This window comes from Sporolactobacillus terrae DSM 11697 (assembly GCF_000648615.1).
In the GTDB taxonomy this organism is placed as follows: domain Bacteria; phylum Bacillota; class Bacilli; order Bacillales; family Sporolactobacillaceae; genus Sporolactobacillus; species Sporolactobacillus terrae.
Genome location: NZ_JFZC01000099.1, coordinates 1 through 57,547 on the forward strand (window position 1 = coordinate 1; position 57,547 = coordinate 57,547).

Here is a 57,547-nt window from a genome sequence, read left to right on the forward strand (position 1 = left end):
TCCATTCAAAAAATCAAGTGAAATCAGGTTGGCTGCATCCTGGTGAGCAAAATCCCGAAAAAACGGCAAGCGGTGAATAATTCAGGATTATGGTTGTAGACGATCAACCGGGTATCCGGATGCTGCTTCACGAAGTTTTTGAAAAGCAAGGCTATCAAGTGCTGACTGCTGAGAGCGGCAACAAGGCGTTGAAGCTGCTTAGGGAAGCACACCCGCAGCTGGTTTTGCTGGATATAAATATGTCAAAGATGAACGGATTGGAACTTATGGATGCCATGAAAAGCGTCAAATCGGATGTGAAAGTGATGATTATGACCGCTTATGAAGAAAATGAACTGGTCCGTCAGGCTTTGAAAAACGGCGCTATCGCTCATTTTAAAAAGCCATTTGATCTTCAAAAATTGATCATTGCTGTAGAAGCCGAATGCTCACAAATCGCATGATCCTCCTGTTATTCTGCAAGTCACTGCGAAAGCCCGGCACAGACATCAAGTGCTTGTTTATGCTATAATGCTCACAGAGCGTTTTGCCGAAAAGAGTTATGCCGACAGCCTAAAAAAGGCGTCATTAATTCGAAACGTTACATATAATGTTCTGTCCGTTTCTTTTCACACCCAAGAAAACCGACTAAATGATTTAAAAGGAAGTATTCTGACCATGGATAAATTGTTAATCGAAGGCGGTTCACGTTTACAAGGCACCGTTCAGATCAGCGGTGCGAAGAACAGTGCGGTCGCATTAATACCGGCCACTATTCTTGCTGATTCACCTGTGACCATTGATCAACTTCCCAATATTTCTGATGTGCGTATCCTGTGCAAACTTTTGCGTGAGATTGGTGGAACGGTGTCTTTTGAAGAACATACATTTGTTGTTGATCCGAGAAACATGGTGGACATGCCACTGCCTAACGGTTCGGTGAAACGGCTAAGGGCATCTTACTATTTAATGGGCGCGATGCTCGGCCGTTTTCATAAAGCGGTGATCGGATTGCCGGGTGGATGTAATCTCGGACCGCGCCCCATCGATCAGCATATTAAAGGCTTTGAAGCATTGGGCGCTAAGGTAACGAATGAACGTGGTGCGATCTATCTGCGTGCAAATTCACTGCATGGTGCGCGCATCTATCTTGATGTGGTCAGTGTGGGTGCGACAATTAACATCATGCTGGATGCCGTGAAAGCCGAAGGGCAAACCATTATCGAGAATGCTGCGAAGGAACCGGAAATTATTGACGTTGCGACGCTTCTAACCAGTATGGGCGCAAAAATAAAGGGAGCGGGGACTGATGTCATCCGCATCGAAGGCGTGCATGAACTTCATGGATGCCGGCACATGATTATTCCTGATCGAATCGAGGCCGGTACGTTCATGGTTGCCGGTGCGGCAGTGTCCGATAACCTGTTGATCGACAATGTAATTCCGCAACATGTGGAGCCACTGACTGCCAAACTTCGCGAAATTGGCGCTGACGTTCAGGTCGGCGAAGATCAGGTGTTTGTATCGCGCAGTCGCATGCCTTTAAAAAGCGCTGATGTCAAAACCTTGGTATATCCCGGATTTCCGACCGACCTTCAGCAGCCGTTGACCAGTCTGTTGACTCAAGCTGAAGGTACAAGCATTATTACCGATACGATTTACGGAGCACGCTTTAAGCATATTGATGAATTACGCCGAATGGGTGCCGATGTCAAAGTTGAAGGACGTTCTGCAATCTTAAGCGGGCCGACACCACTCGAAGGAGCAAAGGTTCGTGCGACGGATTTAAGAGCCGGTGCATCGCTGATTATTGCGGGTCTGATGGCAAGAGGCATTACGGAAATTGTCGGCGTTGAACATATTGATCGCGGTTATGATCATATCATGGAAAAATTACAGGGTGTAGGAGCAAATATCTGGCGGGAGCCGATGCGCGATGAGGAAGCCCGTGAGAGTCTCAAAGAACAAGAATAGGGAAATGAAATCCGCGCCTCATCATACGACGCGGATTCTTTTTTTGCAGATAAAGAAGGTTTATGATTTTGTTTGTGGTACGACGATTCGTGTCATTTCATCAATAAGTCCGTTACAGACACGAAAGCCACCGTATCCTGCGGAAGTAACAACCGCTGTTGCCCGGTTTATCTGATTTGAAAAAGGTGCTCCTTTTTGGTAAAATAATTCAGTTATTTCCACAAAATTTGCACAAAAAGAGGATATGCAGTTGATAAAAAGGGTATAATATGATAATAATGATATAGATAATTTTATAAAAAATTTTAACGGTAAGAAAAAAATATTATATCCTCTACACATAAGAACTGTTACACTGTGCCCATGAACCTGTGAAGGATTTGCCATAAAAAAACGATTTATAAAATGCGCTGCTATTACTTCTTTCCCCTCCTCTTCCTAGTGCACAGTTTCGTGCCATTTCCGGAGTTTTCAATTCATTAACTTGTGTACGACAGTACTTGTCTTGATATAAACCGATTTTAAAAAAGAAAAGTGTGGTGTGAGAATGCCGATTACATTAGCAGAATTAGAAAATATGAAACTCAAAGAATTGTATGAGCATGCGAAGGCGTTTAAAGTCTCTTATTATAGTAAGCTAAATAAAAGGGAACTTATTTTCTCAATATTAAAAAAACAAGCGGAAAAAGACGGCTTGTCACTTATGGAGGGTGTTCTTGAAATCATTCCGAACGAAGGATTTGGTTTCTTGAGGCCGATCAACTACTCACCGAGTTCAGAGGATATCTATATTTCAGCCTCACAAATTCGCCGCTTTGATTTGCGAAATGGTGACAAAGTGACGGGCAAGGTGAGGCCGCCAAAGGAAAATGAACGCTATTTCGGACTCCTCAGGGTTGAAGCGGTTAATGGCGAAAACCCGGATACAGCAAAGGAACGCGTACACTTTCCTGCATTGACACCGCTTTATCCAAATCGACAGATGGTGTTGGAAACAGGAAAAGAAAACTTTTCAACGCGAATTATCGATATGGTGTCACCAGTTGGCTTCGGTCAAAGAGGGATGATTGTTGCGCCTCCGAAAGCAGGAAAGACAACACTTTTAAAAGAAATCGCCAACAGCATCACCATCAACTATCCCGATGTTGAACTCATCGTTTTGCTTGTTGATGAACGTCCGGAAGAAGTGACGGATATTGAACGCTCGGTTAAAGGCGATGTTGTGAGTTCAACGTTCGACGAAGTGCCGGAAAATCATGTTAAAGTTTCAGAATTGGTACTTGAACGAGCCATGCGTCTGGTCGAGCACAAACGTGATGTTGTCATCCTTATGGACAGCTTAACACGCCTTGCACGCGCGTATAACCTTGTGATTCCGCCAAGCGGCAGAACATTGTCCGGTGGTATTGATCCGGCAGCATTCCATAAACCGAAGAAATTCTTCGGTGCGGCGCGCAATATTGAGGAAGGCGGAAGCTTGACCATTCTTGCGACCGCTTTGGTTGACACCGGTTCACGGATGGACGATGTAATCTATGAAGAATTCAAAGGAACCGGCAATATGGAACTGCATCTTGATCGTCGATTGGCTGAACGGAGAATTTTCCCTGCAATCGATATTCGTCGCTCCAGCACGCGTAAGGAAGAATTGCTCGTTAATCGCGACCACTTGGAAAAATTGTGGGCGATGCGTAAAACAATGGATGAATCACAAGAATTTGTGGAACATTTTTACAAACGAATTCGCGAAACCACATCCAACCAAGAATTCTTCGACCTGTTTGAGAAAGAGAAGAAGGGCAGTTTACAAACAAGATAAGCGATTTGTACAACGAGTGAAGCACGCGAATTAACGGTGATTTAAGCAGAACGATCCTTGCAAAGCTTGGGGCAGTCTGATACAATACTCGTTGTGCGTTATACTATAGGACGCAATAAGACTCTGGTTTGAGAGAATAATCAGGGCGTAAAGGAGATGAATGAGATGAAACAAGGCATCCATCCAGACTATCACAAGGTCGTATTTATGGACGCAAGTACGGGCTTTAAATTTTTGAGCGGTTCAACGAAGAAGTCGAATCAAACGGTAAAATGGGAAGATGGCAACGAATACCCATTAATTACAGTCGAAATCAGTTCCGATTCGCATCCATTCTACACCGGCCGTCAGAAATTCGCTGACAAAGGCGGTCGTGTTGATCGGTTTAAACAAAAATACAATCTTAAATAAGATTTATTTTGAAGTCCAGAAAAGAAAAGCGGCATGTTCCGGTGCGATGAATGGCGGTACGGAATTGGCCGTTTTTATTTTTGGCTCTAGTGACGGCCAGGACCTTCATAGATTTTTTTGTGCAGGCAGGAAACTGCCTGTTTTTTCGCAGGTAAAGAAAGAATGTGATTTTTGGTCACGCAAAAGACCGTGCATTAAACGTGTAGCTGCTCGGATCACCCACGGCAAGCGAGTTAACCGAAGCGACGATTCAGGACCGAAAAGACACGGACTCAACCCACATGGCTGGCGATTAACGACCGGGCGTTTTGTACGAGGTTTTTCATAAAACAGGAGGAACATTTTAAAGCGTAAAGGACGGAAAAAAGGATGGCTCAACTTTTCTTTAAATACGGTGCAATGAACAGTGGAAAGTCAATCGAAATTATCAAAGTCGCGCATAATTATGAAGAACAAGGAAAATCGGTGCTTCTTTTTACCTCCGGGATCGATAGTCGGGATGAAGTTGGATCGATCTCGAGCAGGATCGGATTCAAACGTCGGGCAATCCCAATCTTTGATGCTTCGGACGTTTATGCCAAGGTCAGTGATTGCCACCCGCGCCCACACTGCGTACTCATCGATGAAGTTCAATTTTTATCGAAGCGGCATGTGCTGCAGCTGGCGAAGATTGTTGATGAACTATCGATTCCAGTGATGGGATTTGGGCTGAAAAATGATTTTCGCAATGAATTATTTGAGGGAAGCAAATACATGCTTTTGTATGCGGATAAAATTGAAGAAATGAAGACCATATGCTGGTTTTGTGAACGAAAAGCAACCATGAATCTGCGGATTGACGATAATGGAAAGCCGATCTATAGTGGCGATCAGATTCAGATCGGCGGAAATGAAAGGTATTACCCGGTTTGTCGTCACTGCTACACTCATCCGCCTCTATAAGATCTTGAACACGTTTTGACCATAAAAAGCTAGCTATAATATAATAAAGGGAACGAAAACGGATCGGCTGCGCGCGATGCAGCATGATGGGGTGGATGAAATGTTCGAACGGTTGCAGTCCATTGAGGACCGCTATGAAAAAGTGAATCAGATGCTTGCAGATCCTGAAGTGATCAATGATCCGGCAAAACTGCGCAAATATTCGAAAGAACAATCGGACTTGCAAGAAGTGGTTACGGTGTACCGTAGCTACAAGCAATCCGCTGCTGAACTTGCCGATGATAAGACGATGCTTGATGAACCAATGGATGCCGGCATGAAAAAAATGGTTGCTGATGAAATCAATCGTCTTGAAAAGGAACAAGAAACGCTTCGAGAACAATTGAAGCAGCTGCTTATTCCGAAGGATCCTAATGATGACCGAAACGTCATTTTGGAAATTCGCAGTGCTGCCGGAGGGGACGAGGCTGCGCTTTTTGCCGGTGATTTATTGCGCATGTATTCCCGCTATGCGGAGCAGCAAAACTGGAAAACGGAAATTATTGATGCCAGCCCTAATGAAATCGGCGGTTATAAAGAAATTGTCTGCATGATCTCAGGTAAAGGTGCTTTTTCAAAACTGAAATATGAGAATGGAGCACATCGCGTGCAACGCGTTCCGGAAACCGAATCGGGCGGTCGTATACATACGTCAACAGCAACGGTTGCTGTTTTGCCGGAAGCGCGTGACGTTGAGATTGAACTGAATGATAAGGATATTCGTGTTGATCGCTTTGCCTCAAGCGGCCCGGGTGGTCAAAGTGTCAATACGACGATGTCTGCCATTCGGCTGACGCATCTTCCTACAGGTATTGTGGTTTCATGCCAAGAAGAACGCTCTCAGATCAAAAATAAGGAAAAAGCGATGAAGGTACTGCGTGCCCGCGTCTACGACAAATATCAGAAGGAAGCTCAGGCGAAATACGATTCGAACCGCAAAATGGCGGTTGGAACGGGTGATCGATCTGAACGGATTCGGACCTACAACTTTTCACAAAACCGTGTGACCGATCATCGAATCGGGCTAACGATTCATCAGCTGGATCAAGTGCTGAACGGGAAACTGAATGAAATCATTCAAGCGCTGATTCTGCATGATCAGGAAAAGAAAATCGAACAGGCGGATGCAAGGTGAAGGAACTGAGATACGAAGTGTTGAAATGGGCCGCTGATCTGTTAACTGCACATCATCGTGATGCAAATATCGGCGAACTTTTGCTTCAAGCACGATTAGGCCTCACGCGCACCGACTTAATCACAGGGCTTCGCGAACCCATTGCAAGCAAGGATGCTGAGTGGTTGCGTCGCAGCGTGGAGGAACACGTCTATAAAGGAACGCCGCTTCAATACATGTTGGGCTGTGCCCCCTTCTATGGGCGGTCCTTTAAAGTGAACGCTGATGTGTTAATTCCCCGCCAGGAAACAGAAGAACTGGTATGGCGAGTTGGTGAATGGGCCAAACGTTATGCACCGGATCTTGATCATCCGGCAGTCTGTGATATCGGCACGGGAAGCGGAGCGATAGCTGTTACGCTTGGCTTGGAACACCCGGACTGGCGAATCACGGCAGTCGATCTGTCTGAAAAAGCGCTGGACGTCGCACGTGAAAATGCAGATGATCTAGGCGCACAGATTGTATTCTGCCCGGGGGATTTGCTTTGCCCGCTGATTCATCAGCCTTTTGATATTCTTGTATCCAATCCACCCTATATCACAAAGCAAGAAATGGGTGGCCTCGATGATACGGTGCGCGACTATGAGCCGCATTTAGCACTTTACGGAGGAAATGACGGTTTGGATTGCTACCGCAAGATCATCGCCGACATGCCATTGATTTTTAGCGGAAGGTCTGTGTTTATTGCAGCGTTTGAGATCGGTGCCACTCAGGGAAACGCTGTTGCCGATCTGATCCGAAGGGCATTTCCTAATCAAATCGAAGCACTCTCTATTGAAAAAGATATCTCTGGACATGACCGTAACATCATGGTCGTGCTTCAAACAAAACAGGGGTAATTTTTACTTCGATGTTTAGTCTCGTTCAATCCTGTCCACAATGAGTGACAGGGAGGCGGGCGTCATGAGAAAACCATGGATCTTAATGCTCTTATTAACTATTAATCTTGTATTTGTATTTTTTTTCTGGCAATACAGCACGGCTAAAGCAGATGAGAAGGGACCGATTCCAAGTGGTGCGATTCGCCTGCGTATTTTGGCAAACAGCGATTCGCCTGCCGATCAAGCGGTGAAACGGCAGATCCGCAATGCAGTCAATGCACAGATCACAACTTGGGTTCAGGACTTGAAGTCAACCAATGAAGCCAAACGTGTGATTCGCGCGCATATGCCGCAGCTGAATCGTACGGTCAAGCAAGCATTAAAGAAAGCCCATGCGGACAGCACATATAAAATAAAATTAGGGCAAGCCGAGTTCCCAACCAAGATGTATGGAACCTTTGTTTACCCGGCAGGAAAATATGATGCGCTAGTGATTACATTAGGTGATGGTCGCGGTGCCAATTGGTGGTGCGTGCTTTTCCCGCCCCTTTGTTTTCTGGATTTTTCAAACAGCGATGCAGCAGCAAAAAACAATGCCTCGACAGAGCGTACAGCGTCTGATCAAGATGGGGCAAAACAAACCGTTAAGACAACAAGGCCGACGAGCGAGGATGCTGCGCAGCAGACTGAGAAACCAGAAAAGAAGGCCGTTGAATCTGACGACCAGGAGGTTCAGGTGCATTCATTTGTTGTTGATTTCTTCACCGGTGTGTGGCGTTCGATCGCTGGGTAAAAGCGTTGCGCATGGCTTGTCACCATGTTATGGTGTATACGGAACGAAATGAGGTCGGACGGAAGCCGGTTTCATTTGAACGGAATAGTTAATGAAGAAGGGGAAACGAAAATGGCAGAAACGCAAGTGTGGCGGGTAGACCCGAATGCCCCCGACCTTGAACATACGCCTCAAATCCAAGCAGCAGCGGAGAAATTGGTACAGGGAGAAATTGTCGCTTTTCCAACGGAGACGGTATACGGGTTAGGAGGAAATGCAAAGTTACAAGATTCAGTGCGGAAAATTTATGAAGCCAAAGGGCGACCGAGTGATAATCCATTAATTGTGCATGTTGCAAACCTGGAGCAAGTTCGTGAAATCTGTACGGAGATCCATCCGGTTGCTCAGAAATTGATCCATGCTTTTTGGCCGGGACCGCTCACTCTGGTTTTGCCATCACGGGGGACCGTATCAAACGCGGTGACAGCAGGTTTGTCAACGGTTGCCATACGTATGCCGAGTCATCCGGTAGCAAGAGCTGTGATTTCGGCGTCAAATTTACCGATTGCCGCACCTTCGGCAAATCGTTCGGGACGGCCGAGTCCAACGCAGGCAGAACATGTTTTCCATGATTTGGATGGACGTATTGCCGGAATCTTGGATGGCGGAGAAACCGGCGTTGGCGTTGAGTCGACTGTTGTGGATTGTACGACGACACCGATCACGATTCTTCGTCCGGGCGGGATTACGAAAGAGCAGTTGATTGAAGTCGTCGGACCAGTTTCTGATGATCCGGGTCTTGTTCGTTCAGATCAGGCTCCGAAAGCCCCGGGTATGAAATATAAGCATTATGCACCATCGGCGACCATGTATTTAGTACCTGCGGGAGAATCGCGCATACGCGAACTTATTTCCTCAGAAAAAGCCAAGGGTCGTCGTGTCGGCGTATTAACGACTGAAGAGAAACAGGGCGGTTATCCTGATGCGGATGTTTTACTCGTGTGCGGGCGTCGCAGTGAACCGTCGACGGTCGCCCATCATCTTTTTGATGTCTTGCGTCATTTCGATCAAAAAAAGGTCGATGTCATATTCAGTGAAACGTTTGATCAGAAAGGGATCGGTAAAGCGGTGATGAACCGTCTGTCCAAAGCAGCCGGAGGACGCATCCTTGACTAGTCCTCATACTTATGTTTGAAGTCGACCATGTTTTTATATGAGGAAAACAAGAGGGGGTCTCTATGAGGCGCCCTCTTCATTCATTGCTTCAAAACAAACGATTCGGGGAACCGTTGCAGCGCACTTAATTTTTGAACATGCGCCTGTTCGTTCATCCTTCTATTTCTGTAAGGACATGCATAGATTGTCCATATGGGCGAGAGGGGGAACGAATGTGGCAGAGCATCTAATCAGCCAGGGATTGGCGCTTTCTGTTATGGCGATTGCACTGGGTATGGATGCATTTTCAGTATGTGTTGGCATGGGCATGACCGTTTTTCGGCTGCGCCGCGCTGCATGGACCGGTATGTGGATCGGTCTTTTTCACATGCTTATGCCGCTCATTGGCATGATCCTTGGCCAGCTGCTTTCCACCCGCTTTGGTGAAATTGCAGAAATGGCTGGAGGTCTGTTGTTGCTCTTGATCGGTTTTCAAATGATTTTGTCGCTCATGCGTACAAAGGATAGCCGCAATGAATTCGTCTATGTATCCGATGCAAGCATGCTTTTGTTTGCCTTCAGTGTCAGCATTGACAGTTTTTCTGTGGGACTGAGCATGGGCCTGTTTGGGGCGGAGATGCTGGCTGCCATCCTTTTGTTTGGCTGTGCCAGTATGATTATGGCATGGAGCGGTTTCTACATTGGGCGAAAGACGGGTCGCTATTTTGGAAAATATGGGGAAGCACTTGGCGGCATTATTTTATTTCTTTTTGGACTGAAAATTTTGCTCCATTTTATGCTATAGACTAACGTATTCTCTTATATTTCTACACATTATTTCCCAGGGAATGATAAATGAGCAGAATGGTGTCACAATCTGTGCATGATTCGGATTTGAACAGCACAACCTGCTATAATAGCAGGTATAAAAGGCATATTATTTTGCTCAAGGAAGGCTAATGCGATGGAGACACTTAATCAACAAATCGTGCAATCGATGGATAAAGCGCTACAGGATTTGAATCAGGTCATGACGTTCAATGCACGGACCCTTCTGGTAATCGGCTGCAGTACAAGCGAAGTGCTGGGAAAGCAGATCGGCACATCGGGTTCTGAAAATGCTGCTGCCTCAATTTACGCGGCGCTAAAAAGCTGCCATCAGCAAACCGGTGTCCATTTTGCATTTCAATGCTGCGAGCATTTGAATCGCGCGCTTGTCATTGAGCGCGCCGTTGCCGAGAAGCGCAATTATGATGAGGTAACGGTACGTCCGATTCGTCATGCGGGCGGTTCAATGGCGACATACGCCTACGATCACCTGCCTGACCCGATCGTTGTCGAATTCATTCATGCGGATGGCGGACTGGATATCGGCGATACACTGATCGGGATGCACTTGAAACATGTGGCTATTCCGGTACGCGGCACCATTCGTTCAATTGGTCAGGCACATCTGGTTATGGCACGTACGCGGCCGAAATTAATTGGCGGTGAAAGAGCGATCTATTCGATTCGCGAAAAAGTGGAACAGGATTAAGACAAGGAAACTGCTTCTCCAGATCAACCGGAAGAGCAGTTTTTTGCTGATAAATGCTGTGAACGTAAAAGAGAGAGCGGTACGTGCAAGCGATAGGACAGCTTGTTTCCAATCAAGGGGGCGGTCGCTCGTTTAGAAAATCATGTTATTTTTTACGGGACTGAGAGTGGGTTTCCGGTGTCAGTGTTTTGCCGGATGTATGAGTTTTACCGCTTTAGCGAACAGATCGAAATTAGCCATGAGAACGTGATGTGCGGACCGGAAATTCAGTTGTGCTTAATCTTTGATTTGTCAGTTTTAATTCGCTTTTTTTTGATAAAATGTGATAAACTTTATTTGAATCAGACTTGAGAGGAGCTGCACGTATTTCATGAAGGGGATTAAAGCGAACGATCCTGAACTGTTTCAAGCGATTGAGAAAGAATTAGGAAGGCAAAGAAATAAAATTGAATTAATTGCGTCGGAAAACTTTGTCAGTACGACGGTACTTGAAGCGGCGGGCTCGGTTCTTACGAACAAATATGCGGAAGGTTACCCGGGCCATCGTTATTACGGCGGCTGCGAATATGTGGATATCGTAGAGGACTTAGCCAGAGACCGGGCACTTAAGCTGTTTGGCGGCGAACATGTGAATGTTCAACCGCACTCGGGTGCTCAGGCCAATATGGCTGTATACGAAACGATTTTGAAACCCGGCGATACAGTTCTTGGAATGAAACTTGCCCATGGCGGGCACCTGACACACGGAAGTCCGGTTAACTTTAGCGGACAGCTCTACAACTTTGTGGATTACGGTGTAACAAAAGAAACACAAACGATTGATTACGATGAAGTGGACAAGCAGGCACAACACTACAAGCCGAAATTGATCGTTGCCGGAGCGAGTGCTTATCCTCGTGTCATTGATTTTAAACGATTCCGCGAGATCGCCGACCGTGTCGGTGCTTACCTGATGGTCGACATGGCGCATATCGCCGGATTGGTTGCGGCAGGCCTTCATCCAAGCCCGATTCCTTATGCGGACTTTGTGACGACAACGACGCACAAGACTCTGCGCGGTCCGCGTGGCGGTATGATTTTCTGCAAGAAAGAATTTGCAAAGAAATTGGATAAAGCGATTTTTCCAGGCATCCAGGGTGGTCCCTTAATGCACATCATTGCAGCGAAGGCCGTTGCACTCGGTGAAGCACTGAAGCCCGACTTCAAAGCCTACGCAGCTCAGATTATCGCTAATGCTAAGGCATTTGCCGAAACACTGCAGCAGCAGGGGATTGATCTTGTTTCGGGCGGTACCGACAACCATTTAGTACTCGTCGACGTGCGCAACCTTGGGATTACAGGCAAGAAGGCGGAAGCCGTGCTGGACAGCATCGGGATTACAACGAATAAAAATGCAATTCCTTTTGATCCGGAGAAGCCGTTTGTGACGAGTGGTGTACGTATGGGAACGCCAGCCGTGACAACGCGCGGATTTAAAGAGAATGATCTAAAAGAAGTTGCGTTGATCATCGCAATGGCACTGAAAGATCCGGATAATCAAGAAACATTAACAGCAGCAGCTGAGCGCGTGCGTGCACTGACTGAGAAACACCCACTTTACGCCGAGGGTACGGGTGCATTCGCTTAAATTGGAGCAAGCTTGTTTATGGGGAGATCTGATTCTCCCTTTTTGTATGACCAAAAATACACATGCTGACGATCGTTTAAAATGGAGGCTTATAAATGGGTAAGTTAGTCGTATTGAATCATCCGTTGATTCAACATAAATTGACAATGATTCGTGATTACAGGACGGGAACAAAGGCATTTCGCGAACTGGTTGATGAAGTTGCAACACTGATGGCCTTTGAAATTACACGTGATCTTGCTTTAAAGGAAGTTGAAGTGGAAACGCCGGTCGCAAAGGCGAAGGCCTATGAAATCGCCGGCAAAAAAATGGGGATTATTCCAATCCTTCGTGCAGGGCTCGGTATGGTTAACGGTGTTCTGCAACTGATTCCGGCTGCGAAAGTCGGGCACGTTGGTTTGTACCGTGATCCAAAGACGTTGAAGCCGGTTGAATATTATGTGAAGCTTCCTGCCGATATCTCTGAGCGTGATTTAATTGTTGTTGATCCAATGCTCGCTACCGGGGGATCAGCCGCAGCTGCGATCACTTCATTGAAACAGCGAGGCGGCGTGAACATTAAATTGATGTGCCTGATTGCTGCTCCGGAAGGGGTTAAAGCGGTGCAAAATGAGCATCCGGATGTCGATATTTATCTTGCGGCACTCGATGAAAAATTAAATGAACACGGGTACATCGTTCCGGGACTCGGCGATGCCGGCGATCGTCTGTTCGGCACAAAATAAAGAAACGGATTTTCTCTCCGAAAAGCTCAGAAATAAAGTTTCGGAAGCCCCTATATGATGTGAGAATAATTTTCATTGTTGGTGATTTGTCACAATTGAGGTATGCTGCCGTTCGCAAAAATGATTAAAATTCTAGTTATAAGGAAATGCTCATATGGTGAGTGTTTATTTTTAGATTTTTCAGTCAATGAATAAAATCACCTTTTCTTGCTTAAATATTGCATAAAGATAGCGCTTTCGTTAAAATATAAAAGAAGTGTCCATTCTGTGAACGCCCACCATAAATACGAGTAGTAAAACGATTTCTTTTTATTTAGGGAACGCTAATTTGTGAACAATTGATGACTGACTCCAGTTCTTCGTCATTGGGTTCGAATGACTAATTGTTAGGCATATCATAATCAGAAATAACCGATCAGCACTTCTAAGTTATTTCAGAGGAGGGCTTTTTATGGAGCCGAAGAAAAAACCTAACAATTTGCAGATCGCTGCAGCAGTCAGTGCTATGGGCTTTGAAATTTTTTCATTCATTATCATTGGCGCACTTGGCGGGAACTATCTCGATGAAAAATTTGGAACAGGGCATTTGTGGCTGCCGATTTGTGCAGTCGCCGGCTTTTTTGCGGGAATGATCAGCTGTTTCTATACGTTGAAATCCTTAACAAAGGAATGATTCGCAGTGAAATCAGTGATGGAATGGTTTTCGCATGTTCTGCTGATCATCACGATTGTTTATATCTTTTTGTTTGGATTAATCTGGTTTTACGAACCGGTGAGAGCGCTGGCCAGCGGCTTTCTCCTCGGCGGATTAATCAGTTTATATAATGTTTTTCACTTAGCATTTCGCTTAAAGATAGCCGGACTTCGAGCTCAATCAGGTGCCCGCAAATTAGCGGGATTACATATGACTGTTCGTATACTCATGATTGTTTTCGGTGTACTGATCGTCTATCGTTTCTCGACCCGTATTGACTATCGATCTTTTGTGCTGTCACTTTTGTTTGGCTATCTCATGCTTGTGACGGTGATGAGCTATTATTATTTGAGAGGCAAAGGCTCGACATCTTCGGAGGAAGGGGGGGAGATTTATGGATCTGACTCCGAAAGTGAAATTTCTCGGAATGACCTTTGATGTCACGTTGATGATTGGGTCAGTTGTTTCCGCGTTAATCGTCATGCTGATTGTGTTCTTACTATCCCGCCGTTTGTCCGTGCGGCCCAGCGGACGACAAAATGTCATGGAATACATTATTGACTTTATCAGCGGGATAACCGGGATGATGCTTGAGAAGAAAGAGTCGGCACGCTATTTAAGTTTTGCACTGTCTACTTTTCTTTTCATCCTTGTGGCAAACATGCTGGGTGTCATTGTGATGATCACGGCACAGGCACATGGCCCAATTCCGTCGCTTGGCATCACGGCAGCTGATTTAAAAATGACGGATACAGTCAGCTGGTTCAAATCGCCAACGTCGGACATCAATGTTACCGTGGCGATGGCCGGCGCAATCTTTCTTTACTCACATTTTGCCGGCATTGCCAAAAGTCCGCTTGGCTATTTGCAGCACTATGTCAAACCGTACTGGTGGATGCTTCCGATCCATATTATCGATGAAGTATCGAAACCGGCAACACATGCTTTGCGGCTTTGGGCAAATATCTTCGCCGGCGAAGTTCTAATCCTTATTCTTCGTGAAGGAATGTTTTATTTAACCGGTGTACCGCTGTTTGCCTGGATGGGATTTTCACTGTTCGTCGGATGTATTCAGGCGTACATTTTCACCGTACTGGCAATGGTGTACATCGCTCAAAAGGTGGGAGAGGTATAATGCCTTGTGCAAACAGGCCCTCAAACCTGCCGCTGTTGGTTAAAAACATAGATAAACTAGGAGGAATCTTGTTATGAGTTTAGCAGTTCTAGCTGGTGGTATCATGATCGCATTTGGTGCGCTTGCAGCAGGTATCGGTAACGGTATTCTGTTCAGCCGCTATTTGGAAGGAATTGCCCGTCAACCGGAAGCTCAGGGTACTTTATTTGGACAATCCATGATCGGCCTTGGTCTTGTTGAAGCCCTGCCAGTTATCTCGATTGCATTTGGTATTCTCGTGCTTTTCGGTATTATTGGGTGAGCTTGCCCCTTTTCTTCGTAAGAAATTGGTGAGGAAATCTGTAGATTGAAAGGAGTGGCAAGAGCTGTGCTGTCATTTTCTATTGGAAATATCCTTTTCCAGCTGATCGTTTTCATTCTGTTGATGATTTTTGTAGCGTATGTCGGTGTACGACCGGTCGTTGCAATCATGGAAAAGCGAAAAAAATACATTAACAGTCAGATTGACGGAGCAGAAAAAAACCGTCAAGATGCTGAAGCTTACTTAACAGAACAGAAGTCGGAAGTAGAGCGTATCCGTAACGAAGCGCATGGTATTCTTGAACAGGCGAAAACTCAGGCCAATGCCGAAGCCAAGGCTGTTCTAGAATCAGCGAAAAAGCGTGCCGATCTAATGGTTAAAGATGCTCAAGAAGAAATCAGCCTTGAGAGAGAAAAGGCAATTTCCGCCATTCGTGACGAAGTCGCCGACCTTTCGGTTCTGCTTGCATCGAAAGTACTTGAGAAGGAAATCAATCCGAATAATTATTCAAAAGAGATTGACCAGTTAATAAAGCAAGTGGGGAATCAGCGATGAGCGAAATCGTAGCGAACCGTTATGCACAAGCCCTCTTTGAAGTTGCTGAAGAACGTGATCTCATTGATACGATCGAATCTCAGTTGCAATTCGTTGCAGAAAGTCTCTATGAGCATGAAGATTTGAGACGTGTATTAATGCATCCTCAAGTAAGCAGCAATAATAAAAAGGAACTTGTGCAGAAGTTATTTGAGAATCAGGCAGGTGTTGAAGTCCTTAATCTTCTGAGGCTGCTTATCGATCGCAAGCGTGAAGCCATCATTGATGAAGTGCTTGAAGCCTATACGCACAAGGCGAATGAAAAGCGAGGCATACTCGACGTCACAATCACTACAGCCGCTTCATTAAGTAACCAGGAACAACAGGATTTAGCGAAACGGCTTGGTGATTCGCTCGGTAAAAAGTTGAGTATCCATGCGAAGGTTGACAAGTCAATCATCGGAGGCATTCAGTTGCGCATCGGCGACCGTCTCTACGACGGATCAATTGCCGGCAAGCTGGCAGGCTTCAAACAGGAGATTAAAGTAGGGAGACAGGGGTGAAAATATCGTGAGCATTAAAGCGGAAGAAATCAGCTCATTGATTAAACAGCAGATTGAAAATTATCAATCCACCGTTGAAGTGAGCGAAGTCGGCACCGTCATCACTGTCGGCGACGGAATCGCCCGCGTCCACGGCCTTGACAGTGTTATGTCGGGCGAGCTTGTCGAATTTTCTAACGGCGTCCTTGGTATGGCTCAAAACCTTGAAGAGGACAATGTCGGAATCGTCATTCTCGGCCCTTTTACAGATATTCATGAAGGCGATCCGGTAAAACGTACGGGTCGAATTATGCAAGTGCCCGTTGGTGAAGCATTGCTGGGCCGGGTAGTCAACCCACTTGGTCAGCCAATCGACGGAAAGGGACCTATTGTCACAGACAAATCCCGTCCGGTTGAGCGCAAAGCTCCGGGTGTCATGGATCGTAAATCCGTATTTGAACCGATGCAAACCGGTATCAAAGCGATTGATTCGATGATTCCAATCGGACGCGGTCAGCGTGAGTTAATTATCGGTGACCGTCAAACTGGTAAAACGGCGATTGCGATCGATACGATCATTAACCAGAAGGACCAAGACGTTATCAGTATCTACGTTGCGATTGGTCAAAAGGAGTCAACGGTTGCCGGTGTGGTAAATACACTGAAAGCATACGGCTGCATGGAAAACACAATTGTTGTGTCTGCTGGTGCTTCTGAACCGGCTCCATTGCTGTACCTTGCACCTTATGCCGGCGTTACAATGGGTGAAGAGTTTATGTACAACGGCAAACATGTATTGATTATCTATGACGATCTGTCCAAACAAGCGGCGGCATATCGTGAACTTTCCTTGCTGCTTCGTCGTCCGCCGGGCCGTGAAGCATTCCCGGGCGACGTTTTCTATCTACACTCAAGACTGCTGGAACGTGCAGCGAAACTGAGTGACAAGTTAGGCGGCGGTTCAATTACTGCTTTGCCGATTATTGAAACGCAGGCCGGGGATATTTCAGCCTACATTCCGACCAACGTTATTTCTATTACCGATGGACAGATCTTCTTGGAATCGAACTTGTTCTATTCCGGTATTCGTCCGGCGGTTGATGCGGGTACGTCAGTATCCCGTGTCGGTGGAGCTGCTCAGATCAAAGCGATGAAGAAAGTTGCCGGAACCTTGAAGCTTGACCTTGCTTCTTACCGAGAACTGGAAGCATTTGCTCAGTTTGGGTCTGATCTTGACAAGGCAACGAAAGCAAAGCTTGATCGAGGCGCGCGCACGGTTGAAATTTTGAAGCAAGATTTGCACAACCCGTATCCGGTTGAAAAGCAAGTTGCTGTTCTTTATGCGCTAACCAAGGGCTTTATCGACGATGTCGCGATTTCGGATGTGAAACGTTTCGAAAAAGAATTACTTGCTTATTTGGAACAATCCGATAAGGGAATTCTTGAAACAATCCGTAAAACAAAACAGCTGCCGGATGATCAAAAATTTGCAGCGGCCATTACCGCATTCAAAAAGACATTTGTTCCTTCAAAAGCTGAATAAGCCGAGGAATAAGGATAGGTCGAAAGAACGCACATTCTTCTGAAGATCGGTCTGTCCTGATGGAAAATGTGCTGCATCCCATCGGGCGGGCTTTCAAGGGTGGTGAACGAACATGCCTTCAATGCGTGACATAAAGGAAAAAATCGCATCGACAAAACAGATGCGTAAAATTACCAAAGCAATGCAGATGGTTGCGGCGGCAAAATTGAATCGTGCCCAATCGGCCGCTGAGGATTATGCCGCTTACGCTGATAAACTGCACGAAGTTGTGGCAAGTATCGCGAGCACCATGTCAAAAGGAGCAAGCAGCAAACATCCTATGCTTGCTGCCCGGCCGGTAAAAAAGACGGCTTATCTGGTCATTACTGAGAGTCGCGGTCTTGCCGGCGCTTATGACAGTACTGTATTGAAATACGTACAGAACTTGATTCGCGAAAAGCATCAATCAAAAGATGAGTACACAATCATCGTTACAGGAAAAGTCGGTCTGAACTTCTTTACGAAGCGCGGATATCCCGTGGCATTCAGCAAAGCCGATGTTCCGGATGATCTTACTTTTGATAATATACTGGCATTTGCCAAACAAGCGGTTTCCTTGTTCAATAAGAAGGAAATTGACGAGCTCCACTTGGTCTACAACCATTTTGTCAATGCCATTTCTCAAACACTGGTAGATAAACAGCTGCTTCCATTGACAAATCTTGAGCATGCGCCGGCACAAAAAGTGTCGTATGTCTACGAGCCTGATGAAGATGAAGTGCTGACAGACCTCCTGCCGCTTTACGCTCAAGGGCAGATCTACGGCGCACTGCTTGACGCAAAAGCTGCCGAGCAAGCAGCGCGAATGACTGCGATGCGAAGCGCATCGGATAATGCAAGTGATATCATTGATCGCTTGTCTCTGTCTTATAACCGTGCACGTCAGGCTGCCATTACTCAGGAAATCACAGAGATTGTTGGCGGCGCTGCCGCACTTGAATAATTCTTTGCACGACTAGCTGATGGGAGGTAGTTTAATGAACAAAGGGTATATCACTCAGGTCATGGGTGCCGTTGTCGATGTTAAATTTGAACGCGATCACCTTCCTGAAATATATAATGCTCTGACCGTAAATTATAAAGCTCAATCCTCCAACGAAGCAGATATTCATCTGACTCTGGAGGTTGCGTTACATCTCGGTGATGACTCGGTCCGTACCATTGCCATGGACTCTACCGATGGTCTTGTACGCGGTATGGAAGCCAACGATACCGGTGCACCAATTTCAGTTCCGGTCGGGGACGCAACACTTGGCCGCGTCTTTAATGTACTTGGTGATGCAATAGATGGAAAACCGGTTGCACCGGAAGTTGAAAAGCATGCCATTCACAGAGATCCGCCGAAGTTCTCTGAACTTTCAACGAAAACAGAAGTGCTGGAAACAGGAATTAAAGTTATCGACTTGCTGACCCCTTATATTAAAGGTGGAAAGATCGGTTTGTTCGGCGGTGCCGGAGTCGGTAAAACCGTCCTAATTCAGGAACTGATTCACAACATTGCCGAAGAACACGGCGGTGTGTCTGTATTTGCAGGTGTCGGTGAACGAACGCGTGAAGGGAACGACCTATACTTTGAAATGACCGAATCAGGAGTTATCAAGAAAACGGCGATGGTGTTCGGTCAGATGAACGAGCCGCCGGGTGCGCGTATGCGTGTTGCGTTGTCCGGACTGACCATGGCGGAGTACTTCCGTGATGTTGAAGGGCAAGACGTACTGCTCTTCATTGACAACATCTTCCGTTTCACTCAAGCAGGTTCCGAAGTATCTGCACTGCTTGGCCGTCTGCCGTCTGCCGTTGGTTATCAGCCAACGCTGGCGACGGAAATGGGCCGTCTGCAGGAACGCATTACCTCAACGAAAAAAGGTTCCGTTACATCGATTCAGGCCGTTTATGTGCCTGCCGATGACTACACCGACCCAGCGCCGGCAACAACGTTCTCGCACCTTGATGCAACGACAAACCTTGAACGTTCATTGACTCAGATTGGTATTTATCCGGCCGTTGATCCACTTGCCTCGACATCGCGTGCGTTAAGCCCGGATGTTGTTGGAGAGGAACATTACGAAGTTGCCGAGCGCGTCCAGATGACGCTTCAGAAATATCGTGAACTGCAAGATATTATCGCAATTCTCGGTATGGATGAACTTTCAGATGAGGATAAATTGACGGTAAGTCGTGCGCGCCGTATCCAATTCTTCTTAGGTCAGAACTTCCACGTTGCCGAACAGTTCACCGGTGTGCCTGGATCTTACGTGACGGTTGAAGAGACCATCAACGGATTTAAGGGTATTCTCGATGGAAAATACGACGACGTTCCAGAAGAAGCATTCCGAAACACAGGAACGATCGAGGATGTATTGGAAAGAGCGAAGCAACTGGTTTAATGAGCGTTTGAATCGCTCGAACCTTATGAAGGGGGCTGGCTGATGAGTACGGTGCATACGGATATCGTCACACCTGCGGGCAAGGTTTATGAGGGCGACGTACATATGGTATGTGTGCGTTCCAAGGATGGTGAACTTGGCATATTGCCAAATCATTTGCCAATCGTTGCTCCACTCGAAATTGCGCTTGTTCGTTTGAAACATGAAGACGAAAAAATCGTCGACTATGTGGCCGTTCATGGCGGATTCATTCAAGTGAGCCGAAAAAGCATTACCATTTTGTCGGAAGCTGCCGAATTAAAAGCCGACATTGATGTGGCACGTGCAAAAAAGGCAAAAGCTGAAGCGGAAGAACAGCTGAGTACGCTTCATAAAACGTCACAGGGTTATGAAGAAGCGCGCTTGAAGCTGAAACGTTCTGAACTTCGCCTGTCCACCGCAGCCATCGATGATTCAATTCCAGAAGCATAAATCAAGCAATCAAACAGTGCTTATGAAAAAGACTTTCCCAATTGACTGGGAGAGTCTTTTTTGCAAGTCAATAAATATGTGATTTTACCCCGTCTTTCAAGCCAATAGACCCGTATCTTGGCTATGAAACGAAGCGGAGGTGCTCTGGCGCCAGCGGGATCACGCTTTGTTGATGCGTGCCAGCAAGGCCCTGCAGATTCCTACCTGCCTGAGGAGGCTCGTGGTGCGCCTGCGGCAAGCGAGTAACTGAAGTGTCATTCAAGCCCAAGATCAATCAATGAAAGCCACCGCGTCCTATAACTTTCTGAAATTTATTTTGACTTAAATGGCGCTGTCATTGATCGGAAAATACTGAAAAAACTTTTAATGAAAAAAAAGTAGTCAATTATAAAAAACGGCGGTAAAATAAACTTTGACAGAACAGATTATTGTTATATTAAAAACATGTTACAAAATCATTACAAATAAGGGGATGGATGCACAATCTGTTATTCCTAAACGAAAATTATAAATTGCGTAGGGATAAGAGAACCGGTGTTACATATAAGACTACAGGCGGTGGCTTCGATTGATTGAGAATTCCGGCCTTTTGGCTTTGATCAGTATTGTTGCTCAATTGCTTTTTTTTGCACTGACATGGTGGGCACTTCAATCTGTAAAATTTGAGGCGGTTTTTCGTCATGCAAAGAGCTTACAAGCGAGAATTTTATATGTGCTTTTGGCAATTGCCATTAGCTACCCGGTAACGAAATTTTTTCTTGATTATGTGAACTGGTCCTTAATTTTACCGCAAATTTACGATTGAATTTTCATTGGTTGATGGTGCAAATTCAGTCTGAATATGACGAAAAGTTCCACGTATGCTGCTCTTCGGCTTCAGGTAATACTGAAGACAAGGGAGAGGGGCGGATTTTATGAAACGGAACATTTTGTTTGGCATTATTTTCTTATTACTGGTTTTATGGATCATGCAATTTCGCCAAGACCGAGTAGCTGCAGAAGCGAATCAATCGCGCTTTGAAGCGTTGAATCGGGTGTCGTTATTTGCACGTACGTTGAAAGCGCAGCATGCACAGATTACGGGCTGGAACGTTTACGCGCGTGAGACTCAGAATGCTCATGCATCAAAGCTGCAAGTGCAGAAGGATGCAGCGACCATTCAAGCGAAATTGGATGATTACAAGTGGCAGGTGATGCCTGCTCGGGACGGCGCGTTTGGCTGGGTTGGGATAAAGAAAGCGAAACTCGGGCACGCGCAGTGGCGTATTCGCTACATCGCTTATCCAAATGGGAACAGTTACCAGACCGTCATTCTTTACCAAGGAAATGGAAAATCATTTATACCGGCGCAATGGGGAGCCATAAGAGACGAAATGAGTGCGGAAATGGCGCGTGTTTTTAATGGTCAAGAGCACTTATACTCTTGTGTAAGCGCATCTCGCAATGATAAAATGAAACGTACCTTGCTTGAAGAAGGAAAACGGTATCTTAAGCTTTTTTCAGCTGTTCCTGTTGAGCAACTGCAAGAAAAAACCTTTGTATCGATATCAGCATATAATGGGGCATGGAACAATGCCATTGACACTTCGAAAAAAAAGATGAACATTCAGGCAGCCTTGAGAAATGATGGAGACCGGACCATTATTGTCCTTGGCTCACCGATCATTACGGTGGAATACTAATCAGGAAAGATTTCCAGTGATCGTAATGATTCAATTCAACAATAGACGCGGCACGGAAGAATGTTCCGGATCGAGCGAAGAGATAATTGGACGCGGAGGGGAAAAGTTTGGAAAAGATTATCGTTCATGGAGGGAAACGGCTTTCGGGCTCTGTGAAGATTGAAGGTGCAAAGAACGCTGTTCTTCCTGTCATAGCCGCATCAATGCTTGCTACGAAGGGCACTAGCAAAATATATAATGTGCCGGAACTGGCTGATGTATACACGATTAATGAAGTATTACGGTACTTGAATACGTCGGTGAATTACGAAAAGAAAACGATCATGGTAAACGCAATGGCTGATCTATTTACAGAAGCGCCTTTTGAATATGTTCGAAAAATGCGTGCCTCCTTCTTAGTCATGGGTCCACTGCTTGCACGCGTTGGTCACGCCAAAATCGCTCTTCCAGGTGGATGTGCGATTGGCTCCAGACCTATTGATCAGCATCTGAAAGGCTTTGAAGCGATGGGTGCCAAGGTTACGATCGGAAACGGCTCCATTGAAGCACGTGTGGATGGGAAATTAAAAGGATCGGTGATTTATTTAGATTTCCCAAGTGTTGGCGCAACGGAAAACATCATGATGGCTGCAACGCTTGCCGAAGGAGAAACGGTTCTCGAAAATGCAGCGTGCGAGCCTGAGATTGTCAACCTGGCGCAATACCTCAATGCAATGGGTGCAAAAGTCAGTGGTGCAGGTACGGGAAGAGTGACGATTAAAGGTGTTCATGAACTCTGTGGAGCAGAGCACCGGATTCTTCCTGACCGGATTGAAGCAGGCACATATATGATTGCTGCGGCGATAACCGGCGGCAATGTACTGGTGGAAGATACCGACATCAAAGATCTTCGACCGCTGATCGCCAAAATGCGTGATATGGGTGTTGTTATCAAAGAAGAAGCGAAGGGTGTTCGTGTGATTGGCAATGATCACTTGCAGGCGGTTGATGCCAAGACGATGCCGCATCCTGGGTTTCCAACGGATCTGCAAGCACAAATGATGGCTCTTTTGCTAAAAGCGAATGGGACTTCAGTGATTACAGAAACAGTCTTTGAAAATCGCTTTATGCACGTTGAAGAATTCCGCAGAATGAATGCGGCAATCAAAATTGATGGTCGGTCGGCTGTAATTAGCGGACCTTGTGACCTCCAGGGCGCTGAAGTTGCCGCAACGGATCTTCGTGCAGGAGCTGCCCTGGTGATCGCCGGCCTGGTTGCAAAGGGCTATACCAAAGTCAGCCGTTTGCACCATATTGATCGCGGTTATGTAGATCTTACCGGAAAACTCCGTGCTTTAGGTGCGGATATTGAGCGTGTCAGCATGAATGATGCGGAACAACCGGTTGTATCCACCGAGGAAGCATTACAGGGCACGCTAAGCATTAACCCGAAATTTGCTTAATTAAATTTGATGACACAGGCAGGCACTCGATCGATTCGAGTGCTTTTGATGTTTTTTAATATTCCGACAGTTGCTCTTGCAAGCCTCTCAAAATGGATGATATGCTTCCACACGAATAATGATGCACAGGAGCTTGTTCTATTTGCGCAAGCACATGCATAGTAATTAATAACTCAATAACTCATACGCGTGGAGGCAATGTTCATGAATAAAGCCGCTGTACTGCTTCTCCTCTTTGGATTCGTTATCGTGATAATCCCCGCCGCCATCGTTATCCCGTTCACTCAGAAGGCATCGGGAGAAATGACCAAACAGCAAAACACAACCAAATCAGCTGCACACGCGGCCCAAAACAATTCGATCACCGTTTCTGTATACCGGTCTAATCAGAAAGTAACCGATCAAGTTGCCTTAGACGATTATTTGGTTGGCGTTGTCGCATCAGAAATGCCGGCTAAATTTCGTTTGGAAGCACTAAAAGCGCAGGCAATTGCGGCACGGACGTACATTATGTCGCGGATGATCAACAATCCCGAAGTGCGCGTTAATGATACGGTTCAAAATCAGGTGTACCATAGTCCAGATGAATTAAAAACGCTTTGGGGTAAAGATTATGAAAAAAAAATAAAAAAAATTATGCAAGCGGTGACGGAGACCAAAAATCAGGTCGTTACCTATGATGGTAAGCTTATTTCACCGGTGTTTTTTTCAACCAGTAACGGTCGGACGGAAAATGCTAAAGATTATTGGTCCAATGATATTCCCTATCTTCGCTCGGTGCCAAGTCCTTGGGACAAACTGTCGCCTAGGTATAAAAATAAACAAACGCTGTCGATTCAATCTGTAGAGCAAGCGTTGGGCATTGATTTAAACGGTGTTCAAGGAGCAATTGGTAAGGTTATAAAAAAGACAGATACCGGACATATCGCAGAAATTGAGATTGACGGAAAGCAATTTACCGGCCGCGAAGTGCGCGAAAAATTAAAGCTGTCGTCTACCGACTTTCAACTAACAAAAAATGGCAACACGCTTCAAGCGGTGACCGTTGGCAGCGGCCATGATGTTGGGATGAGCCAATATGGTGCCGAAGGAATGGCACGCGAGGGAAAAACAGCAAAACAAATCATCACCTATTATTACCAAGGAACACAAATCAGTAAAATGACAGTAAAGCCGCAAAAGGCTACAGCTAAGAAGTCGTAGCATAGCCGTAGCGTAGGGCGTCTCGAAAGTCAGTGTCGAGACGCTTTTTTACAGGAAAAGAAAGTTTATGATTTTGCCCCGTCTTCAAACCAATAGCCCAGTGTCTTGGCTAAAATCAAAGCGGAGGGGCTCTGGCGCCTGCGGGATCGCGCGTTGTTGATGCGTGCCAGCGAGACCCCGCAGATTCTTGCCCTGTCTGAGGAGGCTCGCGGTGCGCCCGCGGCAAGCGAGCAACCGAAGCGACGATTCAGCACCGAAAAGACACGAGTCCATCACACAAGGTTGGAGATTAAGGACCGGACGCTTTTTGCCCGGTTTTTCTGAGAAAGTATATGATTTTTGGTCACGCTGTGCATCAAACGCGCAGATGCTCTGGCGCCTGCGGGAGTACAGGCCAAAGGAGACCCCGCAGATAAATTGGGTGTCCGAGGAGGCTCGCGGTGCGCCCGCGGCAAGCGAGCAACCGAAACGACGATTCAGCACCGAAAAGACACGAGTCCATCATACAAGGTTGGAAATTAAGGACCGGGCGGAACAGGTCTAATTTATATGCTGAGCAAAACACCGCTTGGTTTTCCATAGTCATTTTAAGTCGAAACGCGAGGTGCACAAGCGCAGTTTTTCAATGAGTATCTGCTAAACTCATAGAGTATGCTTGAAAAAAGTGAGTTTTTTAGCATTCACATGTATAGATCAGCGGCATTCTGATCAGAATGTTGCTGAGGTGATACAAGATGACAGGTAATAAGGATCAAAAGAAAACACAAGAAAAAGAACTGTCCGGTCTGCGAAAACTAGCAAAACGGCGCTGGTTCTATCCCGCTTTATATTTATGCGCTGCATCGCTCGTACTGACCGGCGTACTGCTCTTTCAAATGCATGGTGCTGATAAGGCAAATCAAGATCAGGATCAGACAGTATTTAATCAGGACAAAGCGACCCCGCATGTGCAAAATGCTGGTGATGAGGTCTTTGAATGGCCGGCAAAGAAAGGCGTTACTGAAGTGATTCAACCATTCTATGACCCAAAAGCAACTGAAGCCGATCAGCAAGCCGCTCTCGTAAACTATAACAATTCATACGTCCAAAATACAGGCATCAACATTGGCGCGGATGATGAAAAGGCGTTTACGGTAACAGCAGCAATGACCGGAACGGTTACGGAAGCAACGAAGGACAGTACGCTCGGCTACAAAGTGACCTTGAAGCACAAGAACGGTGTAGAAACGATGTATCAAAGTCTTGGATCAATTGATGTGGCCAAAGGACAGGAAGTCGCCCAAGGTGAAAAAATTGGTACAGCGGGCAACGAAGCACTGAATAAAGCGATGGGTGTGCATCTGCATTTCGAAATCCGTAAAAATGACGTGCCGGTAAATCCGGAGCACTTCATGGATAAGAGTGCTTCTGATGTAAAAGCGGTCACAGTCGGTGCGAAAGCAGCAAATGAGAGCAATCCGGCTTCAGAAGTGAAGGATGAAGGCAGCAGCGAAGCACCAAAGCAGGAAAGTGATCAAGGCAAGTCTAAATCAAATACGAAGAGCAATCCAAAAGAAGGCTCATCAATCGATAACAGCTCTCTTGACTCGGAAAATTAACAAAATAATGAAATTAAGGCGGCTCCTAAGGGGAGCCGCCTTTTTTGCAGATAAAGAAAAGCTATGATTTGCCCCGTCTTCAAGCAAATAGACCCGTGTCTTGGCTAAGAATCAAAGCGGAGGTACTCTGCGTCAGCGGGATCGCGTTTAGTTGATGCATGCCAGCGAGACCCCTCTGAGGAGGCTCGCGATGCGCCCGCGGCAAGCGAGTAACCGAAGCGACGATTCAGCACCGAAAAGACACGAGCCCATCACACATGCACGAAGGAACTTTCGCTAAGTGCGCATACGTCCTGTATGCAACGCGAAAGCCACCGCATCCTGCGGAAGTAAGGACCGGGCGCTTTTTGCCTAGTTTTTCTAATACTATAAGAAACCTGAAATTGGGGACACCGTTATGGGCATCGATGGGGATACGAAGGAAGTCGCGGCGCTGAATCAAGGGAGGGCGGCAACGCTCTATGAGCCGAGCCTTGTCGAGAAGATGCTGAAAACTTGGAACAAAATCGTCTGTTTTTTGTGCTGCAGCTGCAGACGGAGTAAGATCATGTGAAATCATGGGTTGCAAAATTGAGCATTGGTCAAAGTATACAGAAGCAGATGAATGGATGCATGAAAGTTGAAAATTAACCTTTTCTTCATATACATGGTTCGCCTCGCTGGAGTAAAATAAAAGCACAGACTCTAGGGAAGGGGCGGCTTCAGTGGTCGATTATCATTTTTCTCCAAACGCACTGCCGAGAAACTCAGTCTTTGCCAAGCACGGCATGGTGGCGACGGCGCAACCGCTTGCTGCACAGGCAGGGCTGGACATCTTGAAACAAGGCGGCAATGCGATCGATGCAGCCATCGCAACAGCGGCATGTCTCACGGTCGTGGAACCGACATCTAACGGACTGGGCAGCGATGCCTTTGCTTTAATCTGGACAAAAGGGAAGCTGCACGGATTGAATGCGAGCGGAACGGCGCCGCAGGCGATGTCGATTGACGCTGTTCAGGCACGTGGCTACCAGAAAATGCCAGCGCATGGACTCATCCCGGTGATGGTTCCCGGTGCGCCTGCTGCATGGGCAGCGTGTTCAAGAAAGTTCGGCAAGCTCCCGCTGACGGCGGTCCTTCAGCCGGCCATCGATTATGCAGAGCAGGGGTTCCCCGTTTCACCGGTGGTTGCCCTAAACTGGAAGCGTGCGTTTAATGCATATAAAGAGAAATTTCATGACGCCATGTTTGATCCATGGTTTCGAACCTTTGCACCGAATGGGCGTCCTCCTGAACCGGGTACACTTTGGAAAGCCCCGGATCACGCCCGCAGCTTGCGTGCTATTGCCGAGTCAGCTAGCGATGCCTTTTATAAAGGGGAACTGGCCGATCGTATTGATGCCTTTTCGAGGAAACATGATGGATTTATTCGTAAAAGTGATTTGGAAAACTATCAGGTACAGTGGATCGAGCCAATTTCAACCACGTATCGCGGTTATGAAGTCTGGGAGTTACCACCGAACGGTCAAGGGCTCGTTGCGTTGCTCGGTCTAAATATTTTAAAACAATTCGAGCTTGAGAGCGAAGCGGGTATCGATACATATCACAAACAAATTGAAGCACTAAAGCTCGCATTTTCGGATGGCAAGGCCTACATTACCGACCCGAGCGAGATGACGAACGAGACGCAACAGCTGCTCAGCGAAGCCTATGCAAAAGAACGCGCAGGTCTAATTGGTCAATTGGCGATTACACCGGAACCGGGCAGATTGCCAAAAGGCGGGACCGTATATCTAGCCACCGCGGATGAGGATGGAAACATGGTGTCGTTTATCCAGAGCAATTTTATGGGCTTCGGATCGGGAATTGTGATCCCGGGTACCGGCATTGCAATGCAAAACCGCGGCTATACCTTTTCGTTGAATCCTCAGGATGCGAACGCATTGAAACCAGGCAAGAAAACCTATCATACAATTATCCCGGGATTTCTGTCGCGCAATGGTCAGCCGGTCGGTCCATTTGGCGTGATGGGTGGATACATGCAGCCGCAAGGACATCTACAAGTGATCAGCCGGCTTATTGACGAGCGCCTGCATCCACAGGCGGCACTTGATGCACCAAGATGGCAGTGGATGGAAAACAAGACCGTTATGGTTGAACCGAGTTTTCCCAATGCAGCTGCTCAAGCATTGGCTCGGCGCGGACATGACATTCGCGTTGCACTTGATACCGGTTCATTCGGGCGCGGGCAAATCATCTGGCATGATCCAAAAACGGGTGTTTTAGCGGGCGGCACGGAATCGCGTGCGGATGGAGTCGTTGCAGCTTGGTAATTTCTATCTTAAGACAGCAGAGAAAGCAGTTAGGAGTTTGGTTAAATGACTCAAGGATCAAAAAAAAGAACGGCACAAAAATCGGCATTTGCCGTTCACCGGGATTTGTTCGTTGCCTTTTTTCGCTCCGGTATTGTCAGCTTTGGTGGCGGTCCGTCGGGCATTCCGCTTATTGAAGCAGAGGTTGTAAAACGGTATCAATGGATGACGCTTGAAGAATTCGGTGATTTGGTTGCCTTGGCCAACGCATTGCCCGGACCGATTAACACAAAGCTGGCCGGCTATGTCGGCTGGAAAGTAAAAGGGTTCACCGGACTGTTCGCAGCATTAAGCGCAGTGATCCTGCCAACGGTTGTTCTTATGATTGCGCTGCTTGGCGTGCTTGTACGTTTCAACGATCAGCGCTGGGTGCGCGGTATGACGCAAGCCGTACTTCCGGTCGTCGGCGTGTTAATGGCACAATTGACCTGGAAGTTTATGAAAAATGCCAAAAAAGGGCTAGGCTGGACGATTAGCTTGATTCTGGTTGGTATAAGCTTTGTATTGATGGAAGTTCTGCATGTCCATCCGGCGATTCTGATTGCGCTCACCTTGCTGATCGTGCTGATCAAGCCTTCAAAAAAGGCGGGTGACAGCAAATGATTTTTTGGCAGTTGTTTCTCGCTTTTTTCATTCCCGGCATTCTTGGATACGGCGGCGGTCCGGCATCGATACCTCTGATTGAAAATGAAGTGGTCGGTCATTACCATTGGATGACGGTGACCGAGTTTAGTAATGTACTAGCTTTCGGCAATACACTGCCTGGACCGATTGCGACAAAAATGGCCGGTTACATTGGATATGAGATTGCGGGCGTTTTCGGTTCATTAGTGGCGGAATTTGCCACAGTTGCGCCGTCACTGATTCTTTTGATTGCTCTGTTGCGGATACTTGCCCGGTTTAAAGATTCTCCTAAGGTGAATTGGCTGACTTTACTTATTCGACCGATTATTGTTGTCATGCTCGGTATGATGGCCTACAACTTTTTTGCAGCATCTGCACAGGCTTCAGGATGGTTGCCGATGATTCTGATTGCAGCGGTCAGTTTTGTACTGATGGAGCGCTTTCGTGTTCATCCAGCTTTTGTTATTGCCGGAGCATTGCTGATCGGCGCGGCTTTTATGGGATAAATGAATTATTGATTAACATTTTGCATCGATGATTGCGGATCTGTCGGTAAAAAAGGCCGACAGATTTTTTGCATCGTTCGGTAGTGGTTAAATAGGGATTGAGGCACTTCAATATACAAAAAAACAGACCGCTCAGTTTGAGGGCCTGTTTTTTGTTTTGTTCAGTAACTGTTAAACCAATTCTTTGTTCTTCGTCTCGTGACCGAGGAACAGAACGGCGAGGATGCCGACAATGATTGATAGGCAGAAGATGGTAAAGATTCCGCCGATCGATACTTTTTGTACGAGCAGATAGCCGACGAGCAGCGGTCCGAAAATACCGCCAATCCGGCCGAATGCTGCCGCCATGCCGGTACCGGTTCCGCGGACAACAGCGGGATATTGTTCCGGCGAATAGGCATAGAGCGCGCCCCAAGCTCCCAGATTAAAGAACGAAAGCAGAATGCCGGACGTGAGAACCATTGGAAGCGTCGAGGCATAGCCGAAGAAATAAGCAAAGACGGCGGTTCCGAACAGATAGACAATCAGTACCCATTTGCGGCCCCATTTTTCGATCAGCCACGCTGCCGTGAAATAACCGGGCAGCTGCGCGATCGTCATGATCAGTACGTAGCCAAAGCTTTTGACCATGCTGAACCCTTTTAAAGAGACAACGTTAGGGAGCCAGAGAAACATGCCGTAATAGGAGAAGACAACGCAGAACCAAAGGATCCAGAGCATCACGGTTTGCCGCACATAGTTTTTTGACCAAACCGTGCTGATATTTTGCAACACGGTTGGTTTTTCTTTTTCAGCTTTGGCAACATAATTAGCTGAGTCATGAATGTTCCATCTGAGGTAAATGGCATAGAACGCAGGAAGCGCACCGACCAGCAGTGCGATCCGCCAGCCGAAAGATGGAATAATAAAATATGAAATCAGTGCGGCGATGATCCAGCCGCCCGCCCAGAAACTTTCGAGTAGGACAACGGTACGTCCGCGCTTTTCCGTCGCAACACTTTCTGAAACAAGCGTTGAAGCAACCGGGAGCTCACCACCAAGCCCCATTCCAATGATGAAGCGCAGAATGAGGAAAATCGTCAAACCGGTTGCCAGTGCGGAGAGACCGGCTCCGATCGAAAATACGAGCAAGGTTAAAATAAGGACATTCTTTCTCCCAATTCGGTCGGCAGTTAATCCGAAGACGAAAGCGCCGACGGCCATACCGATCGAGCTGACACTGCCAATCCAGCCCATCTGAGCAGCGTCTAATTTCCAATCGGCACCCAGTGCGGCGATGATAAAGGATAACATGCCGACATCCATTGCATCAAACAACCAAGCAAGCCCGGCGACGCCAAGCAATTTCCGTTCTGAAATTTGTTTTACAGATGACATAAGATCCTCCTATAGATCATAGATAAGTGCAGCCTCGCCATGCGAAGCATTTGTACAAGTTATCAAAATTGATTATAGTGATTGAGTTTACAAGTGTAAAGACACTTGTGGAAAAAAGTTGCCGATCGATTCATTAAGCGATTTGCCGAAGTCGACCGTTAATCAAACGGATCATGTTACACTATAAAGAAATAGCGTTGCCGGAGGGAAGAACGTGTATTTACAGGATGTTCAAGATTGGGAAAAAAGATTCTATGAAAAACGAGGATGGAAAGACCTTCCTCCTTATATTCGCGTTGGCTTTTTAATGGAAGAAATTGGTGAAGTGTCACGCGCGGTGCGCGCTTCTGAAATCGGTCGTGATCACCCTGATGAGGAAAAGATGACAAAGAAAGAAGTAAGAGAAAATCTTGCAGAAGAGTTGGGTGACGTCTTGTCAAATGTCGCAATTCTTGCCGATTTGTACGGCATGACTTTGGAAGACGTTGTTCAAGCCCATCGAAAAAAGCTAATGAAGAGATATAAGGAAAACGAACGGTACGAATAGTCAAAGAGGTCTCCTTTTTATGCATCCATAGAAGGAGATCCTCATTTTTAACAGGAAAAAAAGTATAAGGTTTTGCCTTGCTTATGGCTGATTCCGTTAGTACCCTACTTCAACGGATGCGTTAACGATGTACATTAAGTCATTCTTATCATTCTTATCTTTCAGGACAATGCCGCTTGGCGTTGCCATGCCGCCATCCATTAGCTCCACGTGAACCGTACCGTAGGGAATCTCAGCCTTAACTTTTTCAATATCAACACGTTCTTTATCCTTTGGCACAGCGAGACGAATCGTTACGTTCATCTTGTTCAAGTCATGATTGGGCAGAAAGCGGGTAATGCCCGGCATTGAATTTCGATGAATCGCATCACGAACCGCGCGAACCGCTGCGCAGGTGACATCCTGACCGTGGACATCAATGCCAAAACCTGTTTCAATAAATAAGAGATGCTCCATGAGAAAGGCTCCTTTATGCGAAGTTTATTTGATTATAGCAAATGGGAGGGTTAATGGATAAGATTGTGCTCAATAATCTTTTGACATGTAAGATAATCTGACGAAAACAACCAATTATTCCCTTGAAAGAACTAAAATTAATGGGGAAAGTTAGAAAAGAATTAGAAGCATAAAATGTCGGATACTTGTAGAAGCAGACGTTTTATAGAGTTTTAACGCGCTAAAGGATGCAAAAGCCGAACAATAAAAATTATGTTCTGCAAAATTTTCGTTTTTTCCCCGCTTTTCTGTTTCCTTTTTAAAGAATTTAAGCTATAGTAAATTTTGTGAGTTTTAAATTTCAAAAGTTTTAACGGGGGGTTTTTACGTGTTTAAAAAGAGAATAGCGGTGCTTGTAGCCTTTGTTGTTGTTTTAGGTTCCATTCTTGCCGGCTGCGGCAACAGCAAATCAAGCGGCACTTCAACGAAGAAAAGTGCATTCAAAGCGGGGATGGTTACGGACACTGGCGGTGTTGATGACAAATCCTTTAACCAGTCTGCTTGGGAAGGCCTGACAACGTACGCTAAAGACAATGACCTGAAGAAGGGCACTGATGTTAAGTATCTGCAATCAACCCAACCATCGGATTACTCACCAAACTTGAACACAATGGTTCATCAGAACTTTAATATCGTATACGGTATCGGTTTTCTGATGCAAAGCGACATTCAGAAAGTTGCGGAACAAAATCCGAAAGCACAATTAGGTATTATTGACGCTGTCGCTGTTGATAAGAACAATAAACCGTTGAAAAACGTTGCAAGCATCACGTTTAAAGAAGAACAAGGCTCATTCCTTGTTGGTGTTGTTGCAGGGTTAACCACGAAAACCAATAAAGTCGGTTTTATCGGCGGGATTAACTCAGCACTGATCAAAAAATTCGAAAACGGATTTAAAGCCGGTGTGAAAGCCGTAAATCCTGATGCAGAAGTGTACGCACAATATGCCGGTGCATTTGACGCACCTGACAAGGGACGCGCAATTGCTCAAACGCTTTATACGAAAGGCGCGGACATTATCTATGCATCTGCCGGCAACACAGGAAATGGTGTGTTCACCGAAGCGAAAAACCGTGCGAAAAACGGTAAAAAGGTTTGGGTAATCGGTGTTGATAAAGATCAGCATGATCAAGGTATGCCGGAAAACGTAACGTTGACGTCGATGGTTAAACGGGTCGATAAAGCGATTTATGACGTAACGAAACAAACAAAAGCCGGTGATTTCCCAGGCGGACAAGTTCTTTCATTCGGTCTGAAAGAAAATGGTGTAGGAATTGCACCGACAACTGAAAACGTATCAAAGAAGGCACTCGACGAAGTAAATCAATATAAGAGCAAGATCATTGACGGTTCCATTAAGGTTCCGACAACCGATAAAGAATTCAAAGAATATGCTGCTACCTTAAAGTAATCGATTGTTTAATTCATGTTGGATGAGGCATTTATTCTGCCTCATCCTTCACTTATAATTAGGCTGTGTTTCGATCATTTTTTTCTACATAGTCAGAGATGGGAGACTGAAGGCATGTCCTATGCAATTGAAATGAGACAGATCAGGAAAGAATTTCCCGGTATTGTTGCCAATGACAACATCACCCTTCAGGTCGAAGAAGGCGAAATTCATGCGCTGTTCGGTGAAAATGGTGCTGGAAAATCGACGCTGATGAATGTTCTTTTCGGTCTGTATCAGCCCGATAGAGGAGAAATTTATGTTCATGGGGAAAAGGCGGTTATTCATGACCCCAACGACGCGACTCGGCTCGGCATAGGCATGGTTCATCAACACTTTATGCTGATTGATAAATTTACTGTCGCTGAAAACATCGTTCTTGGCAGAGAGCCGAAAAAAAACGGTGTTCTCGATATGAAAAAGGCAGTGAAAGTTGTCAGAGAGCTATCCGAAAAATATGGATTGGATGTTGATCCGGAGAAAAAAGTTGAAGAAATAACCGTTGGCATGCAGCAGCGTGTGGAAATTTTAAAGACACTCTATCGCGGCTCCGATATTCTGATCTTTGATGAACCGACTGCGGTCCTGACGCCAATCGAAATTCAAGAATTGATTGAGATTATGAAGCGTCTCGTCCATGAGGGAAAGTCGATTATTCTCATCACGCACAAACTGAAAGAGATCTTTGAATGCTGCGATCGTGCTACGGTTATTCGGCGCGGAAAAAATATCGACACGGTGAAGATTTCCGATACCAATCCAACCGAGCTTGCCAGCATGATGGTTGGACGCAAAGTACATGTTCAGGTTAATGACGCGCCATACAATCCTCAAGGAAAAGTGCTGGAAATTGAGCACCTAAACGTTGCCGACACGCGTAAGGTAGAGGTCATCAAGGATTTGAATCTAACTGTTCATGGCGGCGAGATCCTCGGTATTGCCGGTGTAGACGGCAACGGACAGACAGAACTCATTGAGGCGATTGCCGGACTGCGCAAGACGAAAAGCGGTACGATAAAGCTGAACAATCAAGATGTGACCAATCAAAGGACACGCAAAATGATAGAAGCCGGCTTAGGTTATATTCCGGAAGACCGGCAAAAGCATGGACTTGTTTTGGATTTCTCGATTGCTGAAAATATGGTGTTGCAGACGTATTATCAGAAGCCGTACGCGCAGATGGGGATTTTGCAGAATAAAGTGATCGCAAAGAAAGCCAAAAAACTGATTCAGGAATTCGATGTTCGGACTCCGAGTGAAAAGACGCATGCCCGGGCGCTTTCGGGCGGCAATCAACAAAAAGTGATCGTTGCTCGTGAAGTGGATCGCAGCCCGCAGCTTCTGATCGCAGCGCAACCGACACGCGGTCTGGACGTTGGGGCGATTGAATTTATCCATGGAAAGCTGATTGAAGAAAAGAAAAAAGGCAAAGCGGTACTGCTTGTTTCTTTTGAATTGGATGAGATTCTGCATTTAAGCGACCGTATCGCGGTCATTTACGAAGGGCATATCATTGACATTGTCAGCCCGAAGGAAACCAATGAAAATGAACTCGGCCTGCTTATGGCCGGCAGAAAGAAAGGGGGAAATGAGGCGTGAGCAATTTATTGAAAAAGGTAAATTGGATGACCTTGCTCATCCCGGTCATTTCCGTCATTCTCGGTCTTTTATGCGGGGCTGTAATCATGCTTGCGATCGGTTATAATCCGGTATTGGCTTATCAATCGATTGTCGAATCGATCTTTCTTCAGCCTTATTATGGCGGCGAGACGATTCGGGCGATGATTCCGCTCGTCTTGGCAGGCCTTGCCGTCGCGTTCTCTTTTCGGACAGGCCTTTTTAATATTGGTGTTGAGGGACAGTTGATGGTTGGCTGGCTTGCATCCGTGGCCTGTGCGATCTGCCTCGGGCATCTCCCGAAAATCATTTTGCTTCCGCTGTCCATTATTGCGGGCGGAGCTGCCGGTGCACTTTGGGGATTTGTTCCTGGATTTCTGAAGGCGCGGTTTAAGGTTCATGAAGTCATTTCAACAATTATGATGAACTACGTTGCGCTTTATACGACCGCCTATATCATTAAAAATTTTCTCTATACGGAAGGTGAGCGTACGCCGACGATTCCTTCCGCGGCATCGCTTGCTTCACCGTTTCTTGCGAATCTCACACAAGGATCACGCTTGCACTGGGGCATTATTGTCGCGATTATTGCTGTGTTTGCGATGTGGTTTCTATTATGGAAAACAACAAAAGGATATGAATTGCGCTCGGTCGGCTTCAGCCCGGATGCATCCAATTACGCCGGGATGAATGTTGCGCGCAATGTCATGCTGTCGCTGACCATTTCCGGCATTTTCGCCGGACTTGCCGGAGCGATGGAAGGACTAGGCACCTATCAATACATGACGATCAACTCTGCCTTTACCGGCATCGGCTTCAATGGTATTGCGGTTGCACTGCTCGGCCTTAATACACCGATTGGCGTCTTGTTGGCCGGAGCGTTATTTGCCGGTTTGCAAAACGGTGGGCTGACCATGCAGGCCAATGCCGGTGTTCCGGTTGAATTGGTCAACATCATCATTGCTCTGATCATTTTCTTTGTCGGCTCGAGCTATGCGATTAAATGGATCCTGAGCCGCTTTTCGAGAAAGGGGCAGAAATAATGAGCTTTTTTGAAATTTTGACAATCATTATCCCGTCAACGCTACTGACTGCTGCTCCGCTGATTTTCACGTCACTGGGCGGCATGTTCTCGGAACGATCCGGGGTTGTCAATATTGGTTTGGAAGGGTTGATGGCGGTTGGTGCATTCACTGCAGCTGTTTCGACCTTAGGGCTTGAGCATGCCGGCCTTGGCAATGCCTCTCCTTGGATTGCCATTCTGATTGCCGGAGCGATCGGCGGGTTGTTCTCGTTGATTCACGCAGTTGTATCCATTTCATTTCGTGCGGATCAAACCGTCAGTGGGGTGGCGTTAAACTTTCTTGCGGCCGGCCTGACCATCTTTCTTGTGAAATTGATTTTCGACGGCAAGGGCCAGACCCCTTATATTACCCACAATATTGATAAGGTGGATATTCCCGGTTTGGCAAAGCTTCCATTTCTCGGGCCGATCTTTTTCCAGCAGGTCGCTTATACCTCTTATATCGCGATTTTCATTGCCATTCTGTGCTGGTTTATCGTTTACAAGACACCGTTTGGCTTACGGCTCCGGTCGGTTGGTGAACATCCGGCTGCAGCAGATACGCTTGGGATCAGCGTCATTAAGATGCGCTACATCGGCGTTTTGCTGAGCGGCGTGCTTGGCGGCATCGGCGGTGCGGTTTACCTTGTGACGATAACGTCCAACTATAACGTTACGACGATCGCCGGGCAAGGGTTCCTCGCGTTAGCCGCACTTGTCTTTGGTAAATGGCATCCAATAGGAGCAATGGGGGCGTCGCTGTTTTTCGGCTTCGCGCAAGCACTCAGTATTACCAGCCAGCAGATTCCATACTTGGATCGACTGCCATCAGTATTTATGCTGATTGCGCCTTATGTCCTAACGCTGATTGTTCTTACTGGATTCGTTGGCCGTGCTGAAGCACCAAAGGCCGATGGTGTGCCGTATATTAAAGGACAGCGTTAACGCTTCAGAAGATATGAATCAACCGCTGCCGGATTATTTCCGGCAGCGGTTTTGACTACCACTAAAAGTTGCCACTGCATGAGAAAAAATTTTCCGATATAATAGGGGGTATTAAGATCCATTTGGTCGCATGACCGATGTGGAGAAGATGACGTTTGGAGGATGAAAAATGACGACAATCTGCCTGGTTAGGCATGGAGAAACCGATTGGAACGCGATGGGAAAACTGCAGGGGCGCGAAGACATTCCGCTTAATGAACGGGGAAGAAAGCAAGCAGCAATGGTAGGGGAATATCTGAAGTCGGAGCAATTTTCTGCGGTCGTCACCAGCCCGCTGCTGCGTGCAAAACAGACGGCCGAGATCGTCAACGCTTATATTGGCGATCTACCTCTCGCGGTGGACCGTGATTTCATTGAGAAATCTTACGGCGAAGCATCTGGATTGACGATTTCGGAGCGAGATCAGAAATTTCCGGAAGGCAATATACCGGGACTGGAGCCGTTTGATCACATCAAGGAACGGGTAATCCGCGGATTAGATCAGGTGAAAACGAGCCACCCTAATCAAAACGTTTTGCTTGTTGCACATGGCGGTTTGATCAATGTGATTCTCGCACTTCTTTCCAATGGAAAAATTGGAACCGGGAAGACAAAGCTGTTTAATACATGCATTAGCCATATCGCGACCAAAGACGACTCGTGGCAAATCATCGATTATAACTGCATTGATCATTTAAGTCGGTTCGGTAAAGTGACCAGTATCTGAATGGTGGTTTTTGAACATCAAAAAAACAATAAAAAAAGCGGATCAAAGTCCGCGCTTCGTTGCTCTATTGAATAAAGCGGGTGATGGGAATCGAACCCACGACGAGAGCTTGGGAAGCTCTAATTTTACCATTAAACTACACCCGCATAACTAAAAAAGCCATCTTTAATCTTATAAGAACGGACAATTTTTGTCAATATTAAGGATTTGCTTGCATCACAATTTTTTCTTGAGATAATGGCAGTAGCGCTTAATAGTGAGAATTATAAAAAGTCGCAGAAAATAACAGTCTCATGGCGAGCAGGGAGTGTCAATCAGGATGAAGGCAATTTTAACCGTAATCGGTAAGGATAATGTCGGCATTATCGCCGGTGTCAGCAGCAAGCTGGCAGAATTGAATGTAAACATTTTGGACGTTTCGCAAACGATCATGGATGGCTATTTCACGATGATGATGGTGCTTGATCTCGAAAAAGCTTCGACTAGTTTTGCTGAAATCAAAGCGTCTTTATCGGAAAAAGGAACCGTATTAGGTGTTCAGATCAAGATTCAGCGTGAAGAAATTTTCACATCGATGCACAGCTTATAAGGTGGAGGAATTCGGAAAATCATGGAAACCAAACAAATACTTGAAACGATTCGAATGATCGAAGAAGAAAAGCTGGATATTCGAACAATTACAATGGGAATTTCACTGCTTGACTGCATTGACAGTGACGGAGCGAAAGCGAGAACCAAGATTTATGACAAAATGACACGCCGTGCCGAAAATCTTGTTAAAACCGGTGCAGCGATTGAAGAGGAATTCGGTATTCCGATTATTCATAAACGCATTTCCGTGACTCCGATTTCACTCATTGCCGGTGCATCTCAGGATGAGAATTACACGGCTTTTGCTCAAACTTTGGATGACGTTGCGAAGTCAACTGGTGTGAATTTTGTCGGTGGGTTCAGCGCGCTTGTGCAAAAAGGGTACACCACGGGTGACCGAAAATTGATCCAATCCATACCGGAAGCATTAGCAACGACTGAATTTGTCTGTTCCTCTGTCAATGTGGGCTCGACGCGTTCCGGAATCAATATGGATGCGATTAAGCAAATGGGCGGTATCGTCAAGGAAACAGCAGCGCGCACGGCAGATCAGCAAGGCCTCGGTTGTGCAAAACTGGTCATTTTTGCTAATGCTGTTGAGGACAACCCATTCATGGCCGGTGCTTTTCACGGTGTCGGCGAGGAAGACTGTATTCTGAACGTTGGAGTCAGCGGTCCGGGCGTTGTGAAGCGCGCGTTGGAGAAAGTAAAAGGCCAGCCGTTTGACGTGGTGTCCGAGACGGTTAAAAAAATTGCATTTAAGATTACGCGAATGGGACAACTGGTCGGCCGTGAAGCCTCAGAGCGACTCGGCGTTCCGTTCGGGATTGTTGATTTGTCGCTGGCACCAACACCTGCAGTTGGTGATTCTGTGGCACATATTCTTGAAGAAATGGGGCTTGAGTCTGTGGGGACCCACGGAACAACCGCAGCACTTGCCCTATTAAATGATGCTGTGAAAAAAGGCGGGGTTATGGCATGCAGCCATGTCGGCGGGTTAAGTGGTGCATTTATTCCTGTTTCTGAAGATGCAGGGATGATTGATGCGGTCAATCGCGGAGCGTTGAACCTGGAGAAACTGGAAGCCATGACTGCAGTTTGTTCCGTAGGTCTGGATATGATTGCAGTACCGGGTGATACGCCGGCAGAGACGATTGCCGCAATGATTGCCGATGAAGCGGCGATCGGCGTCATTAACAACAAAACGACAGCGGTACGCGTGATTCCAGCACCTGGCAAAGCTGTTGGTGAGACGGTCGAATTTGGCGGACTGCTCGGACACGCACCGGTGATGGCGGTTAATCGCCATAAATCGGCCGATTTTATTAATCGCGGCGGACGAATTCCTGCACCGATTCATTCATTTAAAAATTAACGAAAAAAGCGGAAACCAACAGTTGGTTTCCGCTTTTTTCTTAGTGGATTAGTGATTTTGATGGTCTTGTTTGTTCAAGCCATTCGTTTGTTTTTCGCTGTCTCCAGTGCGTTGCGCGCGTTCGCGTTCTTCTACCGAATGCTCATCAAGCGGTTCAGCAAATTCTTGTTCGAATGCAGATTGATTCTTTTTCTCGTCTTTTTTCTGTACCACGATCGTCACAGCTTTCTTTGTTTTTTTGACGGATGGTGTTCCGGTTACCGCCAAGAAATAGTGTGAGCAGTTTCGAAAAAAATATGCCTGCTGCTTCCGGTCGTTCCATGGCAAAAAAGAGGATTTGGATAACCATTAAGCGAAGATCATATCCTAAAGACCTAGTTAGCACAAAGGGGAGGATCTCGATGCCTGGACGGTTATCTGAAGTTGATTTAAGCCAATCCATTACAGATAAAGACGACTACGAAAAAAAATTAAAAAAGTATCAGTTGAAGCTGCTGTCGATGCAACACTTGCTGCTCGAGCGAAACCTGGGTGTTCTGTTTGTCTTTGAAGGATGGGATGCAAGCGGAAAAGGCGGGGCAATTAAGCGGGCAGTTGCCAATCTTGATCCGAGGGGCGTGCGCGTCTGGCCGATTTCCGCTCCGGCTCCACATGAAAAACGCTATCACTACATGCAGCGCTTTTGGCGCAAGATTCCTCAATATGGACAAATTGCCATTTTTGATCGTTCGTGGTACGGGCGCGTGCTTGTGGAACGCGTGGAACAACTGGCGAAACCGGACGAATGGAGTCGTGCCTATGAAGAGATTAATGAATTTGAACGCATGCTGACTGCGGATCGCTATAGGATTCATAAATTCTGGCTGCACTGCACAAAAGATGAGCAGTATAAACGATTCAAAAAACGCGCCTCCGATCCGCTGAAAAAATGGAAAATAACTGATGAAGACTGGCGGAATCGTGCGAAGTGGGATGCGTATGCTGCTGCGGCAGAAGAAATGTTTGCAAAGACCGATACGGTTGAAGCTCCGTGGACCATTGTGCCGGCAAACAATAAATGGTTTGCACGCATTACGATCTTGAAAGAGATGACGAAATCCATTAAGGAGCATTTAAAAGCAAACGGTGTGAACCAAGATGAGATTCCCGTTCCTTTAAAAAAGTAAGCGAAAGATTTAGATGACGATTTTTTTGAGAATATGCCCTTTTGATACCGAGTTCATCTTCTTTACGCTATACTTTTACATGAAAGCAATTTTTTCATGAAGGATGTTTCGGTGAATCGCGCGTTTCCCTAGGATAGCGGGCAGGAGGGAATGACTTGGATATCTCACAAAAACATGCAATGATCGACATTGGATCGAATTCAATAAGGCTTGTGATTGTCGGTATTGATCGGGATTTTTTTTCCAAAGAAATGATGAATTTTAAAGCAGTCGCACGATTGAGCAACTACATAGATGAGCAAGAGCGATTAAGTGAACAAGGCATCTCTGTCCTTCTTTCCGTTCTGAGGCGGTTTCAGTTTATTATTGAACGAGAAAGCGACGTGCAGCTTGTCGATGCGTTTGCTACAGCAGCGATGCGCAAGGCCAAGAACCGGGAAACTGTATTTCAACAAGTACGGGAGGAAACCGGACTTTCGATACGACTTTTGCCCGGTCTGCAGGAAGCGTTCTATGGGTATCTTGCAGTGATTAACTCAACGTATGTTGAGGATGGGATCACCATTGATATCGGTGGAGGAAGTACTGAAGTGACGATGTTTCGGAACCGTCATTTGATTCATTCGCATTCGTTTGCATTCGGGGCGGTAACCTTGTATCAGAGCTTCTATAAAAACGGAGGTGCTGATGCGGGTGATCGTTTGGAGACTTACATCAAAAATAAATTTTCCGAAGTGGACTGGCTGAGCGGCAACCGACTTCCGATTATCGGTATTGGCGGGACGGCAAGAAATCTGGCACGTATCGATCAGATTCGAGAGCATTATCCGATGGTCGGTTTGCATCAGTATACGATGCCTCGAGAACGGCTTAATCGATTGACAAACTTGTTGGCGGAGATGAGTATTGAAGAGCGAGAAACGATGGACGGGCTGTCAAAAGACCGCTCTGATATTATCCTGCCTGCTGCAGCCGTTATTAATACGCTGGTGAAAATGAATGAGGGCGAATCATTCATGCTCAGCAGTGAGGGACTGCGTGAAGGTGTTTTTTACGAATGGGTGCTTAAACAGCGCAGGCAGGCGCGCATTCCGTATGTCCTCAACGAAAGCCTGCGACAGCTTCGGCGCGACTTTAATTTAGACAGCGATCATACGGCCTATGTAAAGAAATTAGCCTTCCAGATTTTAATGGGCATCATGGATTTTATGAAGGGAACGGCTTCAGAGAAACGCATCGCCTGGGTCCTCTCTCATAGCGCGGATTTAGCTTATTTAGGCGAATTTATTAATAATGAATCCAGCAGTGCACAAACGTTTTATTTACTCACAAACATGAACATTAACGGGATCAGTCATCACGACCGTTTGGCGGTCGCTCTAGTCGCCTCATTTAAAAATCGATCCCGCCTCACCGATTATGCCAAACCCTTTCAGAAGCTGGTCACAAAAGATGAGCTGAAGCTGTATGAAGTACTTGGCGCTGTGCTGCGTCTGGCCCACGATTTTGATCGCACGAAACTGCATGTGGTTGATCGGCTTTCGGTAAAGATGACAAAGAAGAAGCTGCGCATTATTGCCTACTACCATGGCGACGCTTATTTTGAAGCGCAAGCGGCTCAGCGGCACAAAAAGCATTTGGAACGTGCACTCAAAGCATCGCTTGCGATTAATTTCGTGGATGGCGCAGAATAAGTCTTGTCAACCGTAATGATTAGGTAGAAAATAGAAGCGGTAGCTATGAAAAAGTACGGAAAGGGGTTACTTATGTCTATTTTAGTATTAGGTGGAGCCGGTTACATCGGTTCGCACGCCGTTTATCAACTGATCGATGCTGGTGAACAGGTTGTCGTTGTCGACAATTTGCAAACCGGTCACAAAGAAGCCGTACATCCGAAAGCAAAATTTTATCAAGGCGATATTCGCGATAAAGCATTTTTAGATTCTGTTTTTAAAAAGGAAACCATTAAAGGCGTCATTCATTTCGCCGCAAATTCACTTGTTGGTGAATCCGTAGAAAAGCCGTTGAAATACTTCAACAATAATGTCTACGGAATGCAGGTGCTGCTTGAAACGATGCACGAAAACAATGTGAAGCATATTGTTTTCTCATCGACCGCCGCTACTTACGGAGAACCGGAAGTTGTGCCGATCACAGAAGAAATGCCGACGAAACCGACAAATCCATACGGTGAATCGAAACTGACGATGGAAAAAATGATGAAATGGTGCGACCGTGCTTATGGCATGCGCTTTGTTGCACTGCGTTATTTTAACGTCGCCGGCGCAAGCAAATCGGGCAAAATTGGCGAGGACCACCATCCGGAAACGCACCTGATTCCAATTGTGCTGCAAGTTGCAGCCGGTGAACGGGATCATATAGCCATCTTCGGTGATGACTACGCAACCAAAGACGGTACATGTGTCCGCGATTATGTGCATATTGAAGACTTGATTGCGGCTCACCGTCTTGCACTGCGTTATCTGTTTGACGGCGGTCAGAGCGATGTATTCAATCTTGGATCCAGCGAAGGATTTTCCGTCAAAGAGATTATTGAAGCAGCACGAAAAGTGACAGGCAAAGCAATTCCGGCTGAACTGGCACCGCGTCGTGCCGGTGATCCAAGTACTTTGATTGCTTCACCGAAAAAGGCAAAAAGCGTGCTGGGCTGGGATCCGCAGCACACTAATATACCGGAAATTCTGACCGATGCATGGGCTTGGCACAGCAGCCATCCGCAAGGCTATGCAAGCAACGTGTCTCTGGAAAAATAAGGGTTCCATGATTTGTGGCGAAAAGGCCAAGAATACTTTGACAGGCAATGCATTTCGCGGTACAATCAAACCACTAACCAATTAAATACTTCTTATCCAGAGCGGCGGAGGGACTGGCCCGATGAAACCCGGCAACCAAATGGAGACATTTAAGTGCCAATTCCTGCAGAATCCAAGTGGATTTTGAGAGATAAGAGAAGATACGGATGACACAGGCTTCTCTCTTATCGGGAGAAGCCTTTATTTTTTCCAAGATCTCATAGAATAGGAAGCTGGGAAGGAATGTTGCGGTTAGAATTCATACTATTCTTATATATAAACGGGAGGAAGACATCTTGAAACGAATCACGTCAGCAATTTCAGCACTATTGGCTCTTTCTTTAATTTTTGTACTCGCCGCTTGCGGCAGCAGCTCCTCAAATGGGTTAAGTGAAAAGGAAATAACGGTTGGTGTGACCGGCGGCCCCCATCAGGAAGTGATGGAACAAGTGGTTAAACTTGCTAAGAAAGACGGATTGACGATTCATTTAAAAGTATTCAATGACTACAACCAACCTAATATCGCACTGAATGATAAAAATTTGGATGCAAACAGCTATCAAACCATGCCATTCTTGAAGAATCAGATCGAAAATAAAGGCTACAAAATCACCGATGTTTTCAAAACGGTTGCCTTCCCGATGGGGATCTATTCCAAGAAAATCAAAAACCTTGATGAACTGAAAAAAGGCGACAAGATTGCCGTTCCAAACGACCCGGCAAATGAACTGCGCGGACTGCAGCTGTTTGAAAAAGCCGGTGTGATCAAGCTGAAAAAAGGTTCCAATGTGACATCGACAAAACGCGATGTGATTAGCAACCCGAAAAAACTACAGATCATCGAAATGGACGCAGCACAGCTTCCGGCGCAGCTAAACGAAGTCGCTGCATCAGCGATTAATACAAACTTTGCCATGGGTGCCGGTTTAACCGTTCTGAACGATTCAATTTTCCATGAACCGCTCAAAAACAATCCATACCCTAACTATTTCGTTGTTCGTACCGATAATAAGAATGATAAAGTTGTCAAACAACTGAAAAAATATTACCAATCAAAAGAAGTTAAGGACTTCATTGAGAAGAAATTTGGAGGCTCTGTAGTTCCTGCTTGGTAAGGAGGAAGCATTTTTGATTAGGCTAGAGCATATTTCGAAGACTTTTCGTGTCGGTAAAAATAAAATAGAAGCCTTGAAGGATGTATCCCTTGAGGTGAATAAAGGTGAAATTTTCGGAGTCATTGGTTTCAGTGGTGCAGGAAAAAGTACACTGATTCGATGCATTAATCTGCTTGAACGCCCGACCAACGGCAAGGTGTTCGTTGAAGACCGTGATGTACTGACTTTGAATAAAAAAGACTTGCGGAAGCTGAGACGGAAAATCGGAATGATTTTTCAAGGCTATAATTTGCTGGAGACGGCAACGGTTTATGAAAATATCGCGACACCGTTGCGGCTAGAAGGCGTGTCAAAAGATGAAATTAAGCAGCGCGCAGAGAAGTACCTGGATATTGTCGGGTTGACGGATCGCCGCAATGCCTTTCCAAGTCAATTGTCCGGTGGGCAGAAACAGCGCGTGGCAATCGCACGGGCGCTCGCTCATGAACCTGAAATTTTGCTGAGTGATGAAGCGACCAGTGCGCTCGATCCGAACACAACGGATGCCATTTTGGAACTGCTGCTTCGGGTCAATAAAGAGTTGGGGATAACAATTTTTTTGATCACACATGAATTGAATGTTATTCAGCGCATTTGTGACCGTGTCGCCGTCATGGAAAACGGCAAGGTCGTTGAACAAGGTTCGGTGGTTGATGTGTTCACACGCCCGCAGCAGGCAATGACGAAGCAGTTTATCAGTAATGAAGCCAAGTTTGCGATTCCTGTGCAGCTTAAAGGCGAACTGCTAAAGACCGGAAAGTTAGTCAAATTAACCTTTCTTGGCGAGTCCTCCAAGGATCCGGTGCTTGCCACACTGGCCAAGCAATTTGACGTGCTGCCAAGCATCATTGCCGGAGGGATTGATCAGCTGAAAGATCAATCGGTTGGTAATCTGCTTGTCCATATCAAAGGAGATCAAAGCAAGGTTGAGACTGCCGTAAAATTTTTGCATGAACAGGATGTTCTTGTGGAAGAGGTGAATGAGTGATGGCTAACTTTTTAAATGAATGGGGCGGCTCCATTTGGGAAGCCTTTATTCAGACAACGCAAATGACTTTAATTTCGCTTGCGTTTTCCATCCTTATTGGTCTTCCGTTAGGGGTTCTGCTGGTCTTAACACGTAAAAATGGGCAGTGGGACAATCCTATAGCCTTTACGATTGTGAATTCCTTGATCAACGTGATTCGTTCGGTCCCATTTATTATCTTGCTGTTCTTCCTGCTTCCGTTCACAAAGTCGGTAGTCGGAACAACGATTGGTGTGAAAGGGGTCATTGTTCCACTGGTCGTTGCCTGTGCACCTTATATTGCCCGTTTGCTGGAAACGGCAATGCTCGAAGTCAGCAAAGGCGTCATCGAAGCGTATCAATCGATGGGGATTTCAACACCGAAAATTATTTGGCACGTCATCATTCGCGAAGCACGTTCGTCGATTATTCTCGGCCTGACGATTGCAATTATTGGTTTGATTGGTGAAACCGCTATGGCCGGATTTGTCGGTGCCGGAGGACTAGGCGACTTGGCTTATCAATTTGGTTATGTGCGGTTCCAACCGGATGTTATGTACGCAGTCATTATTATTTTGATCATTATTGTCCAGATCGTTCAATCGATCGGCAACCTGATTGCCCGTCGATTGAAGAAAAATTAACAACGAATGAAAGACAAGCAGTGCAGGCTCTCGTAAAAACACGAGGCTTGACGCTGCTTTTTTCTTTGTTTAAAATGTTAAGTGTATTTAACATTGTGGTTCATAAACGATCTATTGGAGCGGTGAATTTGGCTGTTCAACTTCAAAATCAGGTTAAAGCACTCCGTGCACGTTATGGTTTGACGCAAGAACAATTGGGCGCGCGGGTCGGTGTCACGCGGCAGACGATTGCTTCGATAGAGAAAGGCAACTATGTTCCTTCTCTCTTACTCGGCCTGCAAATTTGCGAGGTGTTTCAGTTGCCGGCGGAGAAGGTTTTTCAATTAGAAAAAGGAGTGGCTGAACAATGAAGCGGCTTTGGTTTTCGTTTGCAATGTCTTTAAGTACAATTTGCGCTTTTGGCATGGCTATGATTCCGCTGGTCGAACTGACGCGCGGGCTAGCCTTACTGATCAATGAAAACAGGAGTGCCTACAGCGTTACCCTGCACTTTGCTTGGTTTGTCCCCATACTCTTCTTAGGAATCGTTGAAGCGATTGATCATTTATGGAATCGGAGGAAAAAGCATTTGGCATACTGGATCTATCCGCTGATCACGCCGGCCAAGGATGAAAGGGAGCGCTCGATTACCGCTTCTGCAGCGCATGCTGCCTTTATCGCGCTATGGGTGGGCGCGCCGATTTGTGCAGGCTTGTTATGCTTCTATCCGCTATTTATTCATGTGCTTCCGGTCTATCCTATTCTTATTGCTTTGCTGATTCCTTTGGTTCAAGTCATTGTGTACTATTTAAAAATCCGGAAGATCTATCTGTGAGCTATGGGAATGGGGGCAAAGCGATGACGCGACATAAGCTGGATTGGTTGATTACTACGGGACTTCAATGGATTTTGAATACGGTCTTGATTGCTTTGGCGGTTGTGCTCAGTGTTGCACTGGTCAAAGAGACGTATTCGTTTTTCACCTATCTTTTCTTGAACGAAAATGCTTCCTATTACCATTTGCTTGAAGGCATTCTTGTCTTCTTTCTTTACTTCGAATTTATTGCGCTGATTATCAAATATTTTCAAGCGCATTATCATTTTCCGCTCCGCTACTTTGTCTACATCGGTGTGACTGCGATTGTACGGCTGATTATCGTTAGCCATGATGACCCGCATTCGGTATTGCTCTATTCAATCGCTATTCTCGTCCTCGTTGCAGCACTGTACATTGCAAATACCAAGATGTTGAAACGCGAATGAAAAAACCATCTCATCAGCACTAACTTTGCTGGGGAGACGGTTTTTTAACAATTTATAGCAAACGCTTACAATATTACTTATAAACTTTTGCAATCGCGTCTGCGGTGACGATGGCATTGAATACATCATCAGGAGTGACATGGAAGGGCATATTGACCATTGTGTCGTTTTCAGCGCATGAACGTTCGGCAACGTTTCGCCATTCTTCTTGCTTAAACGCCTTAACACCCAGATCTTCAAGTGTGAGCGGAAGCCCCACGGCTTTCATAAGTCGAATCACGTCGACTAATTCATCATGTGCTGCGTTTTCGAGCACAAGCTGTGCAAGCAAACCGAACGCGACTTTCTCACCATGTTGAACGCGATGAAGTGACGGTACGGCGGTCATCCCGTTATGAATGGCGTGTGCTGCGGCTAGGCCACCGGATTCAGCACCGACACCGCTCAGGTAAATGGTTGCCTCAATCACTGCTTCGACGGCTTGTGTTGACAGTTTGTTTTCAACAGCATGAACAGCGGCAACTGCGTTTTGCTGGATGGTTTCGTAGCATTGTTTGGCAAGCCCGACACCAATAAGCGAGGGACGGAGGTTAACTAAGTTCAAGCCGTAGCCGCGGTAGCAGGCACGTGCTTCAAAATAGGTGGTTAATCCATCACCGATTCCGGCAGCAAAGAAACGCTTTGGTGCCGCAGCCAGAATTTCCGTATCGGCAATGACCATGTCCGGATTGCCGGGCAGGAACAAATAGTGATCAAAGGCACCTTGATCATTATAAATAACAGCGATTGAAGTACATGGTGCGTCCGTCGATGCAATCGTCGGATAGAGCACAACGGGAAGCTTTTCATAATAGGCAGCTGCCTTTGCGGTATCCAACGTTTTTCCACCGCCAATACCGACAATAACATTCGCCCCTGCTGAGCGAGCCAATTTTCGATTGCGGTCAATCTCAGTTTGCGTACATTCGTAATTGAATTTCTCAAAAGATGCGGTTAATCCGGATGAACGAAATGATGCGCCACCGACATTGGCCGCACGATCAACGATGAATTCATCGCAAATGAAGTACGCATTGTCGCCGAAAGGGCGGATATAGCTGCTAATATCCGAAAGAATGCCTTTCCCAACGATAAACTTTTTAGGAGAAGTCACAGACCTAGCGAGTTTTTTGCCCTTACTCAGTAGTGGGGTATCTACCATAATCAATCACTCCTTATTTGAATTACAAAAATAATTATAAAACTTTAGACTGAAATAGCTAGTGAAAACGCTTATATTTATGAATAAAATGTGAACTTTTATGCATTTCCTGAGGAAAAAGTTAGTATTTTAGTAAATTGTCTATTGACAGAAATGAAAGAGATGATCTTGATTGAGGACGTATGCATTTTTCAGTATTGAAATTCTTAAGTCGTTCATGTATGGTTTTGTTGAGAGACTATGCACGGACGATCTGTGAGTAGCCAATACACGTAACTAAGGGGTAGAAAAAATGGGAAAAGTGCTTGTTTTCGGTCATAAGAGTCCGGATACCGATGCGATTTGCTCAGCAATCGCGTTTGCTGATTTGAAAAAGCAGCTGGGCGAAGATGTCGAAGCCGTTCGCCTTGGCGATTTGAACGGTGAGACAGAATACGTTTTAAATCATTTTGGGGTTGCGGTTCCGCGCCTTGTAAAGACAGTGGCGAATGAAGTGCCTGCTGTTTATCTGGTCGATCATAACGAACGTGCCCAAAGTGCAGACGATATTGAAGATGTCGAGGTACTCTCCGTTGTCGATCATCACAGAATTGCTAATTTCGAAACGAAAGCGCCGCTGTTCTATCGCGCGGAACCGGTTGGATGCACTGCAACGATCATTAATAAACTGTACAAGGAAGCAGGCGCCACGCTTTCGAAAACGATTGCCGGGCTGATGCTGTCCTCGATTATTTCCGATACGCTGCTGTTCAAGTCGCCAACCTGCACCGATGAAGATGTGAAAGCAGCGAAAGAACTGGAAGCCATTTCCGGAGTCGATGTGCAAACGTACGGTTTGGACATGCTTAAAGCGGGGACAAACATTGCCGATAAGTCAGCAGAAGAATTGATTACGCTTGATATGAAACCATTCGAAATGGGTAAGTATACTGTAGAAATTGCTCAAGTGAATGTTGTGGATACCAACGATGCGCTGTCCCGTCAGGCGGAACTTGAAGCTGCAATCCGTAAAGAAATCGAAACGAAGAATCTGGATCTGTTCGTTCTGGCCGTAACAAACATTTTGACCAGCGATTCTGAAGCGCTGATTCTTGGAAAAGCAGCGGCAGCAGCTGAATCAGCATTCAAAGTTACACTGGACAACCATGTTGCAACCCTAAAAGGTGTAGTTTCGCGTAAGAAACAAATTGTTCCAGTATTGACCGAATCATTAGCAGATTAAGATGCATAAATGCCTAAAAACAGGGGGAGCGATCCCTCTGTTTTTTTTGCAAGAAAAGAAACATCCATGACCCGCTTGAGAGACGTGGGACACCGCATCCTGCAGAAGTAAATAGGGGGGGAATTCCTCTTAATTCGAAAATAAGATAAAAGACAGCTTAAATAAATGGAGAGATTCCGCTTATCAACTTGAAAAACGTGAAAATGAAGGATTTTGCTTTGTATAGTCGGAAAATTTCCCCTTATTTCACTCGTTGCTTCATTAAGGACCAGAATTCATAATGAAACAGAAGTGAGGTGGATCGAGATCATTTTTATTCGCTCAAGAATGTCCAAGAACCCTTCATTAAGATGCGAGACGCCTGCGGGATCAGCCTGCCAGCGAAACCCCACAGGTGCTTGTTGAGCCGCGATCGTGCGAGTGGATGACGAATCACGTATAATTGGTTAAGAAGATTTTCATGCAAAGGAGAATTTATTTTCATGGATAATCCAGTCATCAGAACATTATTGAATCATCGCTCGATTCGCAAGTTTACCGATCAGAAGTTGTCTGAGGACCAGATTGAATTGCTGGTGAAATGTGCACAAGCGGCATCAACGTCAAGTTATACGCAATCTTTTTCGATTATCGGAATTGATGATCCGGCACTAAAAAAGGAGCTGCGCATCATTAGCGGCGATCAGCCTTATGTTGAAGCGAACGGCGGCTTCTTTGTCTTTGTCGCTGATCAGTACCGCAACAAAAAAATCGGTGAGCGCAGCGGCATCGATACCCGAGTATTGGATACAACACAACGGCTTACTGTTGCGCTTGGCGACGCAGCTTTTGCAGCCCAGAACATGGCGGTTGCTGCTGAATCAATGGGACTTGGAATCTGCTATATCGGCAGTATTCAACGTGACATTGAGCGCACAGCGGCATTGCTCAAGCTTCCGGACTATACGTTTCCGCTGTTCGGCCTTGCTGTGGGCTACCCGGATCAAGAGCCGGAAAAGAAACCGCGCCTTCCCCTGAAAAACATTTATCATCGCAACACTTATGCTGCTCAATTGGACGATGCAGCGCTTGAACGTTATGATCAGCAGGTTGCAGACTATTATCATTCACGCACCGGCGGACGTCGGGAGGAAACGTGGACCGAGCAGATTGCAAACGGCCTGAGCACGCCGCCGCGTCTCGCATTGAAGCCTTTTCTGGAAAAGCAGCATCTTGGCAGGCGCTAAGGAATGAATGATCCTGAATGGCTGCGTGCGGCGTTTAAAATTGTTGCTTTTTCATTCATTCAGTTTATTTCTTTAATCGGCGGGTTGGTGATTGGCGGACTTCTTCTTGGTTACTTGGAGCGACAGGCAAACCGTCGGATGATCCATGCATTTGGTTTGAAAAGTATTTATTGGACAGCCTGGCTGGGAACGCCGGTTCATGAGCTCAGTCATGTGTTAATAGGTCTGATGTTCCATCACCGGGTGACTGAGGTCAAACTGTTGCAGGCTGTTGATGCGGATGGAACAATGGGTTATGTACGTCATGCTTATCAACCGTCGAGTCTCTATCAGCGCATTGGTAATTTTTTTATCGGTGTTGCGCCTCTGATCGGTGGCAGTTTGCTGATTGCCTGCATTGCAGCGTGGCTGGTGCCTACTGGTTCTGTTCTTCACCTTGAACGTTCGCACATGCTTCGTCTGTTTTCTTTTTTTGATTTGCCGACATGGGTGGGCCTTGGGCAAGCGGTTGCCGAAAACTTCCGTAATCTTTTTTCAGCTGCAAATTTCAGTCGACCGAGCTATTGGCTGTTTCTGTACGCAGCGCTTTGCATCGCTTCGCGCATGTCGCTCAGTACGGAAGATATCCGCGGTGCGGGCAGCGGGGCCGGCGCTTTGTTTTGCTTGCTGGTAGTCGCCAATGGATTGAGCGTGCTACTTGATCCGGCATTGCATACCCAAATCATGTACTGGATCGGCCGGTTTAATTTTTTGCTCATGGTGATGTTAAGTCTGTCGATCTTTTTCTCGTTGCTTGTGCTGCTGATTAGTTGCTTGCTTTTTCAAGTGAAGCGGTATCTGGGGCATTAAGCAGGGCTTTTTGTAATAGATGGCGAATGATTTATTGAGACAAGGAGGATGACTGTGAACGAACGAGGCTATATTGGCACGTATACCAAAGGAAAAAGTGAAGGGATTTATTCTTTTACTCTGGACACAGAACGGAAAGTGCTGACCGGTCTGCGCTGTGCAGCTAAGCTTGGCAATCCCACCTATGTTGCAATCGATAAGGAGAACGCAAAACTGTACTCGGTTGTAAAAGATGGGACGAAGGGCGGTGTCGCAGCCTATGCCATTGACGAGACCGGCGCGCTGCAGCTGCTGGGAAAGAGTGTGCGCGAAGGCGCTTCGCCATGCTATGTCAGCGTTAACCAAGAAGGCAGGCGCATCTTGGATGGGAACTATCATGAGGGGACGGCGAGCAGCTATGTGCCGGATTTGGCGCTTGGTATCCGCCCTCAAGCAACTGTGCAGCATGAGGGTTCAGGCGTGAATCGTGAGCGGCAGGAGGGTCCGCATGTCCATTTTGCCGACTTTACGCCGGACGGACGTTTCGCGGTTACCGTTGATTTAGGGACAGATACCCTGACCACATACCGTGTGATGGAGCGTGAATGGCAAGAAAACAGCACCTTCGTGTTCAAACCAGGAACGGGTCCACGCCACTTGACTTTTCATCCTAAAGCACCTTACGCCTATGTGATGACTGAATTAAGCAATGAAGTGATTGTGCTTCATTTTGATTTGCAGAGCGGTACGTTCACCCCCATTCAAACGGTGAACGCACTTCCTGCCGATTTTAACGGACACAGTCAGGGCGCAGCAATCAAAATCAGTGCCGATGGACGCTTTGTCTATGTTTCGAACCGCGGGCACAACAGTATTGCCATTTTTCAAGTGGATGAAGGAAACGGTAGGCTCGCGTTGATCGACCATACCGACACCTTAGGGGATTGGCCACGGGACATTGAGATTGATCCAAGCGGTTGTTTTCTGATTGCTGCCAATCAAAATTCGGGAGATGTCGTTTTATTTGAACGTGATCCGCTGAACGGAACATTGACCGATCTGGGTGCAAAACTGTCTGCAGCCGATGCGGTCTGTATCAAATTCTTTAACGGCAGATAATGCGGACGGCTCATTGCAAGGCCTTAAGTTCCTCATTAACACGGTGTTCGATTTTTTCAAGACAGGCGTCAATCGTATTGGCGAAGACGCGGCGTCCGTTCACAATTGCGAACGGCTTCAGACTGCACATGCCACACACATTCAGACAATCATAGTTCATCACTGCGACTTCCGGGTGACGGGCTATTTTTTCTAAATGCTGGACGGTCAGTGAACCGTAATCGCATACTTCAATGGTAACCAGACCAAGACCTTCATTCATGGGTGAACCTCCTACTGGACATTGGGACATGTTCGCGGCGCCGTTTTGGAACAGCCCTTTTATAGTGTAATAATGAAGGACGGTAAAAATCAAGACAAGCGCAGCATTTAAAATCCCGAAGCGGCTGCTTCGGGATTTTAAATGCCATGTTATTTTGTATGCAATGTTTTTTCATAGACATCAGCTGCAAAGTCCCAATTGATCACATTAAAAAAGTTTTTCACGTATTCCGGACGCCTGTTCTGATACTTCAGGTAATAGGCATGTTCCCAAACGTCAAGGCCAACAAGCGGGGTATGACCATCCATAAACGGACTGTCCTGATTGGGGGTGTTGGTTACTTTCAAAACGTTTTGTTTTGTGACGGTCAGCCAGGCCCAGCCGGAGCCGAATTGACCGGTTGCTGCTGCGGTAAAAGCTTCTTTGAACGCCTCATAACCGCCGAGTTGCTGTTCAATCGCTTCAGCCAGCGCTCCAGTCGGCTGTTTGGATCCGCCTGGAATCAGCACTTTCCAAAAAAAACAATGGTTGTAGTGACCGCCGCCGTTATTGCGGACGGCGGTTCGAATGTCTTCCGGTACTTTCTCCAAGTGGGCAATGAGATCCGTCAGTGAGTGATCCTTGAATTCCGGATGCTTCTCAAGCGCTGCGTTCAAATTCGACACGTAGGTTTGATGGTGTTTATCGTGATGGATGCGCATCGTTTCTTTGTCAATGTAAGGCTCAAGGGCATCAGGAGCAAATTCGAGTGCGGGCAGTTCAAATTGACTCATTGAGATCCTCCTTAGTTACCAAATCGTTTGCCAACCCCAATTTAAGTAAATCAGTTATTGGCATTCTAAGCAACTAGTTTGGCTTGAGGGCTGCACTTTTATACACTGCCGGTAGGCGTAATAGGAACGGTGTTTCGTTCAGATCCGGATGCCGGCTCGTTTTACGAGCCGTTCGATTGCTGTCTCGGCTTCTTTTAACACGAATGCTTGATCGATCGTCTTCATCTGCCGATTCTCCATCACGATCCGTCCGTCAATAAGTGTTGTTTCTACATCGGAGCTTTTTGCTGAGTAGACGATACGGGAGATTGGATCGGTGCCAAACATCGGTCTACTGTGAAAGGTATTTAGATTTAGGATGGCAAGATCGGCTTTCTTGCCTGTCTCAAGGCTGCCGATTTCCTGGTCCATGCCAACTGCCTTCGCTCCATCAATAGTTGCCATTCGGAAAATATGATGGGCGTTCATCGAAGTCGGACCATTTGCCGGTTTATGGATTAAGGCAGCCAGCCGCATTTCTTGAAACATATCCAAATTGTTGTTGCATGGCGCGCCATCGGCACCAAGCCCAAGATTAATGCCCATCCCAGCCATTTGCGGTACATGGGCGATTCCGGAAGCAAGTTTCAGGTTGGATCCGGGGCAGTGACTGACATGGATGCCGCGTTGGCGAATGATTTCTTTTTCTTCGGCGCTCAGCCAAATGCAGTGTGCGAGAATCAGCCTTTTACCGGCAAGCCCGATATGGTCGAGATACACAATATTGCGCATGCCTGTATCTTTTTCGACGATGGCGATCTCGCCGCGGTTTTCGGAAGCGTGGGTGTGAACGAATACTTTATAGTGTTCAGCGAGATCACGGACTTGAGTGAGCAAGGATTCGCTGCAGGAAATGACAAAGCGCGGCGCAAACGCGTAACGGATTCGTCCGTGATCATGCCCGTTCCATTTTTCTAGAAGATCGACACTTTCACGGATCGAATCCTCGGTCTTTTCTTGAAGACCGCTGGGCACATCGGCTCCTTTATCCATCATCACTTTTCCCGACAAAGCGCGTATGCCGCTTTTTGCAATCGCTTGAAAGGCTTCATTGGTGTAGTGAACGGTTTCCATATCCACAATAGTGGTTGATCCACCGGCGATCAATTCACCAATTCCAAGCATAGCCGACAGATAAATCGACTCTTTGTCGTGTGCCGCTTCAAGCGGCCAGATGCGTTCCTTGAGCCAATCCATGAGCTCTAAGTCATCCGCTTTACCGCGAAACAGCGTTTGGCAGAGATGAATGTGCGTTTGAATAAATCCGGGAATTACCGTACGCCCTGTTCCATCAATGACGTAATCATCGGCTGTGGGTGCAACCGCAGCACCGACCGATTGGATACGGCTTCCTTCAATGACGATGTCCCCGTGAAGGATTGCTTCCTCTTGATTCATGGTTATGAGCTGAGCATTTTTAATAATCGTCCGGTTCAGCTTAATCATCTCCCAATCGAAAAGAATGAATAAAAAAAAGGCTACGAAAAATATGCACGCATATTTTTCGTAGCCGGGAATTTACGGTTCCCAGGTAGAGACCCCTAAACCGTATTATTAAGGATATACGAAAACAGAAAGGATGAAGTTTACGTACTTAATCATAATTGAATGGGGAAAGATCGTCAAATGTTATGTCATAATATCTGACAAACAATATCTTTCGAATGGGGAATCTGACAATTAAGATAACAAGAGTAAGGGCTAATGTGCAGATACAATGACTCTTGCAGCCCATTGGCGACTTACACATGAAACACGGATTTGTCGCGTTTTTTCGAAACAATAGGTTTATCAAATACATGACATAGATATTTACAAATAACATTATTCTGAATTTTATACTATAATCAATGCAGAACCTGATTTGTGTTAGCTTTTATACCATGGGATGTATGATTTTAAATTGGATAGGAGGACTTGATGTGACCACCTTGCATAAGTTTCTTGATGAAAATATGGTGAAGCGTTCCTTTGAAGAAACGCCTTTGCTTAAAAAATACTGGGACTGCGCTTGGGGCAATCCCAATGCATACGGAAAGGTGCGCAAGGTTTTTGTCCACCGTCCGGGCAAGGAAATTCATGAATTGAATAAAGCGGTGTTCGAGCCGGAGATAGGTGCGCGGATTCTTCGCGATGAAGAAGGGAACATTCTTAGCTATTGTTTAGGCAAGGAGCCGCTTGATTTGGTGAAAATGCAGGAGCAGCACGACCGGATGACTGAGGTATTAAGAAGTGAAGGCGTGGACGTGATTCCGCTTATCGAAGACGATGAATTGCTGACCAATAATTTGTTTGCCCGTGATGTGGGGATGGTCATTCCGGGCGGTTTGATTTTGGCTCGCTTCGCTTTGAAATTCAGGTATGGCGAAACGCGGCGCACCCTCAAAACAGCGGCTCAGATCGGCATGCCGGTATTGGCATCGATCCAAGGGCAAGGATTTGTTGAGGGCGGAAGCTTTATGGTATTTGATCGCAAAACGGCAATTGTCGGGCGATCGATCCGTGTGAATCAGGCCGGCATCGAGCAATTACGCGCAATTCTGTCTTGGCAGGGAATGGAACTGATCGTTGTTGATCTGCCGTCAAGTATGATCCATCT

General features: G+C 46.3%; 62 protein-coding genes, 1 tRNA gene and 2 riboswitches (1 of these 65 cut by a window edge). Of the genes, 55 read left to right on the plus strand and 8 right to left on the minus strand.

The features are described 5' to 3' along the window. Positions 1-89 precede the first annotated feature (89 nt). From AA84_RS0115645 to AA84_RS0115815, 33 genes are all read left to right on the plus strand, one after another. Positions 90-443: a response regulator gene (locus tag AA84_RS0115645; RefSeq protein WP_037563984.1), complete on the plus strand. Its 354-nt coding sequence runs from the start codon at positions 90-92 to the stop codon at positions 441-443. Between the two features lie 214 nt (positions 444-657). Next, on the plus strand, positions 658-1,953 hold the full coding sequence (locus tag AA84_RS0115650) for a UDP-N-acetylglucosamine 1-carboxyvinyltransferase (protein WP_028977990.1): 1,296 nt from the start codon (positions 658-660) through the stop codon (positions 1,951-1,953). 547 nt (positions 1,954-2,500) lie between these two features. Beyond that, a complete protein-coding gene (rho, locus tag AA84_RS0115660; RefSeq protein ID WP_028977991.1) occupies positions 2,501-3,772 on the plus strand; it encodes a transcription termination factor Rho in 1,272 nt (423 codons plus the stop codon). A 165-nt stretch (positions 3,773-3,937) separates the two neighbouring features. Continuing rightward, positions 3,938-4,183 (plus strand): type B 50S ribosomal protein L31, encoded by a 246-nt coding sequence (locus tag AA84_RS0115665; protein WP_010026040.1) that lies wholly within the window; start codon positions 3,938-3,940, stop codon positions 4,181-4,183. Beyond that, entirely contained in the window at positions 4,149-4,511 is a 363-nt protein-coding gene (locus AA84_RS0115670; RefSeq protein ID WP_028977992.1) for a hypothetical protein, read from the plus strand. Before AA84_RS0115665 ends, AA84_RS0115670 begins: the two co-directional genes overlap by 35 nt. Before the next feature lie 41 nt (positions 4,512-4,552). Further along, positions 4,553-5,125, plus strand: coding sequence for a thymidine kinase (locus tag AA84_RS0115675; RefSeq protein WP_028977993.1), 573 nt, complete (start codon positions 4,553-4,555; stop codon positions 5,123-5,125). Positions 5,126-5,225: 100 nt separating this feature from the next. Beyond that, positions 5,226-6,299, plus strand: a complete 1,074-nt coding sequence (prfA, locus tag AA84_RS0115680; protein ID WP_028977994.1) for a peptide chain release factor 1 — start codon at positions 5,226-5,228, stop codon at positions 6,297-6,299. Further along, complete coding sequence (gene prmC / locus AA84_RS0115685; RefSeq protein WP_028977995.1) at positions 6,296-7,177, plus strand: peptide chain release factor N(5)-glutamine methyltransferase; 882 nt, start codon at positions 6,296-6,298, stop codon at positions 7,175-7,177. Before prfA ends, prmC begins: the two co-directional genes overlap by 4 nt. Positions 7,178-7,241: 64 nt before the next feature. Then, positions 7,242-7,952 (plus strand): stage II sporulation protein R, encoded by a 711-nt coding sequence (spoIIR, locus tag AA84_RS0115690; RefSeq protein WP_028977996.1) that lies wholly within the window; start codon positions 7,242-7,244, stop codon positions 7,950-7,952. Between the two features lie 111 nt (positions 7,953-8,063). Then, positions 8,064-9,107, plus strand: coding sequence for an L-threonylcarbamoyladenylate synthase (locus tag AA84_RS0115695; RefSeq protein ID WP_028977997.1), 1,044 nt, complete (start codon positions 8,064-8,066; stop codon positions 9,105-9,107). Between the two features lie 175 nt (positions 9,108-9,282). After that, positions 9,283-9,891 (plus strand): manganese efflux pump MntP, encoded by a 609-nt coding sequence (locus tag AA84_RS0115700; RefSeq protein WP_172969055.1) that lies wholly within the window; start codon positions 9,283-9,285, stop codon positions 9,889-9,891. Positions 9,892-10,050: 159 nt separating this feature from the next. Further along, complete coding sequence (locus AA84_RS0115705) at positions 10,051-10,623, plus strand: TIGR01440 family protein (protein WP_028977999.1); 573 nt, start codon at positions 10,051-10,053, stop codon at positions 10,621-10,623. A gap of 370 nt (positions 10,624-10,993) precedes the next feature. Then, entirely contained in the window at positions 10,994-12,250 is a 1,257-nt protein-coding gene (locus tag AA84_RS0115710; protein WP_028978000.1) for a serine hydroxymethyltransferase, read from the plus strand. Positions 12,251-12,345: 95 nt separating this feature from the next. Next, the gene (gene upp, locus AA84_RS0115715) at positions 12,346-12,975 is read left to right on the plus strand and encodes a uracil phosphoribosyltransferase (protein WP_028978001.1); all 630 of its coding nucleotides are present in this window, start codon (positions 12,346-12,348) and stop codon (positions 12,973-12,975) included. 451 nt (positions 12,976-13,426) lie between these two features. Continuing rightward, a complete protein-coding gene (locus tag AA84_RS0115720) occupies positions 13,427-13,648 on the plus strand; it encodes an AtpZ/AtpI family protein (RefSeq protein WP_028978002.1) in 222 nt (73 codons plus the stop codon). A 6-nt stretch (positions 13,649-13,654) separates the two neighbouring features. Beyond that, on the plus strand, positions 13,655-14,107 hold the full coding sequence (locus tag AA84_RS0115725) for an ATP synthase subunit I (RefSeq protein WP_028978003.1): 453 nt from the start codon (positions 13,655-13,657) through the stop codon (positions 14,105-14,107). Then, the gene (atpB, locus tag AA84_RS0115730; protein ID WP_028978004.1) at positions 14,064-14,804 is read left to right on the plus strand and encodes a F0F1 ATP synthase subunit A; all 741 of its coding nucleotides are present in this window, start codon (positions 14,064-14,066) and stop codon (positions 14,802-14,804) included. The genes AA84_RS0115725 and atpB overlap by 44 nt, the downstream gene beginning before the upstream one ends. Before the next feature lie 73 nt (positions 14,805-14,877). Further along, positions 14,878-15,105: a F0F1 ATP synthase subunit C gene (gene atpE / locus AA84_RS0115735; protein WP_010026057.1), complete on the plus strand. Its 228-nt coding sequence runs from the start codon at positions 14,878-14,880 to the stop codon at positions 15,103-15,105. A 66-nt stretch (positions 15,106-15,171) separates the two neighbouring features. Continuing rightward, the gene (atpF, locus tag AA84_RS0115740) at positions 15,172-15,660 is read left to right on the plus strand and encodes a F0F1 ATP synthase subunit B (protein WP_172969024.1); all 489 of its coding nucleotides are present in this window, start codon (positions 15,172-15,174) and stop codon (positions 15,658-15,660) included. Then, positions 15,657-16,202: a F0F1 ATP synthase subunit delta gene (locus AA84_RS0115745; RefSeq protein WP_028978006.1), complete on the plus strand. Its 546-nt coding sequence runs from the start codon at positions 15,657-15,659 to the stop codon at positions 16,200-16,202. Before atpF ends, AA84_RS0115745 begins: the two co-directional genes overlap by 4 nt. A 7-nt stretch (positions 16,203-16,209) precedes the next feature. Then, entirely contained in the window at positions 16,210-17,724 is a 1,515-nt protein-coding gene (atpA, locus tag AA84_RS0115750; protein WP_028978007.1) for a F0F1 ATP synthase subunit alpha, read from the plus strand. A gap of 112 nt (positions 17,725-17,836) precedes the next feature. Continuing rightward, entirely contained in the window at positions 17,837-18,706 is an 870-nt protein-coding gene (gene atpG, locus AA84_RS0115755) for an ATP synthase F1 subunit gamma (RefSeq protein WP_028978008.1), read from the plus strand. Positions 18,707-18,740: 34 nt separating this feature from the next. After that, on the plus strand, positions 18,741-20,150 hold the full coding sequence (gene atpD / locus AA84_RS0115760) for a F0F1 ATP synthase subunit beta (RefSeq protein ID WP_028978009.1): 1,410 nt from the start codon (positions 18,741-18,743) through the stop codon (positions 20,148-20,150). A 42-nt stretch (positions 20,151-20,192) separates the two neighbouring features. Then, complete coding sequence (locus AA84_RS0115765) at positions 20,193-20,621, plus strand: F0F1 ATP synthase subunit epsilon (protein ID WP_028978010.1); 429 nt, start codon at positions 20,193-20,195, stop codon at positions 20,619-20,621. 568 nt (positions 20,622-21,189) lie between these two features. After that, positions 21,190-21,426 (plus strand): DUF1146 family protein, encoded by a 237-nt coding sequence (locus tag AA84_RS0115770; protein WP_010023455.1) that lies wholly within the window; start codon positions 21,190-21,192, stop codon positions 21,424-21,426. A gap of 109 nt (positions 21,427-21,535) precedes the next feature. Then, positions 21,536-22,303, plus strand: a complete 768-nt coding sequence (locus tag AA84_RS18470; protein ID WP_028978011.1) for a YwmB family TATA-box binding protein — start codon at positions 21,536-21,538, stop codon at positions 22,301-22,303. 107 nt (positions 22,304-22,410) lie between these two features. Then, positions 22,411-23,745, plus strand: coding sequence for a UDP-N-acetylglucosamine 1-carboxyvinyltransferase (gene murA / locus AA84_RS0115780; protein WP_028978012.1), 1,335 nt, complete (start codon positions 22,411-22,413; stop codon positions 23,743-23,745). 204 nt (positions 23,746-23,949) lie between these two features. After that, positions 23,950-24,948, plus strand: a complete 999-nt coding sequence (gene spoIID, locus AA84_RS0115785; RefSeq protein ID WP_028978013.1) for a stage II sporulation protein D — start codon at positions 23,950-23,952, stop codon at positions 24,946-24,948. 734 nt (positions 24,949-25,682) lie between these two features. After that, positions 25,683-26,546, plus strand: a complete 864-nt coding sequence (locus tag AA84_RS18155) for a M23 family metallopeptidase (protein WP_037563991.1) — start codon at positions 25,683-25,685, stop codon at positions 26,544-26,546. 397 nt (positions 26,547-26,943) lie between these two features. Further along, positions 26,944-27,099: a hypothetical protein gene (locus tag AA84_RS19130; RefSeq protein WP_156994730.1), complete on the plus strand. Its 156-nt coding sequence runs from the start codon at positions 26,944-26,946 to the stop codon at positions 27,097-27,099. Positions 27,100-27,313: 214 nt separating this feature from the next. Next, positions 27,314-28,858 (plus strand): gamma-glutamyltransferase family protein, encoded by a 1,545-nt coding sequence (locus tag AA84_RS0115805; protein WP_223362605.1) that lies wholly within the window; start codon positions 27,314-27,316, stop codon positions 28,856-28,858. 45 nt (positions 28,859-28,903) lie between these two features. Beyond that, positions 28,904-29,500 carry a chromate transporter gene (locus AA84_RS0115810; RefSeq protein WP_051575168.1) on the plus strand — a complete coding sequence of 199 codons (597 nt, stop codon included), beginning with the start codon at positions 28,904-28,906 and terminating at the stop codon, positions 29,498-29,500. Then, on the plus strand, positions 29,497-30,027 hold the full coding sequence (locus tag AA84_RS0115815; protein ID WP_028978017.1) for a chromate transporter: 531 nt from the start codon (positions 29,497-29,499) through the stop codon (positions 30,025-30,027). Before AA84_RS0115810 ends, AA84_RS0115815 begins: the two co-directional genes overlap by 4 nt. Positions 30,028-30,198: 171 nt before the next feature. Here the strand turns inward: AA84_RS0115815 and AA84_RS0115820 are convergent, their stop codons facing one another. Further along, entirely contained in the window at positions 30,199-31,404 is a 1,206-nt protein-coding gene (locus tag AA84_RS0115820) for an MFS transporter (RefSeq protein WP_028978018.1), read from the minus strand. 214 nt (positions 31,405-31,618) lie between these two features. On the opposite strand from AA84_RS0115820, the gene AA84_RS0115825 reads away from it, so the two are divergent. Next, positions 31,619-31,951 (plus strand): MazG nucleotide pyrophosphohydrolase domain-containing protein, encoded by a 333-nt coding sequence (locus AA84_RS0115825; RefSeq protein ID WP_028978019.1) that lies wholly within the window; start codon positions 31,619-31,621, stop codon positions 31,949-31,951. Between the two features lie 96 nt (positions 31,952-32,047). On the opposite strand, the gene AA84_RS0115830 is transcribed toward AA84_RS0115825, so the two are convergent. Next, entirely contained in the window at positions 32,048-32,407 is a 360-nt protein-coding gene (locus tag AA84_RS0115830) for a Lin0512 family protein (protein WP_028978020.1), read from the minus strand. Positions 32,408-32,774: 367 nt separating this feature from the next. Between AA84_RS0115830 and AA84_RS0115835 the strand changes: the two genes are divergently transcribed. From AA84_RS0115835 to AA84_RS0115855, 5 genes are all read left to right on the plus strand, one after another. After that, positions 32,775-33,857 (plus strand): BMP family lipoprotein, encoded by a 1,083-nt coding sequence (locus AA84_RS0115835; protein WP_028978021.1) that lies wholly within the window; start codon positions 32,775-32,777, stop codon positions 33,855-33,857. Positions 33,858-33,971: 114 nt separating this feature from the next. Beyond that, a complete protein-coding gene (locus AA84_RS0115840) occupies positions 33,972-35,495 on the plus strand; it encodes an ABC transporter ATP-binding protein (protein ID WP_028978022.1) in 1,524 nt (507 codons plus the stop codon). Further along, entirely contained in the window at positions 35,492-36,556 is a 1,065-nt protein-coding gene (locus AA84_RS0115845) for an ABC transporter permease (RefSeq protein WP_028978023.1), read from the plus strand. Before AA84_RS0115840 ends, AA84_RS0115845 begins: the two co-directional genes overlap by 4 nt. Then, positions 36,556-37,521 (plus strand): ABC transporter permease, encoded by a 966-nt coding sequence (locus AA84_RS0115850; protein ID WP_028978024.1) that lies wholly within the window; start codon positions 36,556-36,558, stop codon positions 37,519-37,521. The genes AA84_RS0115845 and AA84_RS0115850 overlap by 1 nt, the downstream gene beginning before the upstream one ends. Positions 37,522-37,690: 169 nt before the next feature. Next, positions 37,691-38,287 (plus strand): histidine phosphatase family protein, encoded by a 597-nt coding sequence (locus tag AA84_RS0115855; RefSeq protein ID WP_028978025.1) that lies wholly within the window; start codon positions 37,691-37,693, stop codon positions 38,285-38,287. Positions 38,288-38,362: 75 nt separating this feature from the next. Here AA84_RS0115855 and AA84_RS0115860 read toward each other — a convergent pair. Beyond that, positions 38,363-38,433: transfer RNA gene (locus AA84_RS0115860), tRNA-Gly, on the minus strand. Positions 38,434-38,606: 173 nt separating this feature from the next. Between AA84_RS0115860 and AA84_RS0115865 the strand changes: the two genes are divergently transcribed. After that, on the plus strand, positions 38,607-38,876 hold the full coding sequence (locus AA84_RS0115865; RefSeq protein ID WP_028978026.1) for an ACT domain-containing protein: 270 nt from the start codon (positions 38,607-38,609) through the stop codon (positions 38,874-38,876). A gap of 21 nt (positions 38,877-38,897) precedes the next feature. Beyond that, positions 38,898-40,253 (plus strand): PFL family protein, encoded by a 1,356-nt coding sequence (locus AA84_RS0115870; RefSeq protein ID WP_028978027.1) that lies wholly within the window; start codon positions 38,898-38,900, stop codon positions 40,251-40,253. 48 nt (positions 40,254-40,301) lie between these two features. Here AA84_RS0115870 and AA84_RS19135 read toward each other — a convergent pair whose 3' ends face one another. Beyond that, positions 40,302-40,466: a hypothetical protein gene (locus AA84_RS19135; protein WP_160168743.1), complete on the minus strand. Its 165-nt coding sequence runs from the start codon at positions 40,464-40,466 to the stop codon at positions 40,302-40,304. Between the two features lie 188 nt (positions 40,467-40,654). On the opposite strand from AA84_RS19135, the gene AA84_RS0115880 reads away from it, so the two are divergent. The 9 genes from AA84_RS0115880 to psiE all read left to right on the plus strand — a co-directional run bounded on the left by AA84_RS0115880 (position 40,655) and on the right by psiE (position 48,278). Beyond that, positions 40,655-41,419 carry a polyphosphate kinase 2 family protein gene (locus AA84_RS0115880; protein ID WP_028978029.1) on the plus strand — a complete coding sequence of 255 codons (765 nt, stop codon included), beginning with the start codon at positions 40,655-40,657 and terminating at the stop codon, positions 41,417-41,419. Positions 41,420-41,574: 155 nt separating this feature from the next. Continuing rightward, positions 41,575-43,113: a Ppx/GppA family phosphatase gene (locus AA84_RS0115885; protein WP_028978030.1), complete on the plus strand. Its 1,539-nt coding sequence runs from the start codon at positions 41,575-41,577 to the stop codon at positions 43,111-43,113. Positions 43,114-43,185: 72 nt separating this feature from the next. Beyond that, positions 43,186-44,193, plus strand: coding sequence for a UDP-glucose 4-epimerase GalE (gene galE, locus AA84_RS0115890; RefSeq protein ID WP_028978031.1), 1,008 nt, complete (start codon positions 43,186-43,188; stop codon positions 44,191-44,193). An 89-nt stretch (positions 44,194-44,282) separates the two neighbouring features. After that, a riboswitch (SAM riboswitch) is annotated at positions 44,283-44,390 on the plus strand. 138 nt (positions 44,391-44,528) lie between these two features. Continuing rightward, positions 44,529-45,347, plus strand: a complete 819-nt coding sequence (locus AA84_RS0115895; RefSeq protein ID WP_028978032.1) for a MetQ/NlpA family ABC transporter substrate-binding protein — start codon at positions 44,529-44,531, stop codon at positions 45,345-45,347. 13 nt (positions 45,348-45,360) lie between these two features. Then, positions 45,361-46,374 (plus strand): methionine ABC transporter ATP-binding protein, encoded by a 1,014-nt coding sequence (locus tag AA84_RS0115900; RefSeq protein WP_028978033.1) that lies wholly within the window; start codon positions 45,361-45,363, stop codon positions 46,372-46,374. Continuing rightward, positions 46,374-47,036: a methionine ABC transporter permease gene (locus AA84_RS0115905; protein ID WP_028978034.1), complete on the plus strand. Its 663-nt coding sequence runs from the start codon at positions 46,374-46,376 to the stop codon at positions 47,034-47,036. Before AA84_RS0115900 ends, AA84_RS0115905 begins: the two co-directional genes overlap by 1 nt. Before the next feature lie 128 nt (positions 47,037-47,164). Beyond that, a complete protein-coding gene (locus AA84_RS0115910; protein WP_037564009.1) occupies positions 47,165-47,386 on the plus strand; it encodes a helix-turn-helix transcriptional regulator in 222 nt (73 codons plus the stop codon). Beyond that, entirely contained in the window at positions 47,383-47,850 is a 468-nt protein-coding gene (locus AA84_RS0115915) for a hypothetical protein (RefSeq protein ID WP_028978036.1), read from the plus strand. Before AA84_RS0115910 ends, AA84_RS0115915 begins: the two co-directional genes overlap by 4 nt. A gap of 23 nt (positions 47,851-47,873) precedes the next feature. After that, the gene (gene psiE / locus AA84_RS0115920) at positions 47,874-48,278 is read left to right on the plus strand and encodes a phosphate-starvation-inducible protein PsiE (protein ID WP_028978037.1); all 405 of its coding nucleotides are present in this window, start codon (positions 47,874-47,876) and stop codon (positions 48,276-48,278) included. Positions 48,279-48,351: 73 nt separating this feature from the next. Here the strand turns inward: psiE and AA84_RS0115925 are convergent, their stop codons facing one another. Beyond that, positions 48,352-49,479, minus strand: a complete 1,128-nt coding sequence (locus tag AA84_RS0115925; RefSeq protein WP_037563999.1) for a glycerol dehydrogenase — start codon at positions 49,477-49,479, stop codon at positions 48,352-48,354. 292 nt (positions 49,480-49,771) lie between these two features. Between AA84_RS0115925 and AA84_RS0115930 the strand changes: the two genes are divergently transcribed. The 4 genes from AA84_RS0115930 (at position 49,772) to AA84_RS0115945 (ending at position 53,874) form a co-directional block, all read left to right on the plus strand. Beyond that, positions 49,772-50,701 (plus strand): manganese-dependent inorganic pyrophosphatase, encoded by a 930-nt coding sequence (locus AA84_RS0115930; protein ID WP_028978039.1) that lies wholly within the window; start codon positions 49,772-49,774, stop codon positions 50,699-50,701. Positions 50,702-51,183: 482 nt separating this feature from the next. Then, entirely contained in the window at positions 51,184-51,927 is a 744-nt protein-coding gene (gene nfsA, locus AA84_RS0115935) for an oxygen-insensitive NADPH nitroreductase (protein WP_028978040.1), read from the plus strand. Positions 51,928-51,930: 3 nt separating this feature from the next. After that, complete coding sequence (locus tag AA84_RS0115940; protein WP_051575166.1) at positions 51,931-52,776, plus strand: hypothetical protein; 846 nt, start codon at positions 51,931-51,933, stop codon at positions 52,774-52,776. Between the two features lie 48 nt (positions 52,777-52,824). After that, the gene (locus tag AA84_RS0115945) at positions 52,825-53,874 is read left to right on the plus strand and encodes a lactonase family protein (RefSeq protein ID WP_028978042.1); all 1,050 of its coding nucleotides are present in this window, start codon (positions 52,825-52,827) and stop codon (positions 53,872-53,874) included. A 10-nt stretch (positions 53,875-53,884) separates the two neighbouring features. Here the strand turns inward: AA84_RS0115945 and AA84_RS0115950 are convergent, their stop codons facing one another. The 3 genes from AA84_RS0115950 to AA84_RS0115960 all read right to left on the minus strand — a co-directional run bounded on the left by AA84_RS0115950 (position 53,885) and on the right by AA84_RS0115960 (position 56,394). Then, the gene (locus tag AA84_RS0115950; RefSeq protein WP_010025940.1) at positions 53,885-54,136 is read right to left on the minus strand and encodes a YuzB family protein; all 252 of its coding nucleotides are present in this window, start codon (positions 54,134-54,136) and stop codon (positions 53,885-53,887) included. 149 nt (positions 54,137-54,285) lie between these two features. Beyond that, positions 54,286-54,909: a superoxide dismutase gene (locus AA84_RS0115955; protein WP_028978043.1), complete on the minus strand. Its 624-nt coding sequence runs from the start codon at positions 54,907-54,909 to the stop codon at positions 54,286-54,288. Between the two features lie 138 nt (positions 54,910-55,047). Next, positions 55,048-56,394 carry a 5'-deoxyadenosine deaminase gene (locus AA84_RS0115960; protein ID WP_415640312.1) on the minus strand — a complete coding sequence of 449 codons (1,347 nt, stop codon included), beginning with the start codon at positions 56,392-56,394 and terminating at the stop codon, positions 55,048-55,050. Between the two features lie 41 nt (positions 56,395-56,435). Next, a riboswitch (purine riboswitch) is annotated at positions 56,436-56,536 on the minus strand. Between the two features lie 334 nt (positions 56,537-56,870). Between AA84_RS0115960 and AA84_RS0115965 the strand changes: the two genes are divergently transcribed. Then, positions 56,871-57,547, plus strand: partial view of a dimethylarginine dimethylaminohydrolase family protein gene (locus AA84_RS0115965; protein ID WP_028978045.1) — the 5' portion only. Its footprint extends 316 nt past the window's final position; 677 of the gene's 993 nt are visible here — the first part of the coding sequence; the start codon lies at positions 56,871-56,873; the stop codon falls past the right edge of the window.

What these genes read in the sequence shown, in the direction of transcription:
- AA84_RS0115645 (WP_037563984.1), top strand. Translation starts at nt 90, where the DNA reads ATGGTTGTAGACGATCAACCGGGTATCCGGATGCTGCTTCACGAAGTT.
- AA84_RS0115650 (WP_028977990.1), top strand. Translation starts at nt 658, where the DNA reads ATGGATAAATTGTTAATCGAAGGCGGTTCACGTTTACAAGGCACCGTT.
- rho (WP_028977991.1), top strand. Translation starts at nt 2,501, where the DNA reads ATGCCGATTACATTAGCAGAATTAGAAAATATGAAACTCAAAGAATTG.
- AA84_RS0115665 (WP_010026040.1), top strand. Translation starts at nt 3,938, where the DNA reads ATGAAACAAGGCATCCATCCAGACTATCACAAGGTCGTATTTATGGAC.
- AA84_RS0115675 (WP_028977993.1), top strand. Translation starts at nt 4,553, where the DNA reads ATGGCTCAACTTTTCTTTAAATACGGTGCAATGAACAGTGGAAAGTCA.
- prfA (WP_028977994.1), top strand. Translation starts at nt 5,226, where the DNA reads ATGTTCGAACGGTTGCAGTCCATTGAGGACCGCTATGAAAAAGTGAAT.
- spoIIR (WP_028977996.1), top strand. Translation starts at nt 7,242, where the DNA reads ATGAGAAAACCATGGATCTTAATGCTCTTATTAACTATTAATCTTGTA.
- AA84_RS0115695 (WP_028977997.1), top strand. Translation starts at nt 8,064, where the DNA reads ATGGCAGAAACGCAAGTGTGGCGGGTAGACCCGAATGCCCCCGACCTT.
- AA84_RS0115700 (WP_172969055.1), top strand. Translation starts at nt 9,283, where the DNA reads ATGCATAGATTGTCCATATGGGCGAGAGGGGGAACGAATGTGGCAGAG.
- AA84_RS0115705 (WP_028977999.1), top strand. Translation starts at nt 10,051, where the DNA reads ATGGAGACACTTAATCAACAAATCGTGCAATCGATGGATAAAGCGCTA.
- AA84_RS0115710 (WP_028978000.1), top strand. Translation starts at nt 10,994, where the DNA reads ATGAAGGGGATTAAAGCGAACGATCCTGAACTGTTTCAAGCGATTGAG.
- upp (WP_028978001.1), top strand. Translation starts at nt 12,346, where the DNA reads ATGGGTAAGTTAGTCGTATTGAATCATCCGTTGATTCAACATAAATTG.
- AA84_RS0115720 (WP_028978002.1), top strand. Translation starts at nt 13,427, where the DNA reads ATGGAGCCGAAGAAAAAACCTAACAATTTGCAGATCGCTGCAGCAGTC.
- atpB (WP_028978004.1), top strand. Translation starts at nt 14,064, where the DNA reads ATGGATCTGACTCCGAAAGTGAAATTTCTCGGAATGACCTTTGATGTC.
- atpE (WP_010026057.1), top strand. Translation starts at nt 14,878, where the DNA reads ATGAGTTTAGCAGTTCTAGCTGGTGGTATCATGATCGCATTTGGTGCG.
- AA84_RS0115745 (WP_028978006.1), top strand. Translation starts at nt 15,657, where the DNA reads ATGAGCGAAATCGTAGCGAACCGTTATGCACAAGCCCTCTTTGAAGTT.
- atpG (WP_028978008.1), top strand. Translation starts at nt 17,837, where the DNA reads ATGCCTTCAATGCGTGACATAAAGGAAAAAATCGCATCGACAAAACAG.
- atpD (WP_028978009.1), top strand. Translation starts at nt 18,741, where the DNA reads ATGAACAAAGGGTATATCACTCAGGTCATGGGTGCCGTTGTCGATGTT.
- AA84_RS0115765 (WP_028978010.1), top strand. Translation starts at nt 20,193, where the DNA reads ATGAGTACGGTGCATACGGATATCGTCACACCTGCGGGCAAGGTTTAT.
- AA84_RS18470 (WP_028978011.1), top strand. Translation starts at nt 21,536, where the DNA reads ATGAAACGGAACATTTTGTTTGGCATTATTTTCTTATTACTGGTTTTA.
- spoIID (WP_028978013.1), top strand. Translation starts at nt 23,950, where the DNA reads ATGAATAAAGCCGCTGTACTGCTTCTCCTCTTTGGATTCGTTATCGTG.
- AA84_RS18155 (WP_037563991.1), top strand. Translation starts at nt 25,683, where the DNA reads ATGACAGGTAATAAGGATCAAAAGAAAACACAAGAAAAAGAACTGTCC.
- AA84_RS19130 (WP_156994730.1), top strand. Translation starts at nt 26,944, where the DNA reads ATGGGCATCGATGGGGATACGAAGGAAGTCGCGGCGCTGAATCAAGGG.
- AA84_RS0115805 (WP_223362605.1), top strand. Translation starts at nt 27,314, where the DNA reads ATGGTGGCGACGGCGCAACCGCTTGCTGCACAGGCAGGGCTGGACATC.
- AA84_RS0115810 (WP_051575168.1), top strand. Translation starts at nt 28,904, where the DNA reads ATGACTCAAGGATCAAAAAAAAGAACGGCACAAAAATCGGCATTTGCC.
- AA84_RS0115815 (WP_028978017.1), top strand. Translation starts at nt 29,497, where the DNA reads ATGATTTTTTGGCAGTTGTTTCTCGCTTTTTTCATTCCCGGCATTCTT.
- AA84_RS0115820 (WP_028978018.1), bottom strand. Translation starts at nt 31,404, where the DNA reads ATGTCATCTGTAAAACAAATTTCAGAACGGAAATTGCTTGGCGTCGCC.
- AA84_RS0115830 (WP_028978020.1), bottom strand. Translation starts at nt 32,407, where the DNA reads ATGGAGCATCTCTTATTTATTGAAACAGGTTTTGGCATTGATGTCCAC.
- AA84_RS0115840 (WP_028978022.1), top strand. Translation starts at nt 33,972, where the DNA reads ATGTCCTATGCAATTGAAATGAGACAGATCAGGAAAGAATTTCCCGGT.
- AA84_RS0115850 (WP_028978024.1), top strand. Translation starts at nt 36,556, where the DNA reads ATGAGCTTTTTTGAAATTTTGACAATCATTATCCCGTCAACGCTACTG.
- AA84_RS0115855 (WP_028978025.1), top strand. Translation starts at nt 37,691, where the DNA reads ATGACGACAATCTGCCTGGTTAGGCATGGAGAAACCGATTGGAACGCG.
- AA84_RS0115865 (WP_028978026.1), top strand. Translation starts at nt 38,607, where the DNA reads ATGAAGGCAATTTTAACCGTAATCGGTAAGGATAATGTCGGCATTATC.
- AA84_RS0115870 (WP_028978027.1), top strand. Translation starts at nt 38,898, where the DNA reads ATGGAAACCAAACAAATACTTGAAACGATTCGAATGATCGAAGAAGAA.
- AA84_RS0115880 (WP_028978029.1), top strand. Translation starts at nt 40,655, where the DNA reads ATGCCTGGACGGTTATCTGAAGTTGATTTAAGCCAATCCATTACAGAT.
- galE (WP_028978031.1), top strand. Translation starts at nt 43,186, where the DNA reads ATGTCTATTTTAGTATTAGGTGGAGCCGGTTACATCGGTTCGCACGCC.
- AA84_RS0115905 (WP_028978034.1), top strand. Translation starts at nt 46,374, where the DNA reads ATGGCTAACTTTTTAAATGAATGGGGCGGCTCCATTTGGGAAGCCTTT.
- AA84_RS0115915 (WP_028978036.1), top strand. Translation starts at nt 47,383, where the DNA reads ATGAAGCGGCTTTGGTTTTCGTTTGCAATGTCTTTAAGTACAATTTGC.
- psiE (WP_028978037.1), top strand. Translation starts at nt 47,874, where the DNA reads ATGACGCGACATAAGCTGGATTGGTTGATTACTACGGGACTTCAATGG.
- AA84_RS0115925 (WP_037563999.1), bottom strand. Translation starts at nt 49,479, where the DNA reads ATGGTAGATACCCCACTACTGAGTAAGGGCAAAAAACTCGCTAGGTCT.
- AA84_RS0115930 (WP_028978039.1), top strand. Translation starts at nt 49,772, where the DNA reads ATGGGAAAAGTGCTTGTTTTCGGTCATAAGAGTCCGGATACCGATGCG.
- nfsA (WP_028978040.1), top strand. Translation starts at nt 51,184, where the DNA reads ATGGATAATCCAGTCATCAGAACATTATTGAATCATCGCTCGATTCGC.
- AA84_RS0115940 (WP_051575166.1), top strand. Translation starts at nt 51,931, where the DNA reads ATGAATGATCCTGAATGGCTGCGTGCGGCGTTTAAAATTGTTGCTTTT.
- AA84_RS0115945 (WP_028978042.1), top strand. Translation starts at nt 52,825, where the DNA reads ATGACTGTGAACGAACGAGGCTATATTGGCACGTATACCAAAGGAAAA.
- AA84_RS0115950 (WP_010025940.1), bottom strand. Translation starts at nt 54,136, where the DNA reads ATGAATGAAGGTCTTGGTCTGGTTACCATTGAAGTATGCGATTACGGT.
- AA84_RS0115955 (WP_028978043.1), bottom strand. Translation starts at nt 54,909, where the DNA reads ATGAGTCAATTTGAACTGCCCGCACTCGAATTTGCTCCTGATGCCCTT.
- AA84_RS0115960 (WP_415640312.1), bottom strand. Translation starts at nt 56,394, where the DNA reads ATGATTAAGCTGAACCGGACGATTATTAAAAATGCTCAGCTCATAACC.